Source organism: Mesorhizobium sp. M0243 (assembly GCF_040321775.1).
Classification (GTDB): Bacteria; Pseudomonadota; Alphaproteobacteria; order Rhizobiales; family Rhizobiaceae; genus Mesorhizobium.
The window spans coordinates 1-57,025 of sequence record NZ_JAMYSF010000035.1 but is presented as its reverse complement, the minus strand read 5'-3'; the positions used below and the strand labels follow the sequence as shown (position 1 = coordinate 57,025).

Annotated in this window: 46 protein-coding genes and 14 pseudogenes; 26 read left to right on the top strand and 34 right to left on the bottom strand. The window is 59.3% G+C overall.

Annotated features, from left to right (window positions below):
* Together NKJ11_RS30100 and NKJ11_RS30095 are read right to left on the bottom strand one after the other, a co-directional pair.
* The coding region (locus NKJ11_RS30100) for a recombinase family protein (protein ID WP_352794899.1) at positions 1-723 on the bottom strand (723 nt) is incomplete at its 3' end.
* Between the two features lie 54 nt (positions 724-777).
* Positions 778-1,221, bottom strand: coding sequence for a hypothetical protein (locus NKJ11_RS30095; protein WP_352794898.1), 444 nt, complete (start codon positions 1,219-1,221; stop codon positions 778-780).
* Here NKJ11_RS30095 and NKJ11_RS30090 point away from each other — a divergent pair.
* Positions 1,203-1,655, top strand: a pseudogene (locus tag NKJ11_RS30090) (ATP-binding protein); the annotation flags it as partial. The gene NKJ11_RS30095 and the pseudogene NKJ11_RS30090 overlap by 19 nt on opposite strands.
* A 129-nt stretch (positions 1,656-1,784) precedes the next feature.
* On the opposite strand, the pseudogene NKJ11_RS30085 reads toward NKJ11_RS30090, so the two are convergent.
* The 4 genes and pseudogenes from NKJ11_RS30085 to NKJ11_RS30070 form a co-directional block, all read right to left on the bottom strand.
* Positions 1,785-1,911 (bottom strand): annotated as a pseudogene (locus NKJ11_RS30085) (ATP-binding protein); the annotation flags it as partial.
* 13 nt (positions 1,912-1,924) lie between these two features.
* Positions 1,925-2,311, bottom strand: coding sequence for a hypothetical protein (locus NKJ11_RS30080; RefSeq protein WP_352794901.1), 387 nt, complete (start codon positions 2,309-2,311; stop codon positions 1,925-1,927).
* A 186-nt stretch (positions 2,312-2,497) separates the two neighbouring features.
* The gene (locus tag NKJ11_RS30075) at positions 2,498-2,764 is read right to left on the bottom strand and encodes a hypothetical protein (protein WP_352794896.1); all 267 of its coding nucleotides are present in this window, start codon (positions 2,762-2,764) and stop codon (positions 2,498-2,500) included.
* A gap of 63 nt (positions 2,765-2,827) precedes the next feature.
* Complete coding sequence (locus tag NKJ11_RS30070) at positions 2,828-2,974, bottom strand: hypothetical protein (RefSeq protein WP_352794895.1); 147 nt, start codon at positions 2,972-2,974, stop codon at positions 2,828-2,830.
* A 35-nt stretch (positions 2,975-3,009) separates the two neighbouring features.
* On the opposite strand from NKJ11_RS30070, the pseudogene NKJ11_RS30065 reads away from it, so the two are divergent.
* Both NKJ11_RS30065 and NKJ11_RS30060 read left to right on the top strand, forming a co-directional pair.
* A pseudogene (locus NKJ11_RS30065) lies at positions 3,010-3,432 on the top strand (transposase); the annotation flags it as partial.
* Between the two features lie 483 nt (positions 3,433-3,915).
* Positions 3,916-4,935 (top strand): D-alanine--D-alanine ligase family protein, encoded by a 1,020-nt coding sequence (locus NKJ11_RS30060; RefSeq protein ID WP_352794894.1) that lies wholly within the window; start codon positions 3,916-3,918, stop codon positions 4,933-4,935.
* Positions 4,936-4,974: 39 nt separating this feature from the next.
* On the opposite strand, the gene NKJ11_RS33915 is transcribed toward NKJ11_RS30060, so the two are convergent.
* Together NKJ11_RS33915 and NKJ11_RS33910 are read right to left on the bottom strand one after the other, a co-directional pair.
* Positions 4,975-5,082, bottom strand: a complete 108-nt coding sequence (locus NKJ11_RS33915; RefSeq protein ID WP_502905824.1) for a hypothetical protein — start codon at positions 5,080-5,082, stop codon at positions 4,975-4,977.
* Positions 5,083-5,117: 35 nt separating this feature from the next.
* Complete coding sequence (locus tag NKJ11_RS33910; protein WP_502905823.1) at positions 5,118-5,282, bottom strand: hypothetical protein; 165 nt, start codon at positions 5,280-5,282, stop codon at positions 5,118-5,120.
* A 51-nt stretch (positions 5,283-5,333) separates the two neighbouring features.
* Here NKJ11_RS33910 and NKJ11_RS30050 point away from each other — a divergent pair, with 51 nt between their 5' ends.
* Both NKJ11_RS30050 and NKJ11_RS33905 read left to right on the top strand, forming a co-directional pair.
* A complete protein-coding gene (locus tag NKJ11_RS30050; RefSeq protein WP_352794893.1) occupies positions 5,334-6,368 on the top strand; it encodes a C45 family autoproteolytic acyltransferase/hydrolase in 1,035 nt (344 codons plus the stop codon).
* A 488-nt stretch (positions 6,369-6,856) separates the two neighbouring features.
* Positions 6,857-8,021 (top strand): annotated as a pseudogene (locus NKJ11_RS33905) (IS110 family RNA-guided transposase).
* 1,053 nt (positions 8,022-9,074) lie between these two features.
* Here NKJ11_RS33905 and NKJ11_RS30030 read toward each other — a convergent pair.
* The 4 genes from NKJ11_RS30030 to NKJ11_RS30015 form a co-directional block, all read right to left on the bottom strand.
* Positions 9,075-9,533 carry a helix-turn-helix domain-containing protein gene (locus NKJ11_RS30030; RefSeq protein WP_352794891.1) on the bottom strand — a complete coding sequence of 153 codons (459 nt, stop codon included), beginning with the start codon at positions 9,531-9,533 and terminating at the stop codon, positions 9,075-9,077.
* Between the two features lie 233 nt (positions 9,534-9,766).
* On the bottom strand, positions 9,767-11,740 hold the full coding sequence (locus NKJ11_RS30025) for a hypothetical protein (RefSeq protein WP_352794890.1): 1,974 nt from the start codon (positions 11,738-11,740) through the stop codon (positions 9,767-9,769).
* Between the two features lie 30 nt (positions 11,741-11,770).
* Complete coding sequence (locus NKJ11_RS30020) at positions 11,771-12,019, bottom strand: hypothetical protein (RefSeq protein ID WP_352794889.1); 249 nt, start codon at positions 12,017-12,019, stop codon at positions 11,771-11,773.
* A gap of 46 nt (positions 12,020-12,065) precedes the next feature.
* The gene (locus NKJ11_RS30015; RefSeq protein WP_352794888.1) at positions 12,066-12,890 is read right to left on the bottom strand and encodes an NAD-dependent epimerase/dehydratase family protein; all 825 of its coding nucleotides are present in this window, start codon (positions 12,888-12,890) and stop codon (positions 12,066-12,068) included.
* Positions 12,891-13,558: 668 nt separating this feature from the next.
* Here NKJ11_RS30015 and NKJ11_RS30010 point away from each other — a divergent pair.
* The 5 genes from NKJ11_RS30010 to NKJ11_RS29990 are packed head-to-tail and all read left to right on the top strand — an operon-like array spanning position 13,559 to position 19,016.
* On the top strand, positions 13,559-15,130 hold the full coding sequence (locus NKJ11_RS30010) for an ABC transporter substrate-binding protein (RefSeq protein WP_352794887.1): 1,572 nt from the start codon (positions 13,559-13,561) through the stop codon (positions 15,128-15,130).
* 22 nt (positions 15,131-15,152) lie between these two features.
* The gene (locus NKJ11_RS30005; protein ID WP_352794886.1) at positions 15,153-16,091 is read left to right on the top strand and encodes an ABC transporter permease; all 939 of its coding nucleotides are present in this window, start codon (positions 15,153-15,155) and stop codon (positions 16,089-16,091) included.
* A gap of 2 nt (positions 16,092-16,093) precedes the next feature.
* Complete coding sequence (locus tag NKJ11_RS30000) at positions 16,094-16,984, top strand: ABC transporter permease (RefSeq protein ID WP_352794885.1); 891 nt, start codon at positions 16,094-16,096, stop codon at positions 16,982-16,984.
* Positions 16,981-17,997 carry an ABC transporter ATP-binding protein gene (locus NKJ11_RS29995; RefSeq protein ID WP_352794884.1) on the top strand — a complete coding sequence of 339 codons (1,017 nt, stop codon included), beginning with the start codon at positions 16,981-16,983 and terminating at the stop codon, positions 17,995-17,997. The genes NKJ11_RS30000 and NKJ11_RS29995 overlap by 4 nt, the downstream gene beginning before the upstream one ends.
* Positions 17,994-19,016, top strand: coding sequence for an ABC transporter ATP-binding protein (locus NKJ11_RS29990; RefSeq protein WP_352794883.1), 1,023 nt, complete (start codon positions 17,994-17,996; stop codon positions 19,014-19,016). The genes NKJ11_RS29995 and NKJ11_RS29990 overlap by 4 nt, the downstream gene beginning before the upstream one ends.
* A 12-nt stretch (positions 19,017-19,028) precedes the next feature.
* Here NKJ11_RS29990 and NKJ11_RS33900 read toward each other — a convergent pair.
* Positions 19,029-19,533, bottom strand: a pseudogene (locus NKJ11_RS33900) (M20/M25/M40 family metallo-hydrolase); the annotation flags it as partial.
* A gap of 395 nt (positions 19,534-19,928) precedes the next feature.
* Here NKJ11_RS33900 and NKJ11_RS29980 point away from each other — a divergent pair.
* Together NKJ11_RS29980 and NKJ11_RS29975 are read left to right on the top strand one after the other, a co-directional pair.
* Complete coding sequence (locus NKJ11_RS29980) at positions 19,929-20,810, top strand: tyrosine-type recombinase/integrase (protein ID WP_352794882.1); 882 nt, start codon at positions 19,929-19,931, stop codon at positions 20,808-20,810.
* Between the two features lie 10 nt (positions 20,811-20,820).
* A complete protein-coding gene (locus NKJ11_RS29975; protein WP_352794881.1) occupies positions 20,821-22,020 on the top strand; it encodes an IS91 family transposase in 1,200 nt (399 codons plus the stop codon).
* Positions 22,021-22,459: 439 nt separating this feature from the next.
* Here the strand turns inward: NKJ11_RS29975 and NKJ11_RS29970 are convergent, their stop codons facing one another.
* From NKJ11_RS29970 to NKJ11_RS29945, 6 genes are all read right to left on the bottom strand, one after another.
* A complete protein-coding gene (locus NKJ11_RS29970) occupies positions 22,460-23,473 on the bottom strand; it encodes a tyrosine-type recombinase/integrase (RefSeq protein ID WP_352794880.1) in 1,014 nt (337 codons plus the stop codon).
* A complete protein-coding gene (locus NKJ11_RS29965) occupies positions 23,470-24,384 on the bottom strand; it encodes a tyrosine-type recombinase/integrase (protein ID WP_352639863.1) in 915 nt (304 codons plus the stop codon). The genes NKJ11_RS29970 and NKJ11_RS29965 overlap by 4 nt, the downstream gene beginning before the upstream one ends.
* Positions 24,378-25,622, bottom strand: a complete 1,245-nt coding sequence (locus tag NKJ11_RS29960; protein ID WP_352794879.1) for a site-specific integrase — start codon at positions 25,620-25,622, stop codon at positions 24,378-24,380. Before NKJ11_RS29960 ends, NKJ11_RS29965 begins: the two co-directional genes overlap by 7 nt.
* Positions 25,623-25,829: 207 nt before the next feature.
* The gene (tnpA, locus tag NKJ11_RS29955; protein ID WP_352794878.1) at positions 25,830-26,261 is read right to left on the bottom strand and encodes an IS66-like element accessory protein TnpA; all 432 of its coding nucleotides are present in this window, start codon (positions 26,259-26,261) and stop codon (positions 25,830-25,832) included.
* Positions 26,262-26,391: 130 nt separating this feature from the next.
* Positions 26,392-26,754 (bottom strand): hypothetical protein, encoded by a 363-nt coding sequence (locus NKJ11_RS33895; protein ID WP_502905822.1) that lies wholly within the window; start codon positions 26,752-26,754, stop codon positions 26,392-26,394.
* Positions 26,755-26,795: 41 nt separating this feature from the next.
* Positions 26,796-27,848 (bottom strand): GlxA family transcriptional regulator, encoded by a 1,053-nt coding sequence (locus NKJ11_RS29945; protein WP_352794877.1) that lies wholly within the window; start codon positions 27,846-27,848, stop codon positions 26,796-26,798.
* A 150-nt stretch (positions 27,849-27,998) separates the two neighbouring features.
* Between NKJ11_RS29945 and NKJ11_RS29940 the strand changes: the two are divergent.
* Both NKJ11_RS29940 and NKJ11_RS29935 read left to right on the top strand, forming a co-directional pair.
* Positions 27,999-28,198: pseudogene (locus NKJ11_RS29940) on the top strand (ATP-binding protein); the annotation flags it as partial.
* A gap of 297 nt (positions 28,199-28,495) precedes the next feature.
* On the top strand, positions 28,496-28,795 hold the full coding sequence (locus NKJ11_RS29935; RefSeq protein ID WP_352794876.1) for a hypothetical protein: 300 nt from the start codon (positions 28,496-28,498) through the stop codon (positions 28,793-28,795).
* On the opposite strand, the gene NKJ11_RS29930 is transcribed toward NKJ11_RS29935, so the two are convergent.
* The 9 genes and pseudogenes from NKJ11_RS29930 to NKJ11_RS29890 all read right to left on the bottom strand — a co-directional run bounded on the left by NKJ11_RS29930 (position 28,776) and on the right by NKJ11_RS29890 (position 39,427).
* A complete protein-coding gene (locus NKJ11_RS29930; RefSeq protein WP_352794875.1) occupies positions 28,776-30,347 on the bottom strand; it encodes a class I adenylate-forming enzyme family protein in 1,572 nt (523 codons plus the stop codon). The genes NKJ11_RS29935 and NKJ11_RS29930 overlap by 20 nt on opposite strands.
* A gap of 16 nt (positions 30,348-30,363) precedes the next feature.
* On the bottom strand, positions 30,364-31,554 hold the full coding sequence (locus NKJ11_RS29925; protein WP_352794874.1) for an acyl-CoA dehydrogenase family protein: 1,191 nt from the start codon (positions 31,552-31,554) through the stop codon (positions 30,364-30,366).
* Between the two features lie 297 nt (positions 31,555-31,851).
* Positions 31,852-32,283 (bottom strand): annotated as a pseudogene (locus NKJ11_RS29920) (hypothetical protein); the annotation flags it as partial.
* 174 nt (positions 32,284-32,457) lie between these two features.
* Positions 32,458-34,287, bottom strand: a complete 1,830-nt coding sequence (locus NKJ11_RS29915; RefSeq protein WP_352794873.1) for a phosphoenolpyruvate hydrolase family protein — start codon at positions 34,285-34,287, stop codon at positions 32,458-32,460.
* A gap of 19 nt (positions 34,288-34,306) precedes the next feature.
* Positions 34,307-35,395 carry a Gfo/Idh/MocA family protein gene (locus NKJ11_RS29910; protein WP_352794872.1) on the bottom strand — a complete coding sequence of 363 codons (1,089 nt, stop codon included), beginning with the start codon at positions 35,393-35,395 and terminating at the stop codon, positions 34,307-34,309.
* 37 nt (positions 35,396-35,432) lie between these two features.
* Positions 35,433-35,894, bottom strand: coding sequence for a cupin domain-containing protein (locus NKJ11_RS29905; RefSeq protein WP_352794871.1), 462 nt, complete (start codon positions 35,892-35,894; stop codon positions 35,433-35,435).
* A gap of 189 nt (positions 35,895-36,083) precedes the next feature.
* Positions 36,084-36,941: a phosphoenolpyruvate hydrolase family protein gene (locus NKJ11_RS29900; protein ID WP_352794870.1), complete on the bottom strand. Its 858-nt coding sequence runs from the start codon at positions 36,939-36,941 to the stop codon at positions 36,084-36,086.
* Positions 36,931-38,139 carry a Tm-1-like ATP-binding domain-containing protein gene (locus tag NKJ11_RS29895; protein WP_352794869.1) on the bottom strand — a complete coding sequence of 403 codons (1,209 nt, stop codon included), beginning with the start codon at positions 38,137-38,139 and terminating at the stop codon, positions 36,931-36,933. The genes NKJ11_RS29900 and NKJ11_RS29895 overlap by 11 nt, the downstream gene beginning before the upstream one ends.
* An 850-nt stretch (positions 38,140-38,989) precedes the next feature.
* Positions 38,990-39,427 carry a VOC family protein gene (locus tag NKJ11_RS29890; RefSeq protein ID WP_352794868.1) on the bottom strand — a complete coding sequence of 146 codons (438 nt, stop codon included), beginning with the start codon at positions 39,425-39,427 and terminating at the stop codon, positions 38,990-38,992.
* A 693-nt stretch (positions 39,428-40,120) separates the two neighbouring features.
* Between NKJ11_RS29890 and NKJ11_RS29885 the strand changes: the two are divergent.
* A pseudogene (locus tag NKJ11_RS29885) lies at positions 40,121-40,980 on the top strand (site-specific integrase).
* Positions 40,981-40,990: 10 nt separating this feature from the next.
* Positions 40,991-41,185 (top strand): annotated as a pseudogene (locus NKJ11_RS29880) (transposase zinc-binding domain-containing protein); the annotation flags it as partial.
* A gap of 81 nt (positions 41,186-41,266) precedes the next feature.
* Here the strand turns inward: NKJ11_RS29880 and NKJ11_RS29875 are convergent.
* Genes NKJ11_RS29875 through NKJ11_RS29865 form a run of 3 tightly spaced genes read right to left on the bottom strand, consistent with a single transcriptional unit; the run spans position 41,267 to position 44,390 of the window.
* Positions 41,267-42,256 carry a tyrosine-type recombinase/integrase gene (locus tag NKJ11_RS29875; RefSeq protein ID WP_352794867.1) on the bottom strand — a complete coding sequence of 330 codons (990 nt, stop codon included), beginning with the start codon at positions 42,254-42,256 and terminating at the stop codon, positions 41,267-41,269.
* Positions 42,253-43,158, bottom strand: a complete 906-nt coding sequence (locus NKJ11_RS29870; RefSeq protein WP_352493042.1) for a tyrosine-type recombinase/integrase — start codon at positions 43,156-43,158, stop codon at positions 42,253-42,255. Before NKJ11_RS29870 ends, NKJ11_RS29875 begins: the two co-directional genes overlap by 4 nt.
* The gene (locus NKJ11_RS29865) at positions 43,158-44,390 is read right to left on the bottom strand and encodes a tyrosine-type recombinase/integrase (protein ID WP_352794866.1); all 1,233 of its coding nucleotides are present in this window, start codon (positions 44,388-44,390) and stop codon (positions 43,158-43,160) included. Before NKJ11_RS29865 ends, NKJ11_RS29870 begins: the two co-directional genes overlap by 1 nt.
* A gap of 168 nt (positions 44,391-44,558) precedes the next feature.
* On the opposite strand from NKJ11_RS29865, the pseudogene NKJ11_RS29860 reads away from it, so the two are divergent.
* The 4 genes and pseudogenes from NKJ11_RS29860 to NKJ11_RS29845 all read left to right on the top strand — a co-directional run.
* Positions 44,559-45,299, top strand: a pseudogene (locus tag NKJ11_RS29860) (IS91 family transposase); the annotation flags it as partial.
* 74 nt (positions 45,300-45,373) lie between these two features.
* Entirely contained in the window at positions 45,374-46,534 is a 1,161-nt protein-coding gene (locus tag NKJ11_RS29855; RefSeq protein WP_352794865.1) for an IS110 family RNA-guided transposase, read from the top strand.
* Between the two features lie 287 nt (positions 46,535-46,821).
* Positions 46,822-47,115, top strand: a pseudogene (locus NKJ11_RS33890) (transposase); the annotation flags it as partial.
* A gap of 394 nt (positions 47,116-47,509) precedes the next feature.
* Positions 47,510-48,775 (top strand): annotated as a pseudogene (locus NKJ11_RS29845) (IS5 family transposase); the annotation flags it as partial.
* 29 nt (positions 48,776-48,804) lie between these two features.
* On the opposite strand, the gene NKJ11_RS29840 reads toward NKJ11_RS29845, so the two are convergent.
* Entirely contained in the window at positions 48,805-49,872 is a 1,068-nt protein-coding gene (locus tag NKJ11_RS29840; RefSeq protein ID WP_352794864.1) for an NAD(P)-dependent oxidoreductase, read from the bottom strand.
* 189 nt (positions 49,873-50,061) lie between these two features.
* Between NKJ11_RS29840 and NKJ11_RS29835 the strand changes: the two genes are divergently transcribed.
* Complete coding sequence (locus NKJ11_RS29835; RefSeq protein WP_352794863.1) at positions 50,062-50,598, top strand: phosphoenolpyruvate hydrolase family protein; 537 nt, start codon at positions 50,062-50,064, stop codon at positions 50,596-50,598.
* Between the two features lie 177 nt (positions 50,599-50,775).
* Here the strand turns inward: NKJ11_RS29835 and NKJ11_RS29830 are convergent.
* Positions 50,776-51,168, bottom strand: a pseudogene (locus NKJ11_RS29830) (CopG family transcriptional regulator).
* Positions 51,169-51,436: 268 nt separating this feature from the next.
* Positions 51,437-51,735, bottom strand: a pseudogene (locus tag NKJ11_RS29825) (transposase); the annotation flags it as partial.
* Positions 51,736-52,037: 302 nt separating this feature from the next.
* On the opposite strand from NKJ11_RS29825, the gene NKJ11_RS29820 reads away from it, so the two are divergent.
* From NKJ11_RS29820 to NKJ11_RS29800, 5 genes are all read left to right on the top strand, one after another.
* Positions 52,038-53,519 (top strand): UbiA family prenyltransferase, encoded by a 1,482-nt coding sequence (locus NKJ11_RS29820; RefSeq protein ID WP_352794862.1) that lies wholly within the window; start codon positions 52,038-52,040, stop codon positions 53,517-53,519.
* Positions 53,520-53,537: 18 nt separating this feature from the next.
* Positions 53,538-54,608 (top strand): NAD-dependent epimerase/dehydratase family protein, encoded by a 1,071-nt coding sequence (locus NKJ11_RS29815; protein WP_352794861.1) that lies wholly within the window; start codon positions 53,538-53,540, stop codon positions 54,606-54,608.
* A 31-nt stretch (positions 54,609-54,639) separates the two neighbouring features.
* A complete protein-coding gene (locus NKJ11_RS29810; RefSeq protein WP_352794860.1) occupies positions 54,640-55,836 on the top strand; it encodes a hypothetical protein in 1,197 nt (398 codons plus the stop codon).
* Positions 55,802-56,617: a hypothetical protein gene (locus NKJ11_RS29805; protein WP_352794859.1), complete on the top strand. Its 816-nt coding sequence runs from the start codon at positions 55,802-55,804 to the stop codon at positions 56,615-56,617. Before NKJ11_RS29810 ends, NKJ11_RS29805 begins: the two co-directional genes overlap by 35 nt.
* A gap of 70 nt (positions 56,618-56,687) precedes the next feature.
* A complete protein-coding gene (locus NKJ11_RS29800; RefSeq protein WP_352794858.1) occupies positions 56,688-56,924 on the top strand; it encodes a hypothetical protein in 237 nt (78 codons plus the stop codon).
* Positions 56,925-57,025: the final 101 nt, after the last annotated feature.

The window sequence follows — 57,025 nt, the reverse complement described above, 5'->3', positions numbered from 1 at the left end:
GTGGTGCACCGTATTGTAGACGGGCAGCTTCCAGACGATCGCCCTGTCCGCCGCGCGCGTGTAATTTACGGCAGGGAGCATAATGCCCTCGCGGCGCAACCACAGATGCACCTGCCGGATGCTCTGCAGTTCGTCGAAACGCCGGAATACAAGATCGATCGCCTCGCGGATCCGCAGGTCCGGGTCTTTCTCGACCCGGTTCCGGCCCGACTTGACGTAACCGATCGCCACCGTCAGGAAAAGTTCGCCCCGTCGTGCCTTCTGCTTCAGGGCTTCGATCGAGCGGGCCCGCAGGATCGAAAGCTCCAGTTCGCTCATCGTGCCCTTCATGCCGAGCAGCAGCCTGTCGTTGGGATGACGCGGTTCGTAGATGCCGTCCTCATCGATGATGAGCGTTCCGACAAGGCCGCAAAACTCGATGAGCGTATGCCAGTCCCGGCCATTGCGGGCCAGCCGGGAGGCTTCAATGGCGAGGACCGCACCAACCCGACCTTCGCAGATCGCCGCCAGAAGCTTCTCAAGGCCCGGACGGCTGATGCCAGACCCTGAACGACCGAGATCTTCATCGATGACGATGGCGTCTTTCCAGCCAAGGGACCGCGCTCGCTCGGCAAGGCCATATTGGCGTCGCCGGCTCTCGGGATTGTTGACGAGTTGATCGGCCGTCGACTGCCGGACATAGACATAGGCACCGCGCGCGAGATGTTCAGCGGTGATCTTCATGATCTGCCTCCCGTCCCGTCTGGCTCACCACCGCTTCCCTCAGCAAGGTCTCGATCAGCGGGAGGGTGCGTTCCCGGACTTCGCCTGGAAGACTCGATGGCGAAGCCTTCTTGGAAAACAGGTCTGGCTGGTCGGTGGTCGGTTCGGCATTGCCTGCGCTGCATGGTCGTCTCCTGGCTGGCGTGAGTCGCTCTGCAGAAAACGTAGACATGCATCGACCTCGCGGCGCAGGTCGCGCAGGCATGAAAGGGGAAAACGGGGCGCCTCGCGAACCGCCATCGTCAGGGCGATCTCTTCCGTCATCCAGATCGGAATCAGCGCCAGGCTGCCATCCGGTTGTCGCCCGACATAGGCCGGCTCACCGCAATAACGCTGACGGCCTGTGACGAAAATCTCCCCGCCCGAACGTGGATGAAAGGCGTAACGGACAATCTTCTTTGCCTCGCCATCCTGACAACGGGCATTATGAGCCCAGTCCGACCGGAACTGGAAAATCATGGTTGGCCTGCGCCTTCGGACGGCAGGCGGCCCGGCTCGACCATTCCGTCCTCTATGTGCGCGTACCGCGCATGTTCGAGGATCTGGCGCTCGCCCGCCTCGACGGGCGCTTCCCCCGGCTCATCGAAAAACTTACCCGAGTGCATTTGCTCATCCTCGACGATTTTGGCTCCCACAGCCTCTCGGACCAGCAGCGCTTCCATCTCTTCGAAATCGTCGAGGAGAGATATCGCCGCCGCTCAACCATCATCGCCGCTCAGACCACCGTGGACAAATGGCATGACCTGATCAATGACCCCACCGTCGCCGATGCCATTCTCGACAGGATCGTTCACGATGCTCACCGCATTGCCCTGCAAGGCGACAGTCTGCGAAAGCAAAAAACGACGCCCCTCTTGACCGGCGCCGAAAACACCGAAATCAATCAACCCTGAACTCAACGAGGCTATCGACAACCAGCGAGCCCAGGCTGTCCCGACATTACCGGAATGCCTGTCCCGTATTTAGCGGATTCGCTGTCCTGAGTTGGCGGAATGCACAGGCTGGTCGACGCTTGCCTGGAGTCAGGCCTGGCCGGTTTGGTCAAGTGGTTTCGTGATTGCCCCGCGCCGCCGCAGGCTTTCACCTGAGAGGGTGAGGCGGTGGGCATTGTGGACGAGCCGATCGAGGATCGGCATCGGCGAGGGTCGGGTCAGCGAAGTTTTCATGATGCCTTGTTCCTTGATCGCCTGGTGCGAGCGGTCGGCGCCCGCAGCGTGTTGATCTGATCGTCTGAGAGTTCGATGTGCCACGGCTGCCCCTTCGTGAGCTGGCGTCCGTCGATCCAGCCGCGGGCGAGGTAGTCGAAGACGGTTTGGGGTGTGACGCCCAGGGCGGCGGCCGCCCCTTGAACAGAGTAGGTTCCATCTGGCCAGCGGTCGGGATTGGCGCTCGTCCCATTGATCTTGACCGTGGGGATGCCCCAACGTGTCCGCAGAAGCCAGACATTCTCACCTTTGAACGTGCGGCCGCGTGCTGCGACAAAGCCTTCCGCGTTCAAGGCCGCCGCGATCTCCTTGGCCATTTTGCCTGCGGCGTTGAGTTCGATCACTCGGCAGCGCAGACGCTCCAGATCGATGTAGTCGCCATAGGTGTGGACCCCCTCTTTGCAGGGAGCGCTCGCTTGTCGCTCCCGTCTGCCACAGGATCTTGAACCAAACCTGGCCCTGGAAGCGCTTTTGGTCGAGGACGACCTCGCAGATGATGAGGCGCAGAATGCCCTTGCACTCGGCCGCCGTTAAGGCGAGTGCCAGAGGCCGGGCAGATCTTCGCCCAGCTTTTGAAGCCCTTGGCGGTGGGACTCGCTCAAGACCAGGGGCTCGGCATGTCGCCAGCGTTCGTAATCCTGTTCGATCGCCTCGGCGGCGCGCAGCTTCTCTTCCCACACGCGCTCCAGCGAACGCGCCACCAGACGGTTCTCAGGCTTCACTGCATCATATTGGCGCCGTGCTCTTTCCGCCTCATAACGTGGCCCGCTCGAGCCGCAGCGCCCACTGCCGCTCAAGCTGACGCGTCTCCTCTTCGATCTGGCCCAGGGCGGCGATGGCGATCGCGATCCTGTCCGGCGTCAAGGCTCGAGCAGAATGCTTTCGACATGCGCATCGACGGGCAATGCCCCCACTTCCTGGTACAACGGCCCGCCCTCCTGGTCGCGGTCGGCGCGACACGTGTAGACGGGATAGTCGCCGGCGGGACCGCTATAGCGCAGGATCATCCGGCGACCGCACCGCCCACAAACGGCGATGCCCTATTCGTGGATTTCACGCCGGCAAGAAGGTCAAGGGCCGCAAGCGCCACATCGTCGTCGACACGATCGCCCTGATCGTCGGTCTGGTCGTTCATGCCGACATCCAGGATCGCGATGGCGCGCCGGCCGTCCTGAAATCCATCCTCAAACGCTGGCCCTGGCTGCGCCATGTCTTCGCCGATGGCGGCTGTGCCGGACCGAAGCTGGGGGCGCGCTGCAAAAGATCGGCAAGTTGGCCCTGGAGATCATGAAGCGAACGGACGACGCCAAGGCTTCGAGGTCCTGCCGCGCTCAAGCGCACCTTCGCATGGCTGGGGCGATGCCGAAGGTTGGCCAAGGACTGGGACAAATCCATCGCTTCCGCGGAAGCATGGATCTTCATTGCCCACATCCGACTCCTCACCCGAAAACTCGCAAGAGCTTAATATCGAGCATTCCTTTCGATTAAGAACGCTTAGTCATCGGCTAAGATGCCAGTGATGGAACCGGAGAAGAAGGACGAGCCATAAGAATAGCAATCCTGGGAGGCGACTATCGACATTCGACGTCCGCGTGGTCGTGTTCAGCCATCTATCTATGTCCGAAATCCGCCACATTGAGGCGCAAGTGCCGAAATCGCGGCGCGAAACATCTAGTTTTGACCCTCTTGTTCGCACATCTCTTCGTTGGCACATCGATTGCATGGGACACGGTGGAGAATCCGTTACGACCATCGCGGCCTCGAAGTCTCCGGCCCGAAGGGATTCACATGAAAAACTTGCTGGAACGAAAAGCTTCCGTCGCGAGAGCCCTACCCTTCGCCCAGCAGCGGCTTGGTTCCTTTCGGATCTGACGGGCGGCAGCGGGGTCAGCCAACTAAGTCCGAGCCAATGAACGTGAACAGCAGCCAACATTCAAGGAGTACCTCAATGCGGGTAGCCATCGTGTCGAACAGTGATTTTACAGGCGTGATCAACCGGTTCGGTCATTCTCCGCAGCCGCCGCAGCCTTGGCCGGAGTCATCCTACGAGACAGCCGAAAGAGTAATGGCGGCACTGCAAGAGAGCGGTCACGAGACGCTGCTGTGTGAAGGCGACAAAGGACTGCTCGCTACGCTCGAGCGGTTCATGCCACCCGATTCGCAAGCCCGCCCTTCCGGAATCGTCTTCAATTATGCCGAGGGAATTCAGGGCGAGTACCGTCTCAGCCACGTTCCGGCCATGCTTGAGATGGCCGGTGTTCCATACACTGGATGTGGCCCGCATGGGATTGGGCTGACGAACGATAAGGTCATCACCAAGAGGCTCATCCGGGATTGCGGTGTGCCGACGCCCAACTTTCGCGTGATGCGTCGCGGCGCCGAGAATACCGGCGACCTGCGATTCCCCGTGGTAGTGAAGCCGCGTCTCGAAGCCGCCAGCCTCGGATTGCAGCTCATACATGAACCTGCTCAGTTAAGCCATGCCGTGGAAGTGATCGTCACGCGGTATGCACAGGATGCGCTCGTGGAAGAATACATCGACGGGCGGGAAATCTCCGTCTCGTTGCTGGGCAACGGAGAGCCGGAGGTGTTTCCCCCGGTGGAGCACGACTTCGGCGAGCGCGAAACGCGCCTTATGACTTGGGAGGCGAAGTTCGTGGCGGCCGCGAGGCCGCGGAAGATTTGCCCGGCGCAAATCGGGAGCAGCCTTGCGACCGTGCTGCGGGACATTTCGGTTGCGACCTTCCGTGCCTGCCAGTGCCGGGACTTTGCCCGCGTCGACCTCAGGATCGACAGCTCCGGCCAGCCCTTTGTCCTGGAGATCAACTCCATCCCGGGGCTCGGAACGTCCTCCTCTTATCCCATGGCCGCGAGGACCGCTGGATATAGCTTCTCGAGCTTGGTCAATCGCATCCTCAATGTCGCCCACACGCGGTATTTCGGAATCGACATTCCACAGAGCGCGTAGAAAGTTCGAAAAAAGTCGCAAAGGCGTCGGCAAGGGCAGTCAGAAAGAGCCGCCGAAACAGGCGCGACAGCACGCGCACGGGCAGAAAGAAGCCCGGACGGCAAGCGACCCACTTGGACTGTCGGGCGAGAGACCGCCGCCGGGCACGACGCAATGGAAATGGGGATGGTGATGGCCTGGCCTCAGGTGTGAAGCACGGCGACGATGCCGATCTCAGCTCCCAGCCGCTTGGGATCGGCGGCAACGGTCTGCAGCGTCTGGGCTGCGATCTGCATCAGCAATGCACAGCCGACCGCCTTGTTGTGAAAGGCGATCTCGGCGATGCGGGGTGGTAGCGTGGAGACCACATGAGGTACGGGACCGGTAACAGATCGGGACGCGTGCAAAAGGAGTTCCATATGTCCGGAAATACGATCTGCCGCGTCCGCGCCAAGGGTGAAGCCTTCTCCATAGGCTACGCTATCGGGCGGGCCAGCGCCGCCTTTTTAGAGCGCGCTCTACGCGCGGAGCAATATTTGGCGCTGCGGGCACGGTGGTGCGGCTCAGATTATCTAAAGAATCTTGAATCAGCGGCTCGTTTCGCATATCCTCGCTATGTGCGCGAGATCGAGGGGATCGCCGCGGGCGCGGAGCAAGGTTTTGAACAAATCTTCCTTTGGAATTGCGGGGCCGACACGCGGTTTCCTCAGGATGTCCCTGCCGCCGGGACGGGCTGTACCTCGCTATTAGTTCCGGCACAAGGCGACGGCCCCGCGATCATTGCTCACAATGAGGATTGCCCGACGCACTACCGCGGCGCCTGCCTTTGGGTCGAATGCGAGCCAGACGAGGGCCTCGCCTGGAGCAGTTTCATACAACCCGGCGGGCTCCCGGGGGATTTCTTCCTGAACCAAGCCGGCCTCGTCCAGACTGCGGAAGCCATCACGCCCAACGATATTCGGCTTGGCGTGCCGCGGTCCATCATCGCGCGCGCGCTGATGGACGCAAAGGAGTTGGACGAAGCGATCGGAATCCTGAAACGCAAGGACCGTGCCAGCGGCTGCCATTACAATCTCGGTGAGGCGAAGACGCGTCGGCTCGTCTCTGTCGAGGCGCCGGCGTCAGGCTGCGTCGTTCAGGAGGCCGACTCGCCCCGAGCCCACACAAACCATCTGCTTTGCGCGGAATTCGATGGCCTAAAGCAGACGATCAAGCCCAATTCGCGCGACCGGCTGGCAGCGGCGGAACGAATGATTGGGGAAGGCGCACTCGCGCGCAGCCCGGAGGCGGTGCTGTTCGATGAGACGACTCCGATCTATAAGAACGGAGAAGACGATAGTGCCCAAACCCTCGCAACGGTCGTCTTCGAGCTTTTTCCTGACCGCGTCGGATGGCGCATACACACCGCGCCCGACAAGCGCGACGCGCTAAGCGGAACGATGCGCGTCATCTAGTGTTCCAATCGATAGATTCGGCTCATTCTGGTATCCTCTCCATAAGGGTGCTCCTTTCCTTAAGGTCGGTCGCCGAGCCGGACCTCATTGATTCGCCTAATTAGTTTAGGCGAGGGGTGCACCCCAACCCCCTTTTCCAGCCACTTCACTGACGGGGATGTTGCCCGCGTCTTTCTCATCTCGAAGCACTGCTCAGTCGGCCCCACGATTGCCCGCTAATACTACTGTGTCATAAACATATTGTGGCAGCATGGACATCGTGGCAGCCGGCGCGCCACGGCGCGAGCGAGTCTAATCCTGATGGTGGCGATTGAATTGCTGACGTGGCGTTCGGGACGAAGCGGCGACGCCGCGGGGGCGATAATCTTCGGGTAGCGCAGGTATCTTGAGGAGCGGCGCTGAGCGTGGGGCTGAGATGCTATGGGGCGAGCGGCGAGGGTGTGGCATTCTTCGGCGCTGTAAAAACCATCATCAGAAGGAGGCGTCCCATGTCGCATTTGTTTGACACGAGCCGGTGCCTTACCGCTCTCGAACAAGTTAACACGATTGTCGCCGTCATCGAGATGAGCCAGGCGAAATGGCTGATTGCAGCGCTTGTTCCGGGTCTCAAGCGTCAGCCCCTCAAGAAGCTCGATGCCGACGCGCCAGCACTCTTGAAGCTTTTGCAGCGCTGGCGCGACGAAGCCGGCCGGGCCGGCCACACGATCAAGCGGATCGTCGTCGCCTATGAGGCGGGCCGCGACGGCTTCTGGCTGGCGCGCTGGCTGCGGGCGCACGACACCGAGGTCTACGTCATCCATCCCTCGAGCGTTGCGGTGTCGCGCGAGCACCGCCGCGCCAAGACCGAAAGTCTCGACACGGAGTCGCTGATGCGTGCTTTTCTCGGCTGGCTGCGTGGCGAGAAGCGCCATTGCACCATGGCGCCGATCCCGACGCTCGAGGAGGAGGACGCGTGAGGCCGAACCGCGAGCGCGAGACCCTGATTGGCGAGCAGACGCGGCTCGTCAACCGCATCAAGGCGATCCTCACCCGCTTCAGCTTCACGCTTTCAAGCCGACCCTGCGCAAGGCCGCGGACAAGCTCGACAGTATCCGACGGCGGAGGGAACGCCGTTGCCGGACAACACCCGCGCCGAGCTCTACCGCTTCCTTGAGCGGCTCCGCCTCGTGCGCGAGCAGATCCGTGCGATCGAGCACGAACGCCTGCGCCGGCTCGCCGCGGCTCCGGCTGCGACGAGCGGCCCGCACGCGATGGTTCGCCTCATCGCACGGATCATCGGCATCGGCGTTGAGACCGCGGACATGCTGGTCAACGAGATCCTGTCACGCGGCTTGCGCGATCGCCGCGCCGTGGCGCGCTATGCCGGTCTCACGGGGTCGCCGGACGAGAGCGGATCGCGACGACGGGAGAAGGGGCTTGCCAAAAGCGGGCAATGCGCGGGTGCGCCGAGGCATGATCCAGCTTGCCTGGCGCTTTCTCCTCTTCCAAAAGGACAGTGCGCTGGCTCGATGGTTCCGGGCGCGCACGAGCGACGGCCGCAAGACCACGCGCAAGACGATGGTGGTGGCGCTCGCTCGCAAGCTGTTGATCGCCCTGTGGCGGCTTGTCACCGCGGGCGAGGTGCCGCAGGGCGTCGTCCTGCGTCCGGCATGATGCGCCTGTGGGTAAAACAGGAGAACAACGCATAACCAATTGGCGGGGCCCCGACGGGGCTCTGCCGATGATGATCCGAGGTGGCGGTAACCCGAAATCTCCCCTGGCTCCCCCAGCCGTTGCTGAGAATGGGCCCGCCGCCCGGAGCTTCGCCGCCGATGCGTATGACTGCATCATGGTTCCGATCATCACAGATCGGCCGAATATAAGGTTGTGACGCGATTTGCGTCCCTGATGGTGAGCTCGCCTCGGAATTGTCGTCGGCTTTTGGCCCTGCAGGAAAGTTCACCCCCGACCAGTCAGTCGGCCGCCGTGCTCGTGACCGTCAAGGACAAGTTGCTGCGCGATGGGGGGCCCCTGCGGCCCCCACCCTTGACCGTCACTGCGCGCGGCGCCGCCATCGCGAAGGAAGGTCGGGACGTGGAGATGGTCGCCAATCGGCCGAACAAGGAGATTGGAAATGAACTAAGATCAGGCTTGACAATCATCGCCCCATACAAGGGGGAATCAGACTCTGTTCGGAGATCAGGAATCCGTAAGCGGCGATCGCGAGCGTGGCGTGGTGATGGAGCCGCGCCAATCCGTTTCGCCCCCCCAGCCAACCGCATGCAGCCGAACCATCGCTGAAACCTCTTCCCCCGACCGCATCTCCTCAATTCGCACTGTTTTCGACAAAGCGAGCTTCGATGGAAATTCATCGTTCATCTACTGATCCTCTCAAAACCGAGGGGGGGTCAATTTCTCAGTTCGCCCGGCGCCTTCTCTTGGCTAACCCAAAAGGAGGAACATTTCACCAGCAGAGCACCCCGCCCATACACCTCTCCAAGCGGGAGGCATCATTTCGGAATCAGGGGGCGGTTAATTCTCGGAACGAGGGGGCGACATTCCTCGGAATTGCAGGCGGGCAGAATTGAAAGAAACTGCTTGCGTCCGAATGCGGCCACGTTCCTTCTGACCAGTGTTTTGCGGCTGAGCCGCTGTAACCAGACCCGAGTGTGGCGCGACAATTCTGATGAGACGGCTTCTGTCGCGCCGCAGGCATCCGTTGCCGCACTAACGACAGTCGGATGTTCGCCGTTCCTCGCCAGGGGTATGGCCGAAGGCCTTACCGTACGCGCTGCCAAGATGCGAGGCGGAGACGAAGCCGCAGTGTAGCGCGATCGAGGCAATGGACTCGGTGCTCTCCTTGAGCAGCCGTTGGGCCTCGTGCAGGCGCACGGCGAGGTAAAAGTGCTGCGGGGTCATGCTGAAGTGCTGGTGCCACAAACGCTCGAGCTGTCGCTGCGATAGGTTGCAACGCTGGGCGATATATTCAATGGGGACGAGATCTTCGAGGTTCTGCTCCATGCAAGCGATCGCCGCCGTGAGAAGACGAGCGTCGTTCACACCGTAGCGCCATTGGATGGCAATACGCTGATGCTCCTGCGGTCGACGGATGCGGGTGTGCAGGAACTGCTCAGCAATATCCGCAGCAAGCTGCCCAGTGTAATCACTGGATATCTGGTCAAGCATCAGGTCGATCGCGGCAGTGCCGCCAGCGCATGTCAACGGTTGCGATCACGCACGTAAAGCTCTCGGCAGACCTCAATTGACGGGAACTCCTCCGCGAACTGGCGCGACAACTCCCCAATGCAATGTGCACCGATAGCCAGATCCGCCGGAGTCGAAGGTTCCTTGCCATATGTCGGTAATCAAAAACTTGCAACACATCCCTCTTGTTCCGACCCCGGAATGCACCAGAGCCACTATCGATAGATGCGCCATTTGCCCTTTTTCTCGGAAACAAGCCGAAAAATTGAGTTTCCATCCAGTACCTTATTCCCCCATAAGCCGTCTCTCTTGGTAACAACGAGGGTCTTACAAAGGTATTCCTCCTTCATAATTTTGAGTCTTTCCTCAGTGAGGTTTCCTTCAAAGACGTCCTTGAAGAAGTTGAAAACATCTGACGCTCGCTCCGGCGTGAGTTGCGCTGCATAGGCACGCAACAGTTCTAGCTCGGTTGCGCAATTTCGTCGCCTGGACAGTACTGCCCACGAAATATTTCCCGGTATAAACGTCACACTTGCAAGATCAAGCGGATTATTGGCGACTGCCTCATTCGATGGTGTGACCCGACGAACAGCCTCCCACATTTCAGGGGATGCTCTGAACGCTTTGCCCTCCTCGGTTTCAGACGCTTGAGCGCGAAATTGGAGCGTATACGCGTATACAAGTTGAGCGCCAGCCAAAATCGAGGGAGCCACCAGTATGATCGCTGTTATTTTTGTCAGGCGGCCTATTAGCGCGGTTTTCCCAGCGTTTAAGGAGAGCAACGAAGCTGACGTGGCGGTCATGAGCATAACTGACGGAATAACCGCATGGTGCCCTAAATCATTATATACAAGCACGCTGTGAAGACTTTGAGCACATACCAAAGGAGGCAGAACTATTGCTACTGTCATTCCGTCAAGATAACCGGAGCTATCGGACTCTAAGTTAAATGTTTTGAAACACCAAATAAGAAATGATGCATACAAGACACTGAAGTCGAGAGATATTAGGAATACCCAGAAGCTGGGAATGTTAATAAACCAATCCATCCCGACAAATACCGGAAACACCCAAAAATCAACGGCATTTCTGGTTTGCAACAGAGAAGACTGTTCATAAACCATTACACCTGCGCAGAGAAAAGTCACTGCAACTGTGGCCGCCATCGCAATGGTAATTTCCAGGAGACGTTTCTTTCGTAGAACGCGCAAAATCGACAGCGCCCCCAAAACAGGTAGTATAAAAAGGAGCGAAAACCCACCCGCCCACACGGAGCTGCCGTAAGCAGAGGCCAACATAAAGCCCGTTAACATAGGAAAGGCAATAGTGGTCGCCGTATCACAATATATAGTTCGCACGAAAGCCAAGATGACAAGCAGGGTAACGGTTCCGGAAAATAAGTGCTGGGGCGCCCATGCGGCCTCAACAAACCACGTTCTCAGATGTTCCTGTGTCACCCAGTCATCGAGCCACTTTCCAGAGGCAAATTTCACGATCGGCCTAAGAGAACTAGCAAGCAAAAGCGGCAGTACCCACCAAGCGGCATGTGCATTTCTGCTTCGTGCCAGAGTTAGCCATGCTACAACGAACGTCGAGCACAAAGCCGTGACCCCGGTAAGAGCAATGTCGGCCTCCCAGCCGCTTGCGCCGGTAATTACTGATGTACTAGCGGCGATGAAGTGCCAGACGTAGTAGTAAATTAGTTTATTTTCACTTCCGGCTTCGGAATAGAATGGATTGTTGGGAGGCAAGCCGTTTTGAGCAATTTCATTTACAATAGCTATTTTGGCATGGTCCCAGATCGGGCTGCCGACACCAGCGCTTTCGCCATAATGCTGCGGAATGATCGCAAAAGCAGGCAAGAGGCAGACGAGAAATGCGACGGCTAGCCAGGAAAAGCCGGGACTGACCGATGAGCGGAACAGGGGGTCGACCGCGCCTCTGGATAGCCAGAGTGAGGCAGCGGAAAACGCAAAGAGGAGCAGAAGCAAATTGATGGTGGTCAAAGGCAATAGATGAAAAATGGAAGCGCCCGCGGCGCCGAATATACCGAGCCCGATGGTCGGTGCGACAAGCAAGCGCATCTGGATCTTGCTGTCAAAGTACTTCGAAACAGGGAAGCCTATAGCATATCCTATGCCGCTCGATATGATAGCGCTGGAGATGACGGACGACGTATTTACTAACAAGGTGATCTCCGAATTCTTGCGTGAATTGAATTAAATCTCCTGACCGTTCTTCAGCCACCAGTCGGCAGAGAGGCGCATGCCCTCGTGCAAGGCAATTGTAGGCGCGTAGCCGAGCAATTTTCTGGCCTTGGTGATGTCGCAGGAAATTGTCGTGTTCATTCCGGAGTGAATATGGATCTTCTGCTGGTAGATGCCGGCATACTCAAGAGTCGCATCAACCTTCGTGGCGATTTCGGCCACAATGCTCGGCAGACGGACCTTGTTGGGTTTGATCGCCATACCGAAATCTTCATGCAAGACCTTGCCGACGGTTTCAATGTTTCGTTCACGGTGTAAGATGTTTCGTCCGCAAGCCAGAAGATCTCACCGGCGGCATGTTTGTGGGTTGTGGCGAGAAAGATGCCTTGCGCGAGATTGACAGTATAGCCATCGAGCCGCGGTTCCGCCCAAGTCCAACGATGGAGAACTTGCCGTTCTTTACCATTTTGAAAAAGAACGTTTGCCTCGACGGTTGGTTGGGTCCGTAAAACCAGGGCGCGCGAACGAGAACAACTTCCATCGGGTTGCCAGCGGCAATTTCCGCTCGAACCGCCTTTTGCATCAGCATCTTTGAGCGACTATAGCCCATGTATCGGTTATAGGGGCTTTCCTCCGTGAATCGGTGATCCAGATGTGGGCTGCAGCCGATCGGCGAATTCGACGACATGACAATCGCGCGCCGCGCTGCGGTAAGCAGATTGATTGTGCCTTGCGTGTTGATCGCTTCAAACTGGGCAACCGTTTTGGGATGAACGACCCCCGCCATGTGGATTAATACGGCACCTTCAGCGCCGGCCACGAATGCGCGGACAGTTTCCATATCTCGAATATCACCGGTCACGATTTCCACGCCCTGCTGACGCAACTGGGAGACGTCGTCTCCCGCAAGAACGAGCGCCCTAACCCGGTAGCCTCCGATTGCCGAGCGCCGATACGCCCAACGGATGCCCAGTGGAGTGAATTGCAGTCGGAGAGCGCCCGAAGGCTTATCCGTACCGGCCTGAATCTCGGCCAGCAATGCGCAAGAGAGAAGCCCTCGACGTTCTTTGAGCACCTTGAGCCGGCTTTGGGCGATTTGCTGCGGGACGCTCGGCTTGAGCCTCGAGGACAACTGTCGATTACGCTTACACTGGCAACATGGGCAATTATAGTCCCGCCTTCACTCGATGCACGCCAACCGGCCGCGTCACGCCCGCGGCTAGAAGACGGCGTACGGCATCCTGTGTTTTTCGGGCTCAAGCGGGCAGATCCCGCCTTGGGGCGCTGCCGCACCAATCTCTTACGTCCTAGGTCGACACGGCGGGGGAACACATATACGCGACTGGTGAATCTCCTGGTCCGTCTCAACTCGGGCGATGTGAACTCACGCCGACCTGACATGTCGCGTTTTCCTTCATTTCATCGATCGCGAGATTGGCTCCCAACCTAGTCTAGTCTAGACATTGGTCAGACTCTCGCGGCGCATTGCAACAAGGAAGCATCAAAAGTCGTGCCAACTGTGCAGACGCAGGCCAGGCAGAGGTTTCTTGCAGATTGTTCAATGGGATGCATGAAATTAGGACAGAACTACTGCCCTGTGTCGCGCACTCGACGAAATCGACAGCAGGTCGGTCGGCGTTGTCACGTTGTTTGAAATGTGGCCGCGTGAGGCCGACACCGCGCTTTTCAGGCAGGTCGTGCTGGCTTCAACAAACCAGTTGACAATTAACGACAATATGTCGACAGTGGTTAGCGCCATCGAAGTGGTGCAGGTAATTAACTAGCGCATGGGAGGAAACTATGAAAAATAACATCCACCGCCGCGCCTTGCTAAAAGGCGGAGTCGCAATCGGAGGCGGCGTGATCGCCGGCATGCCGCTCTCGCAAGCAATTTGGGCCGCGGAAGGCAAAGTGCTGAAGGTCGCCCTTGAGTTTGATCTTGTCAGTTTGGATCCGGGCTTTACCACCTCAAGTTATGAAACCAATGTGACAAACTGCCTTTACTCGCCGCTCTCGCGATACAAGCCAGGCTCCGAATGGGGCTGGGACTTGGAGGCAGCCGAAAAACTTGAGCAGGTCGACCCTACCCATATCCGTTTCCGTTTGAAAAAAGGTATCAGTTTCACTGGTGGCTATGGCGAACTGACCGCCAAGGATGTCAAGTTTACATTTGAACGCATCATAAAGCACAAGTCAGGGTCTATGGACAATCTCGGTCCATTCGAACGCGTCGAGCTCGAAGACGACTATACAGGCGTCGTTGTGTTCAAGCAGCCGTATGTGCCGATCTGGAATATCGCCTTCCCTTATTCCTCTGGTTTAATTGTTTCAGAGGAGGCGGTGATGAAGGCGACCAAGGACGGCGGCAGTTTCGGCATGAACCCGCCGGCGTTCTCCGGGCCCTATGTGCTCGCGGACTGGAAGCAAAATCAACACACGCTATTGACCCGTAATCCCGAGTGGTCCGGACCAAAGCCCGGATTTGACGAAATCCGCATCGTACCGATCACTGATATTAAGGCGGCAGAACGCGCCTATCTGGCCGGCGATGTCGATTTCGCGACGATCAGTGCCGATTCAGTGCAGACGTTCAAAAGCAATCCGTCGCCCGATACAAAGATTGAGGAATATCCCTCGCTCGGTTACGTCTGGCTTGGCATGAATATGGACAACCCGAAGCTGAAGGACATCAGTGTCCGCAAAGCAATTCAGTGGGCGATCAATGTGCCGCAGATTCTGGACGCCGCCTATGCGGGGCAGGCCAACGTGGCAACCGGGATAATTCCGCCAGGTATGATCGGACATCGCGAAAAGGCGCTCATTCCACCGGAAGGCGACCTCGCCAAGGCCAAGGAGTTCCTGGAAAAAGCTGGTGTCAGCGACCTGCAGTTAACCATCGATTGCTACAACAGTGGCATTTCTTCGGTAATTGCCCAGACGATTCAGGCGCAGTTGGTGCAGATCGGGATTGCTGTCCAAGTCAATGCCCAAGACCCCGTTTCCTTCGGGACGATCGGTCAGGAATCAGAAGGCGATCGCTGGAAGGAAACGCAGCTCTTTATCAGAGACGACGCCGGTCTGCCTGATCCTTATTACTACACGGCCTGGTTCACGACAGCCCAAGTGGGCATTTGGAATTGGGGACGCTTCCGCAGTGACCGCTTTGACGAGCTCAACGCCAAGGCAAGAACGATTGAGGATCCAAACGAGCGCGCAAAGCTATATTACGAGATGCAGGATCTATTGGAGGAGTCGGGTGCCCACCGGTTCCTGACAAATGGTAATACTGCTGTCGTGCACCGCGCAACTAAGATACAAGCTGCGACTCGTCCGGACGGCGTCCCCCTATATCTCGACTTCAAGCCGGCTTAAGCGGCGACGGCGGGCTGAGGGGATGTTATTTTATCTCTGTCGACGGCTGGTCCTCGCGGTCACGATCATCGTGATCGCGGTGATACTTCTGTTCCTGATGATCCATGCCGTGCCGGGGGACCCCGCCGCAACTCTGCTTGGCCCCCGGGCGACGCCTGAGGCAAAGGCGCTGCTGCATCAGCAGATGGGGCTCGACAAGCCGTTTCTTGTGCAGATCGCCACCTTCGTCGGCGGACTGCTCCGCGGCGATCTCGGGTATGACGTGTTCAGCCAGAGACCTGTCGCCGACATCGTGTTTGCGCAATTGCCCTACACGATTGAACTGATCCTCGTCTCGATCTTTTGGGCCGTCGCTATCGCCGTGCCGCTAGGGTGCTACTCTGCCATGCGGCGCAATTCGTTGCTCGATCAAGCGGTTGGGGTAATCGCGGTGGCTACCATCGCCATTCCTTCCTTTGTCATGGCAGTCTACGCACTGCTGATCTTCGCCGTCGCCCTCCGCTGGCTGCCGGCGATCGGGCCCGGCGAGGGCTTAGTGGATGGGCTCGTCCACCTGGTCCTGCCTAGCTTTGCAATGGGAATCGGTTGGGTGGGCTACATCTCTCGACTGGTGCGCGCGTCCATGCTCGAAACCTTGGGGGAGAACCACATCCGTATGGCCCGCTCCTTCGGGATTTCGGAATGGCGCATTGTTTACCGCTACGCCCTACCGCTCGCGATCTTGCCAACGGTAACCATCTTGGGCGTAGGAATTGCATGGTTGCTCTCTGCGTCGGTGTTTGTCGAAGTCGTTTTCGCAAGGCCGGGGATCGGCGCGCTGATCGTGCAGGCGGTTAATACGCGCAATTATCCCATTGTTATGGGCGTTGTCGTGGTCACCACTTTCCTTATCGTCATCTCAACAACGGCCTCTGATCTGATCAATGCAAGCCTTGACCCGCGGGCCCGAGAGAAGCTCTGATCATGACGAGCATTGACATGATTGCTACAGCTACCGCGACGCACAATCCAGGTGCCCTCGAAGCTTTCATGCGGCAACTGCTTAAAAACCGTCTGGGCATGCTGGGTGCGGTGCTTGTGGTGCTCGTGGTGGCAAGTGCGATCTTTGGTCCGCTCATCATCACACATGACCCCATCCGCATTATGATCGGGCCTCGTTTGGCTGGACCTACAGCAGATTTTCTTCTTGGCACGGATCAACTCGGCCGCGACACCTTTTCGCGTACCATCATGGGCGGCCGCATCCCGCTTCTCGTTGCCTTTGCATCGCTCGGAAGTTCGCTTGTCGTTGGGCTCGTGCTTGGCCTGATAGCAGGGTTCGGGCCGCGCTGGCTCGACAATCTGCTGCTACTATTCTTCGACACAATCCGCTCCTTTCCCGGGATCATATTTGCGTTGGCCATCATCGCGCTTCTTGGCCCCAGCATGTCCAGCGTGGTCCTGGTCATCGCAATAACATCGATGCCGATCTATGCGCGTGTCGTCCGCACCCAAACGCAAGCCCTGCGCAACTCCGATTACATTGACGCGGAGCGCAGCATGGGCGCCAGCATGACGCGCATCCTCGTCGTTCACATGCTGCCAAACGTGATTGGTCCGCTTGTTATCCTTGTGAGCATGGATGTGCCTGCGGTCATCGCCGTGCAAGCGGGTCTCAGCTTTCTCGGCATGGGTGTGCAGCCACCCACGCCCGACTGGGGAGCTATCCTCAATGATGGCTATAGCTATATCAATCAGACCCCCTGGCTGGTTTTTGCCGGCGGCATTCCAATAGTGGTCGCTACGCTGGGCTTCACATTCCTTGGCGAGGCATTGCGTGACATATTCGATCCCAAGCTGCGGAAAGACCTATGAGACGTGAGGATCCGACACCGCCAATGTCCGCCCACCCGCTTCTCGAGGTTCGGAACCTGAACCTCGACTTCGGCTCGCCACGCGGACGTGTTCACGCACTGCGCAACGTTTCGCTGAACGTGCCGACCGGACAGATAGTCGGCATCGTCGGCGAGAGTGGATCCGGCAAATCCACGCTTGCCTATACTGTTATGGGTCTACTTCCAGAAAACGCTCAGGTTACTGCCGGCAGCATCATATTCGAAAGACGCGACCTGCTTACGCTGACTGCCCAGGCGCAACGCAGTCTGATGGGCGATCGCCTCTCCATGATCTTCCAGGATCCGATGACCGCGCTCAATCCGGTGCGGACGATCGAGAGCCAGATGATCGATATCCAACACCACGAACAACGAGGCCGTAGTGAAAAGCGCGCTCGTGCGATCGACATGCTCAAGCGCGTCGGAATTCCCGATCCGCAAAGCCGTATCGGGAATTATCCGCACCAGTTCTCTGGTGGCATGCGCCAGCGCATCTGCATTGCCATGGCACTTCTGGTGAGACCGGCGCTGCTCATCGCCGACGAGCCGACCACAGCGCTTGATGCAACGTTGGAAGTCCAGATCATCCATTTGCTCAAGGATCTGCAAAGGGAGATCGGTTGCTCCATCCTGTTTGTCTCCCATCATCTCGGAGTCGTCGCTGAATTGTGCGACCGAGTTGCCGTCATGTATGCGGGCGAGGTGGTGGAGCAGGGCGCCGTACGCGACATCTTCCATAATCCCGGCCATCCCTACACTCGGGCGCTGCTTGAGTGCGACCCTGGACGGATCAAACAGCGGACGCGCAATTTGCCGACCATTCCCGGAGACGTCCCCAGCCTGCTCGGAAGCAAAAAGGGATGTATCTTCCACCCCCGGTGTCCTCACGCGTTCGATCGCTGCGTGCATGAGACGCCTGGCGAATACCGTGTCGCTGCTGACCAGATCGCGCGATGCCATCTGCTCGATCGAGCTGGGATGGTTGCGGCATGAGTGCGCTGCTGAGTGTCCAGGACCTGCGCGTGCGCTTCCGAACAATGGGGTCACTGAAGGCGCTCACCACGGGCACGTCAGACCCTTTCATTGACGCTGTGTGCGGCGTCTCCTTTGAAATCCGCAAGGGCGAGACGCTTGCCCTCGTCGGCGAAAGCGGATCTGGCAAATCGACCATCGCGCGCACGATCATCGGCCTTCAGCCGGCTGTTAGCGGCAGCATTCGTTTCGACGGGCAGGAACTTATCGGCCTCAAAGCGGCCGAACGAAAGCCCCACCTGCGCCGCATGACGATGATGTTCCAGGATCCCGTGGGCTCGCTCTCGCCGCGGCTGACCGTGCAGTCGCTCCTCACCGAGCCATTCCGCATACACGGCGTGAGCAATCGCGATCCCGGTGCCGAAGCGGAGCGCCTGTTGCGCACGGTCGGCTTGCCGGCGGACTTTGGGCGCCGCTATCCCCACCAGCTCTCTGGGGGTCAGGCCCGGCGCGTCGGCGTCGCTCGTGCCCTTGCACTCAACCCAGACCTGATCATTGCAGACGAGCCCACAGCTGGGCTCGACGTGTCGGTCCAGGGCGAGGTGCTTAATCTGCTTGCTCGCCTCCAGGATGAACTCGGGATCGCCATCCTGATCATCACCCACAACCTCAACGTCGTCCGCCACATGGCCGACCGCATGGCCATCATGTATCTCGGGCGTGTTGTCGAGATTGGTTCAACCCAAGACATCTTCGATCATCCCCGCCATCCTTATACGCAGGCCTTGCTCTCGGCCAATCCGGTGCCCGATCCCGATGCCGTTCTCAACCGCATCGAAATCAAGGGCGAGGTGCCGAGCATGCTGAGACGGCCATCCGGCTGCGAGTTCCACACGCGGTGCCAGTACGCGCAAGAAATCTGCCGCCGAGTCTTCCCCGAGCCTTCCACAAGCCCCGCCGACGCATGGCACAGCTTCAGATGCCACTTCCCGCTGCAGCAAAAACCGCAGCAGGATTCAGCAACTGCTATCTCGCGTTAGCGTGTGTGGCATCACCAGCGAGGCGGCGGCGACCACGGGGTCGATGGCATGGCTGGGCCTCGCGCCATGGCCGGACCCCTGAGGAAGGCGAACTGGCCAGCCAGCACGCCTGGCCAATTGTGCAGGCCGAAGACCGCGTCGACCGAGAAGCGCTCGAACAGCCGGTCGGCGATCATCGCCTTGGCGCCGGCGCCGCCTTCCTCGGCGGGCTGGAGATCACGCGCAGCGTGCCCGAAAAATCGTAAGCGCCACGCCGCTCCCCTCGTGCGGCGCATGAGGTGAATGTGCGAAGAATCCCCCCGATCGCGAGAGACGGAGGGCCTACGTGGGAGCAGACGGCAAAATGGACGTCCATTTGGACGTCCCAACAGCAATCCGGCTCCAGGTAAATCTTGGCGGACGCTCGCTTATAACCGAGCGTGAAAAAATGCTCCGCGTAGCGATCCATCTCGCCGCCGAGCGCACCGCTACGCTGGCGCTTGAGTACCCCACGATACGAAAAATAGAAGTCGAGCATATTGCCCCTCCAGCATTGCGGCGCAGGGGGATCCCGCGTCCGTCAGAGAGGCATGAAATATTATGTGGCGAAGGATGCCAGATTTGGCAGACCCCGGCTGGCGCCGGGACGGCTCCGCCACAAAATCTCACCCGATGCATAAGAACGGATCGGCGCCCATCGTCTCGCGCACCAGCGCCGCCAATCCCTCCGCGCCCTTGCGGTTATGCGGAGCCCTGCATAACCGCAATTGGACTAACCCACTCCGCGAATGCGGAGCGGCAAGGAGGGTGAGTGCCGACAGCGTGATCTGATCGCGTCGTCTGTCGCGCTGGTCATGTGTCCACAACAAGCTCCGACTGCGTCAGCATGGAGTGGCTGCTTGCAGCCTATTCCATCGGACAAAGGAGCTTGTCATGACCCAACTTCGCCAGCGCATGAGCGAGGACATGGAGGTGCGCAACCTCGCGCTCAACACCCAACTCTCCTATCTTCAGCAGGTGTCGCTGTTTGCGCGTCACTTCGGCAAGTCGCCGGACTTGCTCGGGCGCGAGGATATTCGGACCTATCAGGTCTATCTGACCAACGAGAAGAAGCTGTCGCCCGGCTCAATCCACATCGCCATTGCGGCGCTGCGCTTTCTCTACAATGTGACGCTCGAGAGGGATTGGGCGCCTGAAGAGGTCCTGCCGCTTCCCAAGAAGCCGCAGAAGCTGCCGATCATCCTCAGTGCCGAGGAAGTTCAGCGGTTCCTCGGCTGCGTCCTCGACGTCAAACACCATGCCATCCTGACCACTTGCTATGCCGCCGGCTTGCGCATCTCGGAAGCGGTGCAGCTGAAGCCCACGGGCATCGACAGCCAGAGAATGGTCATCCGCGTGGAGCAGGGCAAAGGCCAGAAGGACCGCTACGTGATGCTGTCGCCCAAGCTCTTGGAGATCCTGCGCAGCTACTGGAAGGTGCGGCGGCCAAAGGAGTGGCTCTTCCCCGGCGATCGTGCCGGCCAGCCGATCACCAGGGATGCGGTGGGACACGCCTGCGCGAAAGCGCACGACCGCTCCGGATTGTCCAAGCCGGTCACGCCCCATTCGCTTCGCCACGCCTTCGCCGTCCATCTGCTGGAGGCCGGCGCCGATGTGCGCACCATTCAACTCTTGCTCGGTCACCGCAGCCTCGCGACCACCGCCCATTACCTGCGGATCGCCACCAACAAGGTCTGCGCCACGTCGAGCCCCTTCGAGCTCTTGCCGAGGCCGGCGCCCACCCCGCCGCCGCCCGCCAAGCCGCAGTACTTCTGAGCTCGCGCCGATGGCCCGCTCGGGGCCGGAAGTGGCGGACATCTTCCGCCGCTACGGAGACACTTATCGTGCACAGCATGATGCGTCGCTGTCGACCGCCCAGCGCCGCGTCATGACGGCGATCGAACTGTGCCGGACCGCCGCGCTCGGCGGGCATGTCGAGCAGTGCGATCAATGCGGCCACCGGCGCATCGCCTTCAACAGCTGCCGCGACAGGCATTGCCCCCGCTGCCAATCGCTGGCTCGCGCGCAATGGCTGGAGGATCGTCGCGCCGAGCTCCTCGACACGCAATACTTTCACGTCGTCTTCACGCTGCCGGAACCCATTGCCGCCATCGCCTATCAGAACAAGGCGCTCGTCTACGGCCTGCTCTTCCGCGCCACCGCCGAGACGTTGCGCACGATCGCCGCCGACCCCCGACATCTCGGCGCCGAGATCGGTTTCTTTGCCGTTCTGCACACCTGGGGCCAGAACCTGCTTCATCATCCGCATCTGCACTGCGTCGTCGCCGGCGGCGGCCTGTCTGCCGACGGTCGTCGGTGGATCGCCTGCAAGCCCGGCTTCTTCTTGCCGGTCCGGGTGCTCTCACGCCTGTTCCGACGATTGTTTCTGGAGCACCTGGAGAAAGCCTTCGACGCCGGCCAGTTGAAGTTCTTCTCTGGCCTGCAGCACCTGAGCGAGCGCGACGCCTTCCGGCGCTATTTGGCGCCGCTACGAAAGGCTGAGTGGGTCGTCTTTGCCAAACCGCCCTTCGCCGGACCTGCCCAGGTGCTCGACTATGTCGGCCGCTATACGCACCGCGTCGCCATCTCCAACAACCGCCTCATCGACATCGAGGACAACGCCGTTCGTTTCCGCTGGAAGGACTACCGGCACGGCAGTCGGCAGAAGGTCATGACCGTCGCGTCCGACGAGTTCATTCGCCGCTTCTTGTTGCACGTCCTGCCCGAGGGCTTCCATCGCATCCGCTACTACGGCTTTCTCGGCAATCGCTACCGCGCGCAAAAGCTCGCCCACTGCCGCGACCTGCTCGGCATGCCGGTTCCAGAGCCGTCGGATGGCTCATCCGAAAGGGATTACCGCGACTGCTATGAGGATCTCACCGGTCATTCCCTCAGGCAATGCCCCGCCTGTCGTCAAGGCCAGATGATCATCGTCGAAATCTTCGACGGCGCCACTGGACCCCCGCCATACTGGGATACGTCATGAAAGAACCGCTCCGCTTTCGCCGTCACCGCATCGCACGAGCCGTTCGGCCGGAAAACCGAGTCGGTCCTGCGAAGCTGCGCGCCGTCACCCCCGGCTGCCTTTGCCGGGCAAGGCGCGACGCCGGTCCTCACTTTGCCGAACCTATATCCGTGCCACTTTCGGCGCACGCGACCCCTGCAATCGCTGCGTCCACGACCGCATCCGCGCCCACGCCATGCCTGTTCATGGCCACGGCTGATTGAACGCCCATAGCGGCCACCCGTGCCGGCGGCTTAGTCCAACACGTTTTTAGCTCACCGTCGCGATCCACCTCAGCGCGCTCTCGCCACCCGCCTTTCTCCGCGACGCCAAGCTAAAAACGCTCTGCATTATGTGGAGCGCCGGATTATGCGGAGTCCGCAGCGGCAATTCCTTGCCGCCTGCGGTATTTGAGCAGCGATCACTCGACATAATCTGCCGATCGGCTGACGGACTTGAGCATGGCCAGCAGCTTATCGGGAGAGCGGAAGCGACCCGACTTGAGCGACGGCGGCGCCATCGCGGCGAGCGCCTCGAGCTTCTCGGTCGGATCGGCCCGCAGGTAGATTTCCGTACTTTGGAGGCTGGCATGACCGAGCCAGAGCGAGACTTTGCGGACATCCAGGGTCGCCTGCAGCGTGTGCATGGCACAGGTGTGGCGCAAGACGTGGGGAGTGACGCGCTTGTCGGCAATGGACGGTTGCTTCCGCGCCGCGGTGGCAACGTGCTTGGCCAGGATATATTCGAATCCGGACCGGGTCATCGCGCGTCCCGTCGCATTGAGAAAGAGCTCGGCGTCGCCACTCGCCGGGCGGACCGCCAGCCAAGCCTTCAATGCCGCTGCGGTCTCCTTCCACAGGGGCAGCACGCGCTCGCGGCGTCCTTTGCCCATGACGTGGATGCTGGCGACCGTCTGGCGGTCGATCTGGTCGATGCGGAGGCTGACGAGTTCGGACACGCGCAGCCCGGCAGCGAAGGCCAGATGCAGCATCGCCCGATCGCGGATGCCGGAGACCTGACGCGGGTCCGGCGCGTCGAGCAGAGCCTGCATCTCGTCGCGGCTGAGATGACTGACGAGGGCCTCGTCGACCTTCTTCATCGGGATCGCCCGGATCCGGCGTGCCTGATCCAGACAGGACGGGAGCCTATACTCGAGGAAGCGGAAGAAGGCTTTGATGGCGGCAAGACGGACGTTGCGGGTGCGCGCCGAGTTGCCGCGTCCTTCCTCCATGTGTTCCAGGAAGGAGAGAATGAGCGACGGATCGAGCTGCTCAATCTCGATGCCGGATGGGGTGGTCCGCAGTCGGGCAGCCGCGAAGCAGAGCAGCAACTGAAAGCTGTAGGCGTAGGCCGCGCAGGTGTGCGGGCTCGCTCGCCTCTCGTGCGGCAGATGCTCGCGCAGGAAGGCGGTGAGATGCGGAGCCAGCGCGGTCATGAGACGGCTCCTTGGTGCAAGGCCTCGCCGGCCGCCGCGATCTGCCTCATCAGGATCGGTGTTGCCTGCAGGTACCAATAGGTGTCGGTGACGTGGGCATGGCCGAGGTAGGTGCTGAGGGCAACGATATGACGGCCGACGGCATCGCGATCGTGCCGGCACTGCTCCAGTGAGCGTACGGCAAAGGTGTGCCGTAGATCATGAATACAGGGGCCCGGTTGGCCGGGGCCTCCTCGCAGGCCGATCGAGCGCGCGAGCTGGAGAAAGTTGGCGATCACGGTACTGTAGGCCGGCGATGCGCCCGCGGCGGAAACGAATAGCGCATTGTTCAAGGTACCGAGCCGGCGGCGTGCAACCAAATACCGGTCCAAAGCGTCGCATGTCGTGCCGTGGAGCGGCAGCAAGCGGCTCTTGTGGAACTTGGTCTGTCGGATGATCAGGCCATCGGCGGTCAGGTCATCGAGCTGAAGCGAGAGGGCTTCGGAAATGCGCATGCCGGTGGCGGCAATCAAGCCGAACAGGGTCTCGTACATTAACGGCCGGATCGAACCTGCCGGCTTCAGGCGGGCAGCCGCCTGCATCAGCGCGGCGATCTCGTCCGCGCTGTAGATATGCGGAATCCGTCGCTCCAACGGGCTGCGGCCCAGAGCGTCAGCGGGCGGGATCTCATGACGCCGATCCTCGGCCGACAGCGCCAGCGCAAAGCGGCGGACCGTCAGGAGTCGGTTGCGGCGCTGCTGTGGCGAAGACGCAAGCCTCGCCCATTCGAGCACGCGGGCAGCTTGGAGATGTCGGTCGTCGTGTCGCTCGGCGAAGGCAACAAAGCTCTTCAACAGCGTGTTCTGGACGCGGAACCTGAAGCCCAGCCTATGCTGCAGTTCCACATAGCGTGCGAGATCCTGGCTCAGCATGACGCACTCCCCGGCCAGGGCTGGGCAACCCGAAGCAACATGTCGACGTCAACCTTTGCGTAGTGGGCGGTGGTGTCGACCGACCGATGGCGCAGCACGGTTCCAATCAGGTCCAGCGTGGCGCCGGCCCGCAGCATGCTGGTTGCTGCCGAATGCCGCAGAAGATGGGCGCCTCGGGACGGAGCGTGGTCGATGCCGGCCCTCGCGAGCGCAAGGCTGACGATGCTCGAGACACTCGCGCTCACCAATGGCCGAAACGGTGCAACGGTCCGCAGGAAAATCTGCTCACAGGCGGCAGGCGGACGGGCGTCTCGCAGATAGTCGATAATCGCGTCGCCAGCGTCCTGGGGCAGCGGAAGCTGGACCTCGCGGCGTCCTTTGCCGCGGACACGCAAGGTTCCCTCGCGCCAGTCAATGTCGTCGAGGCGCATTCCCGAAATGTCGCCGGCGCGCAGGCCGAGACGTGCAAGTGGCAGAAGCACCGCGCGGTCGCGGATGCCCATTGGCGTCGTAACGTCGCACGACGCAATGACCCGCTCAACTTCCGCCGGGGAGATGTAGCGCGGCAAGGCCGACAACCGCCATTGCGGCACCGTCGGGATCGCATGATCAAGCCCCGGCCGGCATAGGCCTTGGGTTGCCAAATATCTGAGGTAGCCCCGCAGCGCCATCGTCATTGTCTTGAGGTAAGCTGGCGAAGTTCGCTTGCCTTCATCCAGGATCGCTTGCCGAATAAGACGGGCATCGTAGTGCCTTGGATCGGGACCCAAAGCCGGAAGCAGCCGCATGACCATTCGGCCATGGCGACCGATTGTGCGCTCAGAAATGCCCCGGTGCCGTCTCAGCCAAATCTGGAATGCAAGGACTTGGTCGTCGTGGGCACGCGGCTCATCCTGCGTCAATGGCGTAACGACCTCGCATTCCGCCAGAAAGCTCACGAACCGCCGCGTCCGGTTCACGTATTTGGCGGACAGGCGATCGGCTCGTCGAACGCCGGGACAGCGGCATCGATGTCGCGCAAAGCGGCGAACCGTATCCTCGTTGATCTCCGCGACAGCGATCTTGGCGCTTTGCAGCCAATGTCCGAAGTGACGAGCCGAGGCTTCGTAGCCTGACACCGTCAGGCGGGTGTGTCCCAGGCTCAACAATCGGCTCGTGAACGCTTCTACGAACGGTCGCAAGGCGCCCGGGTCCATCAATCGCGTGCATTCAAGCAGAACTTCCTTCGACTTTGACAATGTGGTCTCCTCTCGAGGTCAAATGACGTCGAGAGACGACAACAATTATGCCGAGCAAGAAAGCAGATAGAGCGCTCTAACACATTGGAATCAACGGACGAATTGGCCTTGGTTGCTGCGGACTCCGCATAATCCGGCGCTCCACATAATTGCGGAAGTCGACCGGCTTCGTCGCCACCATGACCTTGACCGCACCCGTCGGCCCGATCACGACGTCGCCTTCAGCGCGCGGATCACCGCCGCCACCGTCCTGGTATCGGCGCCACGGCCGACCCGCATGGCGATGCCGTCGATCTCAAGCTCGATCATGCCGGCATCTCGGGTGGCTTGCAGTTTCCGCTGCTTCGGTGGACGCCTGGCTACAGGTTCCGGCGCCACAACCGCCGGCACGAAGGCAGGAGAATCTTGCTGCACCGAAGCTGCCTGTTTGCGCGCTTCCCGGCGCCAGGCGAAGACCTGCTGCGGCCTGAGACCATAACGGCGGGCGACCTCGGAAATGATTGCATTCGGCTCCAGCGTCTCCGCGATGATCCGCGCTTTGTCATCCACAGACCAATGACGCCGGCCGCCAGCACCGTTGATCACCTCGAAACGCCGAAGCTGCCGCTCCGGGTCAAGCGTACGGTCAAGTCCAGACACAAGCCGATCTCCGATCCCAATACAGGATCGGCAACCTCACAGATCGCGACCACTCCCGAAAGGTGGCCCCACCACAGCGCTTACGAAAGAGTGGAAAATGCCTCCACGTGGAGTGGACCATGGCCAAGGCTCAGTTCGCCGTCATCTTCGACGAGCGCTTCATCCGAGCCATGGCGGCGTAATGTTCAACCGCCCGCCCGCACACGGAATTCCTGACAGTCCCGCCGATGCTCTTTTCGCCAAGTCTGTTGCGCAGTGTGCCGACCACGCCGGTGCCGCCGATATTCTCAGCGACCTCGTATCCCCAAGCTTGCAGGCGCGCGGCGACCAGCGCGCTGGTCTTCTTCTCCTTGTAGGCCAGTTCCGGCTCGCTCAGCGTTGAACGGGCCAGCCGGTCGGGCTTGGTGACGATCATCGTGTCGCCCTCGCGCACATAGTCCAACGCGGCGTCGAGCTTGGGTCCGCTTGGTGGCGACCGACGAAAAATCCTCATTTGGCAGTCATAGCGACGCGCTGGTGCGTCGGTTGTCGATCCTATTCTTTGGCAGCTCTTTTCGCGATTTGCGACGCGGCTTCATTCTCAACGGGTGTATGAACTGGGGGCGTCCGATCTTGTCTCCGCGATTCAGATGGCCTCTTTCCGAAGATCCGTTTGTACCATGTCGAAAAATGGGAAGCTGAATCGAAACCGCAAGATAGAGCTACGTTGATCACAGATAGGCTAGAGTAGATGAGAAGCTCGCGCCCACGCTCTACACGGAGTTGCATGTAGTACCGCTGAGGCGTTAGGCCAGCGTGCATTTTGAATCGGCGCTCTAGCTGACGCACAGAAAGCCCTACCCGTAGGGCAATGTGCGGAACTGGTATTGGCTCCTCAACATGACGCTGCATTAGATCGATCGCGCATCGCACTTTTTTTGGCAGATGCGCTAGATGTTCCAGGCGTCCACCGAACTGATCCTCGTTCTCATTTCGGATATGTTCATGGTGGAACTGATTGGCAACGCTCCGAGCACGATCTCTGCCGAACCGTAGCGAGATCAGATGCAACATCATATCCATCGCCGCAATCCCACCCGAACAGGTCAAGCGGTCGCGGTCGATTTCATAAATCCGGTTCGTGCAGTTAAGATCGGGGAACTCTTCTTGAAACGCAGAACGGCTCTCCCAGTGTATCGTGCAACGATACCCTGACAGCAGACCCGCCCGAGCCAGCAGCCGCGTGCCGGTTGAGAGCGATCCAATCGTGAGTCTACGACGCCCCGCCTCCCTAAGAATTTGGAGATAGCGCCTTTCATCGTTCAACTCAGTATGCACACCACCGCAGACGAAGAGGTAGTCTGCACCGCGGAGCGCCGCTTCATACTCCAGCGTCGGCAGCGGAAAACCCATAGAAGCCTCTATATCGACGCCAGCCGGACTTGCGAATCGCCACAGGAAAGCAGGCCGTTGTATCAATCGGTTGAGGCAACGCAGCGGCTCAATTGCCGAGGCCAAGCTCATTAGAGATAGACCGAGCACAAGAAGGAAGATAAAGACTTGGGGTCTCTCCTCCGCATCAAAGACGGTATCTTGGGCTATCGGCACATCTCCCTCCATGCGTCAGGCGAAGCGACGTAGCATTCGCACTCTAGCGACCTTGTGCCCACTAGGGGTGGCGTAATGTTGGGCGATCGTCTCGGCCTAACTGCTTGCTCGTAGGCATAAGTCAATGCGACTAGGCGATCGTCCGCCAGCTTTGAGGACTGGACATCGGTCCTGGGTTCCGAGCGGCTCACCGGTGAGCTACTCGACCGGCTGACCCATCACGTTCATATCCTGACCATGAATGGCGATCCGCCGGGCGGCGTCGGGCCGCCGCGGCGGTCGGGGCGGAGCAAAACCAGGCCAATACCAATATCGTCGACGCCGAGACTGGCGAGATCAACAAAGCCTGATCCTCGATACCGAACGGCCGCCGAAGCAGAGAAGGGCTCCGATCGGGCCCTTCTCTTCGGCGCACCCTCACGTAAGTGGCCTGCTTTTACTCCGCCGCGGTGGCCTGGAATTGCTCCGCCGTTGACACACCTCGTTGAACCCTCCCAGCGCGTTGATCGCACCGGCAATCGGCAGGGAATTGTCAGCCTTGATGAGCCAGCGTGGAATGTCCCAACGCTTTGCGAGAGCTTCGGCGGCAAGGAACGGGGATTCGACGACGCCGGACCGGCCGCGCGGACCGGGGAAGCATCCTGGAGATGGTAGCGACCGTCGCGCTGGCTCGCCGCTGCAACGCTTGTCATTCGCCGCTCAATAATCGTCGACAGAACTTCGATGCGCCGCAGCTCGCCTTCGCTCATCATAATCAGTCCCGCAATCCCCGCACTGTCGAAGGCGGGAAGATTGGCAAGGCGCAAGCAGGAGCGATATTCCTACTTCCTTTGCCAGACCCGGACATTTCAGCTTATCTCCTGCAATCTCAAGTAGTGTGCCATAATTTATGGAACTTAGTTAGTTTAAGCAGTTTGCGTGGTTCTTTTATGAATTCGATGTGCTGAGTTCCGCAGCATGAGCTTCTATCAATTCTCGCTTCAAAACTTTACCGCTGGGATTTGTGGCTAGCGTTTCGAGAAAAACGTAGCGCCGTGGACGCTTGTACGAGGCGAGAACGCCCCCTGTCTTGCAGAACGTGTCGAGGTGATCAGCAGTCAAACCCGGATCGGAGACGACGAAGGCCGTCACCGCGTTCTGCCACTTGGCATCCGGAAGTCCAACAACCGCGGCTTCCCGGACCCCTGGGCACCTATGAAGAACCTCTTCCACTTCGCGAGGATAGATGTTCTCGCCCCCTGAAACGATCATGTCGTCGGACCGGCCGTGGAAGAAGAAGAACCCGTCTGGGTCTACTGAAAAAAGATCTCCTGTATAAACCCAGCCATCCTTCAATTTCTTTCTCGTCTCGGCCGGTTTGTTCCAATAGCCTGTCATCGCTTGCGGGCCGCGAACGATGAGCTGGCCTATTTCCCCTTGCGGCACTGTTTCAGACGGAGGTACCTCGCGCGCCGGATCGTTCGTGATCACGCGACATTCTGAAATAAGCGTGGGCTTGCCGCACGACCCGAGCTTCTGCAAGGCGTGTTCTGGATGCAATAACAGGGTCAAAGACGCTTCCGTCATTCCGTAGCCGTTGAACACACGGGGACAGAACTCTTCGATGACTCGCTTCATCGTTGCGGACGCAATTGCCGCACCTCCAGTCGTCACAAGCCGCAAACTGGAGATGTCAAACTCGCTAACTCTCGGATGGAACAGCATTTCTTGGATCTGGGTCGGCACCGCAAACAGTGTGGTGATCTGCTCTGACTGGATGGTCTCCAAAGTCTTTTCAGCCTCAAAGCGGCCCAGAACGGCGTTCGTTGCCCCAACCATGAGATGGGGCATGAAGTAGGCTTGCATGCCTCCGACGTGATAAAGGGGCGCTATATGAAGCGCGGTGTCCCTGTGGGAAAGGCCGTACTCCATGACGCAGTTCATGGCGATCGCTACGTCATTGGCGTGGGTGTGGACTACCCCCTTCGGTCGCCCCGTGGTCCCAGACGTGTATACGAGCGCTGAAATATCGTCCGATTGAGGAGTTGGCAAAATTTCATTTCGATCAACCGTTTGCTCCGCAAGGGTTTCGAAATGGAAGTGGCCTGCCGGAATGTGATCCGGATCATAGGCACAACCTATGTACTCATGGAGAGACCGAACTTGTGCGGCTACCTTCAGGGCATTCTCAGTCAGATTTCGGCCATAGATCAAAACCCGGGCTCCCGAGTCCTGGAGGATCGAGATCGCCTCCCCCGCGCTCAAGCGAAAATTAAGCGGAACGGCCGCTGCACCCAAGAGCTGACAGGCAAAGTATGTGGTCACGGAATTCTCGGACGTGGAAACGTAAAAAGCGACACGATCTCCCGGGCGAACGCCCATGTCGGCAAGAGCCTGAGCGAAACGCCTAATCCGTCGAAACCAATCAATATAAGTCCATCTGCGATCCTCGTATATCAAGGCCGTGTGATGCATATGCCTTTCTACAGAGGCTTCCAGCAGGCGCGCTATGTTCACCACCAAGGTGTCCTTAGAACTAAAGATTCAGCTTTATGGTTGGCATCTCGCGAGACGAAATGAGGTATTTGTTCATCTCTGACGTTCCACCTACGATCGTGAGTGCGCGTGCATCTCGATATATCTGTTCTGTTCGGCCAAATTGTTGTGTCAGACCGTCGCCCCCGAGGATTTGGACCGCTCGATCGGCGCAGAAGATCGCCATTTCGGTGGATACAAGTTTCGCTTGGCTGGCTTCACCCATCAGGTTCACACCATCAACGCCCTGGTCGTACATTGTCGACGCGCGGTAGGTGAGGAGCTCCGCAGCGTTCAGCCGCCAACTCATTTCGGCTACCATGTCCCAGATGAGCTGCTTTTGTCCGAGCTTTTGGCCAAACACGCTCCTCTGCTGAGCGTGGGCCACAGCGACATCAAATGCAGACCGGGCAACGCCAAGCCCGGAGCCGCCCAGAAGGATGCGTTCGAAGTTGAAGGCAGCGAGCATGATGCCGAAGCCCTCATTTTCGCGGCCGAGCAGGTTGTCTTCAGGGACGCGCACCTCGTCAAAAGAAACTTCGCCAACGACGCAACCGCGACGTCCCATGAAGTCATAGTTTTGGGGGAATGACAGGCCCGGGGCGTCGCCGGGGACGACGATTGCCGTCATGCCTTTCCTTGGCGAGACGGTAGGGTCTGAAATTCCCCAGACCACGTAGACATCAGCCTTGGACGCGTTTGAAATGTAGCGCTTGAAGCCGTTTATGACCCATTCGCTTGTGCTGTGATCAAATCTGATGATTGTCTCCATCCCCGCGCTGTCGGATCCGACATTCCGCTCGGTCATGCAGATCGCGCCAACAGATTTGCCCTCGATAAGAGGACGCAAATGGCGATCTCGGATAGAGGCGCTTGCGAAGCGATACAGCGGAAAGGCGCAAGACAGCGTCGTTGCGACCGTCGATTCGAACCCATAGTTGTGATAGGCCGCCTCTTCGGATAGGATCGTAGCTGCAGTAAGGCCAGGTTCGGTGAGCGGACCGTCGTATAGATCTCGGAACAGCAATCGCAGGTAGCCACCGCGTCCGAGCGCCTGGACGACTTCCATAACGGCATTCCAGCCAGATCGCCGCTCTATATCGCTGCAACGTGGAACCAGCTCGCGCTGGAACAGCGCACGGATCTCACACCTGAACGCTCGCATTTCGTCATTGAGCAGGAAGTCACGCATGCGGGTCTCGACGTTGTAAGAATGCAGCCACAGGGCCCTTCCTGGTCTCGTTGCAGAGCCCAAAACAGGTTGCGGCCGAACTGTCGCTGCAGAGTCAGCGGTCGCCTGAAACTAACGGCCCGGCTATATGGGGGAAGGCGAAATGCGACACGGCAGGATACCGACCCGACATCGGCTCCTGCCCTGTCGTTAAAGCACTCCCGCGGGACGCCTCGCTCCACGCCTGAGAAAAGACGGTCTGGTCTCCGAAGGCTTCCAGGCTGGCTTCGAAATGAAAAAAGTGCGGCGCTGCAGTCATCACGACCTTTGTATCGACGTCGCTATCCAACTGGCCCGACTGAGACGCTTCTGCCAGGACGACTCCACCTGGACTGAGAGCGGGTCATCTGGCAGGATCCGGTGTGTCTCGGATCGACGCGTGCTCAGTGTAAGATCAATGTCACCTAACTGGTCAGCGCCGCCGTCCCCTTGCCGCGTCGTGATTGTCTCTCCAGTCGCCACGTCCCGCTTGACCGACCAATCAGATGTGGAAGGTGGGATGACTGTCACCGCCAGGGGCGGCCTCCGGGGGCCGAACTCTCTCAGCCGGCTATCCTCCGGTCGAACAGGACATATAGGAAGAAGAACCGCTGTGGAACCTGTGCGCACGAAAAGCGTGACCCGTTCCGGTGACAGCCATACCATGAGCCAATAACTGCTTGAAATGGCGAGCCGCAGCCTGCTTCCCTTCTCAAAGCGGTGCCAATTTCATTGAGTTGCACGCTGACGTCGTAGAACGTGCTAGGGACCAGCGCCTCAAGGAATTCACGGCTGTTGCGCTGGGTCAGATTCAAGGAAGAACGAAGAACGCAGAGTTTTCGCGACAAAAGAAAGTGTCCTTTACATCAGGCAGGGTTCCTTGGCCTACGCGTTTGTCCGTGGCTGCAAAGGCAGGCCGTAAGCACGCATCTTGTTGTAAAGAGTCTTTCGCGAAATCGCGAGATAGCGCGCTGTTTCTCCGCGGCGGAAACGATGACGCTGAAGTGCGTCAATTATCCATTCCCGTTCGTCTGCCGGATGCGGCTGCGGCGCGTCCGCATCGCTTAGGGGCGGCAGATGCTCGGCCTTGATCCAGTCGCCCTCGCAGCTAATGGCGGCAGTCTCGAGCACCGAACGCAATTCACGGATGTTGCCGGGCCACCTATACGTCATCAGGATGCGGTAGGCCGAATGGTCAACTTGCAGCTTTCGGCTGCGCCGATCCTTTCGGAGGGCTTGGAAGAAATGTTCTGCAAGAAGGGGAAGGTCTTCAAGGCGGTCACGCAAACTGGGAAGGAATACATGTCCCGGGGACAGACGCGACTCGAGCGCAGGCATCAACAGTCCGCTTGAGCCCAACTGAGAGAGCGGCCTCGTCGATGTCAGAATCAGGCGGCCTTCGAACCGCCCTTTCTCGTTGTCGCCCAGACGCCGGTAAACGCCTGTCTCGATGACTTCTATCAGCCGTTCCTGGGCATCCACGCACAGGCATTCGACGTTCTCAATCAGTATGGTTGCTTTGGGATGGTACTGAAGCAGGCCAAGCACCTTCCGTCCGCCCTCGCTTGGGGCGGAGCCAAAAAGCGAGTTTCCACCTGGGTCGGCGGCGCTTGCACTGATGAGCTTGCTCCCGGGACGTCTGGCGGCCTCGTGAATTCCGCGTGCCAGGAGCTTTTTTCCGGTTCCGGCTTCCCCGGTAATCAGAACCGGCAGTGGAGACGCCGCGAGCTTTTCGATCCGTTGCTTGATTTGCTGGATCGATGGCGAGCGGCCGACGATGGAGTATTCGCGCTGCACATGCTCGAGCTGGCGCTCCAGTTCATCAATTCGCTTTTGCAACGTGCCGACGGATTTGAAGGCCGATGTAACCTGCTCCATCGAGGCCTCGAGAGGCACCCGGTCGATGGTAGAGCCGCCGATGTATCCGTCCGCCTTTGAAGCTGCCGAAACCTCATACATTTGCTGGGGACTGACAATGGGGCCGCCCTCCAGGACACAGAGAGTATCCTCCGAAATGGCGCGTATATGACGGAAAACGATTTTCGCATACTCGGCCGCCTGCGTCAGGCTCAGCCCGGTGCGGCTTCCGACAGTTCCGCCGACGTTCCAGCCGAGATTAAGGTTGATGATGTCCACGCCGGCCTGAGCCGCCTGCTGCGCCTCGACCACTTTTCGAACGTAGGCGAGAGTTGCCATACCCTTCTTGCGAGCGACATGAAGCATTTCGAGCTCACGCTGGAAACCGACTCCTGCGCTCTCAATATCGGCCCGAAAACGTCCATCGAGGAAGATGGAGCTCGGGAAGTTTACGATCGCGCCGAAGCCCGCATCCGCGATTTTTTCCAGCTCAGCGTCCAGCGAACGCCGGGGATCGAAAGCACAGGCCCCGAAGAAGACCGGGACCTTTGCGAAAGGCAGGATCTCTGAGCGGGCGAAATCCATGACGAAGTCATTGCTCCGGCGCAAAGCAAGCAGGGAGAAGATGGAGGGCGCGCCCATGCTGCGCAGGCGCCCAGCATTCAGAGCGAGGATAAAGTCTGCGCCGCCGCGTGAGGCCGCCTGGGCGGCCATCCCTGTGCCGATCGCCGCGCCAACGAGAGTCGAATTGGGCTTGCCAAGCGTAGCCTTAAGGGCCGCAACGATATCCGCTCTCGCGTGCGCGAGAGCGGATAATGCAAGACGAGGATCCCCAGAATGAATGATCGGATCAGCCATTGTGGGGCCAGCCTACATCTTAGTGAGCGTCGATCGAAGCGCTCTTTCTAAAGGACTGGAGGAATTCCTGTACTTTCACGGGCTGGCCGAGACGCGCGCTTTCGATGGCTGAGAACACTAGCGCAACCGACTGGAGATTGTCCTCCACGTTGGTCGCCATTGGCGGGCCGCCGTCGAGCCAATGGCAGAACTGCTCGATCAAGAGTGTATTTTTCCACTTCTTCCCAGGAAGCAGAGACACCTGCTGCCCTCTCCCTTGCCGGTTCTTTTGATAGATCCGCTTCGGATCCCTGTGGAACACTTCGACCTCTCTATGATCGAGGATCGCCGTCCCGGATGCCGCTTCCACTCGGAAGTATTCAAAGCCCCAATCATTGAGCCCCGTGGATTGTGCTGACGACCCTTCATAAACGCCATGCGCACCGTTGGCGAAGTCCATCAGTACTATGACGTCCGTATCGTCCTTGTATTCCGCCCATTCGGGCTTCCAAGTGCGGGCATAAATTGACGTACAGGGCGCTTCCGCCAGATCGGCCATGATGTCGAGGTGATGTACGGCGCCCTCAATGAGCATTGGGTGGTTCATTTCGTGCCGAAAACGACTCCACGAATCGTAAGCGCGGAAATCCCCGGCGAACCGGCAGGACACCGTATTGACCCGGCCGAGGGCGTCCCCGCTTACGAGCGTCCTCAGCGTCGTTTTATCCTGGTCGAACCGGTGACTCATGGTGATTCCCATCTTGCGGCCCGCCGCTCTCACTTCGTCAGCGATGCGGACGGAAGCCTCCATGGTATCGGCGATCGGCTTCTCGGACAGAATATGCATGCCGCGTGCAAGGGCCAGGTCGACGATTCCCTCGTGTAAAGCGGGCGGAATGACGATGGTGCAGAAGTCGGCATCTACCGCCTGGAAGGCTTGTTCGGCCGAGGTGAAGCACTGTTCCGCCTTCAATCCGAGGTGCTTCCGGCCGATTTGGAGCGCTTTGGCATCGATATCCACCAAGCCGACCACCTCGATCGTCCCGTCTGAATGGTTTGACGGCAAAAATGTGTCGCACCAGCGCTCTCCGAAGCCGCCTGCCCCCACATGTAGGACCTTATACGTCATCGATTTTTCCTTCAGATGTGCAGAATTTAGGCGAGAATCACACCCGGTCGGGGCGAACATCGGCAGGGCCGTGTTTGTGCTCCCAAAGATGGCCAAAGCGCTTCTTACCTTCGAGAGTCGTCTCGAAATAGGCACCCTTCACGTTTGAGCGAACCTGCGGAAGATCATGGTGGTGTCCCATGCCGATGGCGACACAATCACCAACCTCAACTTCGAAACTGCGCGATCCGACAACGACCGTGCCTGATCCCTCGAAGATCACCCAGTATTCGTCGCAATCATGATAGTGAGAGTCAAAGTTGGTCGACTTAGGATAAGTGACGGGGTCACCCTTTGACCAACCCAAGGTGCTGGAAGTGAGTTCGAAGATGCCGCACCCACCCAGCTCGGTGCCCCACTTGCCGGAAAAAATGAGCACCTGCGCCGTGCGATCGCCGGCATCCGCTGTGAAGGGACCGTCGGCCTCATGCAAGTCCCAGAACTGGCCTTCACTGAGCACCTGCGCTCCGTTCCCACTCGTCAGGCGGCACGATCCACGTGTGACGAGTAGCCGCTGCCTATTGCCGGAGAGCGGAAGCGATAGGGGCTGGTCGGAAAGGTCCGCGAATTCAAACCCTCTGAGTTCGCACCAAGTGGGTGGCTGTTCTCCGCTTTTGAAAACGGACATCTTTTTCCTTCCCTTCTACTATCAGGCTGTCTTGCGGCGGATCGCCTTGAAGGCGAGTGTCTGGGACTTGATCGCCTCCTCCGCCGGCAACCGCTCCATGCTGCTTGCGCCGTAGAACCCGTGGCATCCCTGGCAGGAATCGAGAATGAAGCGGGCATCTTCCGGATTGGCGATCGGGCCGCCATGGCTCAGAATGATGATATCGTCGCGGATCGCTCGAGCGGCTTCAATGCACTCGTTGATCAACGAGACACAATCGTCCATCGACTTGCCCGAACGCGCACCAATCGCGCCACCCGTCGTCAGTCCCATGTGGCAGACGAGAATATCAGCTCCGGCTTTCGCCATCGCTACCGCATCTTCCGGGCTGAACACGTAGGGTGTGGTCAAGAGATCGAGCTTATGGGCCTCGGCAATCATCTCGACTTCCTGGGCATAGCTCATGCCCGTCTCTTCGAGATTCTGACGGAACAGCCCGTCGATCAGACCCACGGTCGGGAAATTCTGCACGCCGGCGAAGCCGATCTCCTTCAGTTCGCGCAGGAAGGTCGACATCACCACGAACGGATCCGTGCCGTTGACGCCGGCAAGCACTGGGGTACGCGTAACGACCGGCAGAACCTCGCGGGCCATGTCGACGACGATCTGATTGGCATTGCCATAGGCAAGAAGTCCGGCAAGGGACCCGCGGCCGGCCATGCGATAGCGGCCCGAATTGTAGATCACGATAAGGTCGATATTGCCGGCTTCCTCGCTCTTGGCGGAAAGGCCCATACCGGCACCACCACCGATGATCGGCTCACCGGCCTTGATCTTTTTCTGGAAACGCTCGATCAGCTCCGAACGGGTGGGACATTTGATGGCGGGATCAGTGCTCACGAAGGGCCTCTTTGAAATTGGTAACAAGGTGCTCCGCAAATTGCGGATCATTTATGTGAAGGGCGACGCGCGCCAGCTGTCGCTTGTCAGTGCAACGGAGCGTGCGTTCGAGCGCTGCGAATAGCGCAGCATTGGCTTCGGGATCGTGGAAGGGCTGACCCGGCGCGTCGATCGCCGACACCCCCAGCTCCGGAATCAGAAAGCGAACGGGCCCCTCACAAAGGTTCAACCGCTCTCCGATCCATTCACCGATCCTGATGCATTCGTCCGGCGTCGTTCGCATCAGCGTGACCTGCGGGTTATGGACGTACAGCCGGCGCGAGCGAAACTGATTCGGGACTGCGTCCATGGCCCCGAAGTTGACCATGTCGAGAGCGCCGCAGGAACCGACATAGGGCAGTCCCGTCCGAGCGAAGGCCCCGAAGCGATCGGGCGTGCAGGGGAAAACGCCGCCCAGCAGATAGTCGCAGACCTCGGTGGTAGATACATCGATCCCGCCGACCAGCAGACCGGAATCGGCGAGCTTCTCGAAGGATTGCCCGCCTGTTCCGGTGGCATGGAACACCAGGCAATCGAAATCTGTCCCCAGCGACCGGGCCACGGCCTGGACACATGGCGTCGTGACCCCAAACATCGTCAGGCCGATTGCGGGCCTTTCGTCGGCTGTGGCGCCAACCCTGTTGAGGACCATCCCGGCAATAGAATGGGCAGCATTGGCGAGGACCACCCGCGAGATGCGGTTCAGTCCGGAAACGTCCGTCACCGAATACATCATGCTGATGTCGGTCGGCCCGACATAAGGGGCAACATTCCCAGAGGCGACGGTCGAAACAAGGACCTTCGGAACGCCGATGGGGAGAGCGCGCATTGCTGGCGCGATCAAGGCAGTTCCTCCCGAGCCGCCCGCACCGATGATGCCGTCGACGTCCGGGCGTGATCGGATGTACTCCACCAAGGCCTGCGACATAGCGGCGACTGCCTTGCCACGGTCCTTGAGCTCCTCGGCCTTCGGCGGGTTCGGATGGAAGCGTGCCACCTCCGCCGGCTGGACGTCGACATCCGAAGCTTCGCTGTGAAACTCCGACACCGAAACGTCGACCAGGACGACGTTACAACCTGCATCCCGGATAAGGTCCCGGAGATAGCGCAGTTCGCTGTCCTTCGTATCGCAGGTGCCAACCACATAAACCGTTTTCATTGTTCTCCTCCCGGCCACTCCTCGTTAGCCGTCCTCACCTCACCAAAAACCTAAACGTCATGCCTGCAGCAAATCAATTGGCGCAGGTCTGTGCTTTGGGTAGAATTGGGTAAACAACTCGCAGCCACAAATGCACTCCGTTTCCACGCTTCAATCCTATCCAGATCACCCCCGACTCTGCCGCGCCCTCTGACGCACAGACTGAGCCGTCACCTCTTTTGCCCGTCTTGAACGGCCGTCTCCTGTCGGAAATCGGCAACCGAATATACCCGAGCCGGGTACTTGCAGGCGTGCTCGCCCTCGATCCATTCCGCCGCCACGTGGATATGAAGGCCCTTGAGACTGTCGGCTGCCCCGGCGTCGTCAACTTCCCGAGCGCAACCGCGATCGACGGTAAAATGCACGTCAGGTTCGGAGGACTTCGGCTACGGGGTGACGACCGAAATCAATCTGCTGCGTACGGCGGTCGCAAAGCGCTTCAATGCTCTCGCCGTGGTCGACAGCTTCGGAAAGGCTCAGGGAAGCCGTCGCCGCCGGGGTAAGCGGAGTAATAGCCAGACCGCCGTTACTGCGGCTTGGCGCGCCCCGATTCATCTACCCCCATGTACATGATCGCATCTATCCGCGCGGCCTCGAAGCGTCTCGGCTGTCCCTCGATCGCGGCAAGGCAGTCAACGCACGCATCATAGAAGCAACGCTCATGGCAGTAGAACGCGACTCCAGCAATATGCGGCGTTGTCAGTACGTTGGGATGGAAGCGCACCGGTTCGGTGCGGAAAACGTCGACTGCGGCCTTAAGTCCGCGACAGGGAGCCTATATCTTGCATTGTCGGGTGCACAAGTATGCGCCCTATTCCCGCCGCTCGAAGAACTCCAGCTTCTCCCCGTCTGGCCCGTTGACAAAGCTGCAGCGCATGCTGTCCCAGAGTTGCAGGTCTTCGGTGAATTCGGCCTCCGGCCAGAGTTCCTTTACCCGGACCTTGGCGGCGTCGAGGTCGCGGACGGTGAAGGCGTAGTGGTCGATGGGGCTGCGGCCGGGGAAATCATTGTTGTTGCCGCCGGCGATCAGCTCGATTTCCTGTCCGCCGAGTGTGAGGAAGATCAATTGCGCACCGCGGAAGAAGAGCTGGCGCTCCCGCACTTCCATGCCGATCACCTCGCTATAGAATTTTATCGAGCGCTCCGCGTCTTTGACCCGCAAACCAATATGTTCGAACTTATGCGGCTTCATCTTTGCCCTCGTAGTTTCATAACCTATTTGTGAGAACATCCCAAGTATGTGGTCCAAGCTGATGACCGGCTTTTGGTCGCAGATCAACCTCCGTCAACGTGTTCCACTCGAACAATTCAATCGTGGACCAATTCTGCTCGATCGGTGAAGTCGGCCGAAGTTTTTCTCCAACAGTCGCGGAGATAGCGCAGTTCGCTGCCTTTGGTATCGCAGGGTGCCCACCACGTAAGACTTTTGTCATCGTCCTCCTACCGGGTTCCGCTCACTCGATCGTCCTCACTTGAAAAGCCTAGATGTCACGCCTGCAGCAAATCAATTGGCGCAAACCGACGTTCTGGGTAAAATCGTGCAATCATCTCGCACGTACGATATTCTGAGAGCTCCTGAGACCGTGGCCGCCGCTGCGTCTCCAACTTCCCGAGCGTGACCGCGATCAACGGCGAAATGCACCCGCAAGGACTTCGGATACGGGGTGAAGACTGAATCGCGCCGGAGTTCAATAGTCGACCGTGAACTATCCGCAAGTCATTGATTGTGTTTGCTGATTGACGTGAATGCCGGCTTTGGAATTGCAGGATTTACGGTATTTGAGAGCTATTTCTTGCAATTCGGTTTTGCGATTCCCTTGCGCCGCCGAGCGTGATTGAACTAAACCGCTGCCGCGGTAGCTGATGCGCGGGTCTGGCCTGAGGAGGCCCCCGTCTGAGAAGATTTGGTGTCGAGCCAACCTTCCAGACAGGAGAACCCCAGATGGCCCAGATAAGCCCTCTGCGTCAGCGGATGATTGAAGATCTGACGATCCGCAATTTGTCACCGGAGACCCAGCGATCCTACGTGCATCACGTGGCGAAGTTCAGTCGATTTTTTGGACGATCACCCGATCAACTGGGATACGAAGAGGTGCGCGCCTATCAGGCCCACTTGGTGGGCCGAAGGGTCTCGTGGGGCGCGTTGAACCAGACCGTTTGCGCCTTGCGTTTCTTCTACGGCGTGACGCTGGGTCGATCTGATCTGCCTGAGCGGATCGCTTACGCTCGGACGCCGCGCAAGTTGCCGATCGTGCTGAGCGCCGATGAGGTGGTCGGCTTTCTGCAGGCCGTGAAGGGGACGAGGAACCGGGTCGCTCTGATGACCACCTATGCGGTGGGCTTGCGCGCCGCGGAGGCGGCGCGTCTGCAGGTGACGGACATCGATAGCAGCCGGATGATCATTCGCATCGAGCAGGGCAAGGGCGGCAAGGACCGCTATGTGATGCTGTCGCCGCAGCTGCTGGAGATTTGCGCGTCTATTGGCGGTTGACCAAGCCGGGGCGATGGCTATTTCCTCGGCGCGATGGCCGCGGCCCGATCCACCCACAGACCTTAGCGATCGCCTGTCGAGCAGCCTGCGAGTTCCTGGGCGTTGAGAAGCGGGTGACGGTGCACACCCTTCGCCACAGCTTCGCCACCCACCTTTTGGAAGCCGGCACGGATATAAGGATCATTCAGGTGCTGCTGGGCCATCGCAGCCTGGCGACGACGACACTATACGCCCAGGTCTCAACGGCTGTGATCGGCCGGACCGCCAGTCCTTTTGACCAACTCCGCATGGAGATCACGCCGCCCGGCTGAGCCGCGCGCCATGCGCCCGGATCTGGAAGTGGCGGATGTATTCCACCGTCACGGGGCTGATTATCGCCGCGACCATGCCGGCCATCTCGGGCGTGTCGAACGCCGGGTCATGGCCGCGGTGGAGGCGTGCCGGACCGCGGCCCTGGGCGGTCACGCTGAACACTGCGCCGACTGCGGTCTCATGCGGCAAGCCTATAACTCCTGCCTTATGGGCAGATCCAGTAATGGGGAGTTGGCGGCGACTTGATCGCGCTCTTGTGTCCGCCGTCGCCAACCCGGCTCACCATTACGAAGGGCGCTTAAGGAGCGCGATCAGCCTGTCGGACGGCTGGAACGCGCCGCGCCGCAGATGCGGTGGAACGATCGATTCCATGGCGTCGAGCTTCTCTGTCGGATCACCACGGGTGTAGATTTCAGTGGTCGTCAGAGTCGCGTGTCCCAACCAAAGCGACACCTTACGGATGTCCTGCGTTGCTTGCAGGATGATCATCGCGCATGTGTGCCTGAGCACGTGAGGCGAGATGCGTTTCTTGTTGAGGCCGGGATGCGCTCGAGCGGCAGTCGCTGCATGCTGTTTGAGCAGATAGGCGAAGCCCCATCGGCTCAGCGGCTCTCCCCGGGCATTGACGAACACCTCGGGTGCTGCAACCCGCCCGCGAACGGCGAGCCAGGCGCGCAGGGCTGCGGCCGTGGTCTTCCACAAGGGAAGCTTCCGTTCCCGCCGTCCCTTGCCCAGGACACGAATGCTCATCGACGACAGGTCGATGTCCTCGAGATTCAATCCCGTCAGCTCGGACACGCGCAGACCCGCACAAACCGCCAGATGCAGCATGGCCCGGTCGCGGATGCCATCGCGCGTGGCGGGATCCGGAGCGTCGAGCACCGCTTGCAGCTCCTCCCGCAGGAGATAGGGGACCAGACGCTGATCCGTCTTCTTGAATGGGATCGCCAGGACGCGGCGGACATGCTCCAGGGCTGCCGGCTGCCTGTATTCGAGGAAGCGGAAGAAGGACTTGATGGCCGCCAGCCGGACATTGCGCGTCACCGGCGCGTTTTTGCGCTTATCCTCGAGATACTCCAGGAAGTCGCTGATGAGACCGGCGTCGAGTTGCTCCAGCGCCAGCGCCGATGGCGAGACCTTCAGCCGCTTTGCAGCGAACATGAAGAGCAATTGGAAGCTCAGGGAATAGGAGTCGCGCGTATGCCGACTGACGTCCCGCTGGCGGGCGAGTGTCTCATCGAGGAACGATTCGATGAGGGGAGCAATCGGCGTCATGATTGCCTCCCTTCGGTAATGAACCCTTCACCGGCCGCGGCGACGTCGCGCATGAGGTCGGCGGTGGCCTCCAGGTACCAGTAGGTCGCATAGATGTTGACGTGACCCATGTAGGTCGCAAGCGCCGCCATATGCGCGCCGCTTCGGCTTCGATCCGTCGGACTGCCTTGTAGCGCGCGCACCGCAAACGTGTGCCGCAAATCGTGCAGACGCAGGCGGCGCTTCGCCGCCGGTACGATACCCGCCGTGCCGACCAGCCTGTCGAAGGTCTCTTTGACAGCAATGTAGCGCAGAGGCAGACCACGCGCGTCAACGAACACCGGATCAGTCTCGGAACAGGGCCGGCGATGCGCCAGATAGCCATTCAAGCCCGCTACTGCTGTGTCGTGCAGCGGCACCAGCCGGGTTTTCCGGAACTTGGTCTCGCGGATCAGCAGGCCGTCGCGCGTCACGTCGGCGACCGTCAACTTCAGCGCTTCGGAGATCCTCAATCCGGTGACTGAGAGCAGTGCGATCAATGTAGCATAGGTCCGTGAGCGCAAGCCGCCTTTGGGTCGAAGCCGAAGGGCGGCCTCGATGAGGCGATCGATCTCCGCTGCTGGGTAAATATGCGGCGAGCGCCGCGTCTTGCGGGCACCGAAGTGATTAGCCGGCGGCAGCTCATGCCGGGCGTCTTCAACCCGGACATGACGCACAAAGCGGCAGACGGCTTTCAGTCGAGCATCGCGTTGCGCGACAGACGGTCCCCGCGCCGCCCAATCGATTGCGGTTTGCGTGTGGACTTGCGTTTGCCCGCGCTCGGTCGCAAAGGCGGCAAAGCTCCTGAGCAAGTATTCCGCATTCAGCATTGCGAATCCAGTGGCACGGCGGAGCGCCAGATAAGTCTCGATGGCCTTCAACATCAGAGAACCTCCGGCCAGGGCTGCGCGATTTGCTTCAGGAGCGTGACATCGGCCTTGGCGTAACGGGCAGTCGTGTCGATGCCTCGGTGCCGCAGGACCAACCCGATCTTCTCAAGCGGAACGCCATGGCGCAGCATCTCGGTCGCCGCCGTGTGTCGCAGGACGTGCGCCCCTTTGACTGGCGCCACGATGCCGGCCCGCTGCATGAGGCGTTTCACCAGCGACGAGATGCCGTCACCGTTCCGGAACGGTCGAAACGGCGCGATATTGCGGAGGAACACGTGATCGCTCGGGCAGGTCGAAGGGCGACACGCGAGGTAGTCGGCGATCGCATCACCGACATCTTGCGGCAGCGGCAGACGCACCTCATAGCGCGACTTGCCCGAGACCCGCAGCGAGCCCGTCTCCCACTCGATATCGTCAAGGCGGAGTTGCGCCACGTCGCCGGCCCGCAGCCCGAGGCGCACCAAGAGCAGGACGATCGCGCGATCACGCCGGCGCGCAACGACTTCGCCATCGCATACCGCGATCAGCCGGTTCACCTGCTCCGCCGCTAGATATCGCGGCAGGTCGGCAAGCCGCCAACTGGCAAAGCCAGGAACGACATCGGCGAGACCTGCTCGGCAGCGGCCTGTGACGGCAAGATACCGCAAGAACGCGCGCAGGCTGGTCGTCAGCTTCTCCACGGTTCCATTGCCGCAATGGCTCGCGCGGTCCAGGAAAAAGCTGCGGATAGCGGCTGGTTCCCACCGCTCTGGATCGCACCCGAGTGCCGCTATCAAGTGGGCGGCGTCGCGGGCGTAGAGCTTGATGGTGGGATCGGACGCCCCGCGATGCTTGCGCAGCCACACTTTGAAGTGAGCCACCAGGCACGGCTCGGCACGCTGCAATGCGGCAGCGGCGGACTGGCAAACGCCAATTTCGACAAGGTGCTGGCGAAAGAGCCTGGCGCCAAAAATGGTGTGGTGGTTGCGACGCCCGCCCATGGCGCGCGGACATCGACAAGTGCACAAGTGCTCGCTGAACACCGCCAGATCAATGTCGCTGGGCATTGCCTCTTGCCGAGCCACGACATGGCCGAGGTGCGCTGCCGCCCGCAAATATCGCGCGGCCGTGCCGGCACTATAGCCCTGCCGCTCGAGCGCGGCTGCGAAACCGTCAAGGTATGGTCCGCTTGGCCCGCTCCGCAAATGCCTCGGCAGCTTCGATGCCGAGAAGTAAATCTCCAACATGTTCGTCTCCGTTTCTGACCGGCCATTGGTGGCCGAGCTGATGGAGGCGCAGGACCGCGCGGTTATGGAGACAAAAAGCGCAACAATTCACCGAAAAATGCCGTTGCCGGCACGCCAACTCCCCATTACTGGATCTGCCCATAAGGCAGGTAATGGGCGTCGCCCATTACCTGCCGCAACCGCCACTGCCCTAAGTGCCAGGGCCTAGCCCGCGCCCAGTGGCTGGCCGAGCGGCAGGCGGAGCTGCTGCCGGTCCCATACTTCCACGTGGTCTTCACCGTCCCGGCCCAGATCGCTGAGATCGCCTTCCAGAACAAGGCGGCGGTCTATGCGATCCTGTTCAAGGCCGCATCCGAAGCCTTGAGGGTGGCGGCGGCCGATCCCAGACATCTGGGCGCCGAGATCGGCATGGTCGCCGTGCTTCATACTTGGGGTCAAAATCTCCACCATCATCCGCATGTCCACTGCGTCGTGCCGGGCGGCGGCCTGTCGCTCGAGCCTGCCACGGCGAAGGCCGGGGACCAGCGATGGATCGCCTGCCGGCCGGGATTTTTCCTGCCCGTGCGGGTTCTGTCGCGCCTGTTCAGGCGGCTATTCCTGGAGCGCCTGCAGGACGCCTTCGACGCCGGCCAGCTTCGCTTCTTCAGCAATCTCGCCAGCCTGGCCGACCCTGCCACTTTCTGCGCCCAACTGGCTGGACTGAAGCGGATCGAATGGGTCGTCTACGCCAAGCCCCCGTTCGGCGGTCCCGAACAGGTCCTCGCCTATCTGGGCCGCTACACCCATCGCGTCGCCATCGCCAACAGCCGCCTCGTGAGCCTGGACCAGGGAAAGGTCAGCTTCCGCTGGAAGGACTATCGCCACCACGACAAGTCCAAGCACAAGCTCATGACCTTAAGCGCCGACGAGATCCCATGGGAGTGAATAGCGACCACCGCTTCGGCAGAGTGTGATGTCGCCCACCAACCCTCAGGAGGTCCGCAATGCCAGTTGCAGCCAGCCGTAAAGAAGCTCCAGCCGCTATTCGAGTCGATCTTGCCGCAATCTTCGTGTCGTTGGAACTCTCGAGATCGAAATGGCTAATCACGTCACTTTCGCCCGGGGCGGGCGAGAAGATGTCGAAGCATATCGTGGCGGGCAGCGATGTTCCGGCATTGTTGGCGCGTTTCGCTGAGCTGCAGCGCAAAGCCAAGGCGCGCACCGGTCGAAGCTTTCGGATGGTATCAGTTCAGGAGGCTGGTCTCGATGGGTTCTGGATTCACAGAATCCTCGAACGTGAAGGGGTCGAGAGTTATGTCGTCGATCCCGCGTCGATTGCTACGTCTCGCCGCCGCCGGCGGGCGAAGACTGACAAGATCGACGGTGAGGCCCTGGTCCGAGCACTGTTGGCTTACAAACGCGGCGAGCCGCGGGTTTGTGCAATGCTTCGGGTCCCAACCGCGGAAGAAGAAGACCGCCGCCGCTTGGTGCGTGAGCGTAAAGCGCTGACAAACGAGCGTATCCGCCACGTCAACAGGGTGAAGGGCCTGTTGTTCGGTCAAGGTATCTCGGGATACGAACCGTTGCGGCGCGACCGGCGGAAGCGCTTGGACGACCTTGCGACCGGGGATGGTCGACCGCTGCCAGCGGCGCTGAAAGCCCAAATCAGCCGTGAACTCGATCGCATCGAACTGCTGATTGAGCAAATCAAACAGGTCGAGGCTGAGCGCGACCTTATGCTTGCCGCCGCGTCGGCATCGTCACCTGCCCCAGCGTTGTTACTTAACCTCCGAGGTGTTGGCCCGGAGTTCGGCGCCATTTTATGGTCCGAAGGGCTATCACGACAGTTCGATAACCGACGGCAGGTGGCCGCGTATGCTGGTCTCGCACCGACGCCATGGCAGAGCGGTCAGGTTGATCGCGATCAAGGCGTATCCAAGGCGGGCAACCCTCGACTGCGAACGACGCTTGTCCAACTGGCGTGGCTTTGGGTGCGCCATCAGCCAGATTCAGAGCTTAGCCGCTGGTTCAAGGCGAGGGTAACGAAGAACGAAGGGCGCTACAAAAAATCGACGATTGTCGCTCTCGCCCGCAAGCTGTTTGTCGCCCTTTGGAAGTACATCAATGCCGGGGTTGTCATCGAAGGCGCAGTGATGTCGGCATGACCCAATTACATCACTGTAAATAATCTACCGAAGGACAAGTGTCCTGGTAGATCCGGGAGGCGAACCGAGGATGAATATGGCTCTCAAGCCGTCCGACGAGAATGGTGTCGCTGCCTTGAGCTCAAATCCGCCGCACGCGGGATGTTGGTCTAGCCGCTTCGGCCGCTAACCGTATATAAGTTGGATCGGGTTCGTTCGCGAACCGCGTCATGAAGCTGAGCTCATACCGGATCTGCAAAAATTGTATCAGGAGGTCGAAATGCAGCCATACTGACCGATCCCCTTGACTATCCCCATATAAGTTCATCCGGCGCTTCCTGCTGCACGCTCTTCCAGACGGATTCCATCGCATCCGCCATTACGGCCTCCTCGCCAACGGCCACCGCGTCGCCAAGCTCGCCCAGTGCCGTCTTCTTCTGGCGGCGCCCACGCCGCTGACGCCGGACCCGACCGCCGACTATCGCCCGCGTTACCGCTGTCTCACAGGGCGCTCCCTGGACATCTGTCCGGGCTGCGGCGGCGCCATGGCCTCGCTCGGCCCGATCCCGCGCAAGGCCCCGACCTGGCCAGACACCTCATGACACGCTGCGCACCGACACGCTCGCACCGTCCATCCCGGCGTCTGCTACAGTCGCCGAAGGGCCTTTGCGCGCCGCTAGTCAAAGTCGCAGCCTGGCTGTCGCCAGCAACGCTGCACCTCAGCGTCAACGACCCAATGGCGCCGTCTCTCGCGTCGCAGATGGTCCTGCATCGCGACGACGGGCGACCGCCAAGAGCGATCGACGAGCCCGCTCCGGCGCCTCGGACACACTGTCGAGCCCTAAATCCCCATAACTCCGCCCGCCATCCCGCGGCTCAGTTCAATCAGGCTTCAATGTAGTCGCGACCCGTGCGAGCCCGTACCATCGCGCCCGCGACCACACAGAACCCTCCAGATTCACTCGTTTTGGCGGGGCGAATCGAGAGGGGATGGCGGTGTCCAGGCCACGCGAGAAGCGCGAGACGGGAGAGCAGGACCTGTTCCGCTCCCGGCTCGATCAGATCATCAACATGAAGCACGAGCTGTTCGGCTGGCGCAGGCGATCGATTGGCCGGTGCTGGAGGAGCGTTTCGGCGCGGTCTATTCGGACGGCCCTGGCATACCCCCCTTGCCGACCCGGCTGATGGCGGGGCTGGCGATCCTGAAACACACTTTCAACCTGTCGGACGAGGTGCTGTGCGAGCGCTGGGTGGAGAACCCCTACTTCCAGTATCTTTGCGGCGAGGTGTTCTTCTGCCATGCGCTGCCGTTGCCATGCGCTGCCGTTCGACCGCTCGTCGATGACGCGCTGGCGCAGCCGCATGGGCGAGGAGCGGATCGTAGCGCTCTTGCAGGAAAGCCTCAGCATTGCGGTCAGGACCGGGGCGATGAAGCCGGCCGACACGCGCCAGGTGATCGTCGACACCACCGTGCAGCCGAAGAACGTCATGTTCCCGACCGACGCCAAGCTCATCCAGCGGGCACGCGAACGGCTGGTGCGGCTTGCCAGGAAAACGGGTCTTAATTTGCGCCAGACCTATGTGCGGGTCGGCAAGCTGGCGCTGATCAAGCACCAGCGCTACGCCCACGCCAAGCAGTTCAAGCGGGCCAACAAGGCGCTGCGCAGGCTCAAGACCTATCTCGGCCGGACCGTTCGCGACATCTCCCGCCAGATCGCCGGCGATGCGGAACTGGACGCGCTCTTCAAATGGCCGCTCTACCAGGCCTCCACCCTTATCGAGTATCGTCAGCGCCAGCGCGGCCGCAAGATCTGGAGCCTGCATGCGCCAGAGGTAGAATGCATCGGCAAGGGCAAGGCCCATGCCCCTTACGAGTTCGGGGTGAAGGTGTCGGTGGCCACTACGCTGAAGCGCTCGAAGGGTGGCCAGTTCGCCCTGCATGCAAAAGCGCTGCCCGGCAATCCCTATGACGGCCACACACTCACAAGCGTCATCCCCGCCATGGAAAAGACCATCGGCAACGAGATCGGCCGCATCCTTGCCGATGCCGGTTATCGCGGCCACAACGCACCGGAAAGCCACAAGTTCAGGGTCTTCACCGCCGGCCAGAAACGCCGCGTCACCCCGGCCATCAAGCGCCAGATGCGCCGCCGCTCCGCCATCGAGCCCGTGATCGGCCACATCAAGGCCGAGCACCGGATGGGCCGCAACTACCTCGCCGGCCAGCAGGGCGACGCCGTCAACGCCATCCTGGCCGCCGCCGTCGGGGCGAACTAATAGCCAGACCGCGGTCACAGTGGCTTGGTACGCCCCAAGCCGTCCACCCCCATATACATGGTCGCATCGATTCGCGCGGCTTCGAAGCGTCGCGGCTGTCCCTCGATCGCGGCAAGGCTGTCAATGCATGCATCGTAGAAGCAGCGCTCGTGGCAGTAGAACGCCTCTCCAGCGATATGTGGCGTTGTCAGCACGTTGGGATGGAAGCGAAATGGTGCGTCCGGGGGCACCGGTTCGGTGCTGAAGACATCGATCGCGGCCTTAAGGCGGCGGGTGTCAACCGCCTCCCACAGCGCCGGCTCGTCAACCACGGCCATGCGGCTCACCAGAATGAAGAGGCCACCGATGGGCAGGGCGTCAAAGACTTTCTTGCCGATCGCATGTAGCGACGACTTGAGGGGTGGAATGCCTACGACCAAGATCTCCGAGGCGGCTGCGAGATCCTCAAGCGAATCCGTATTTGTCAATCCCAGCCGTTCCCCGTTGGACTTGTCGAGCATTGGATCGTAGACAGCCGTCGGGCAGCCGAAACCGCTAATTAGGTGGTGATAGTGCCTGTTAATGCTGCCGTAGCCAGCGAGCCCGATCCTTTTGCCAGCGAGATCGCCATAGACGTACCCAAACGAGTCCCATGAAGATCCCTTCCAGCCACCCGCTCGCATGAGTGCAATCGCCGTCGGAACGTCGCGCAATAGGTTGAGAGTTTGAGTCAGTGCAAATTCCGCGACGCTGGGCGTTATCGAGCGCGAGGTGTCGATCAAGATGATCCCGCGTTCGGTGAGAGCGTCGATCGAAACGAAACTGGTAAAGCGGTTGTCGAAGGTTCCCGCGATTGCCTTTAAGCGAGGCGCGCTGTCCAGCAACGCGTCATCCATGAAGATGTCCGGCATGGTCCAGGGAGCTACCAGAAGTAGATCGGCACTAGGTAGGGCCGAACGCAGTTCGTCTCGCCATGATGGACTGCTTAGCACTATCGCGGTTATGATCCCTTTGGTCTCCAACAGCGCGGCGCCTCGTTTGATCCACTCCGATCTGGGCGGGTGATCGGCAAGAATGATAATGTTCAAATTGCCCGCGGCCATTCGGTATATTCCTCCTAGGCGTTGCCTCACCGGCCGTCCCTCACCGAAGAAGAACTTAGTCGTCGGGCTTGCAGGAAATCAATTGGCGCAGCGATGTTTTGGGTAGAATTTGGCAAATCTTTCCACGGGTGAAAAATGCACTCTCCTTCCACTTTTCCACCAATGCGGATCGTGACGGACTTGACAGCTATGTCCGACGAGCAGCCTCAGTCCGTCACGCTCTATTGCCCTTCCTGCGAAGGACTGCGGGGCAGCGCCTATGACAGCCTCGTGCTCCTTCCGATTCACGACACAAACGGGCGTCTTCTGGCGGAGCTCCGGAACGGAATTCCACACCGGAGCCGGATGTTCGCGGGCGTGCTTGCTCTCGATCCATTCCGCCGCCATGTGGACATTCTGAAGGCTCTTGGGACGGCCAGATGCCCCGGCGTCGTCAACTTCCCGAGCGTGACCGCAATCGACGGCGAAATGCGCGTCAGCCTCGAGGACTTCGGATACGGGGTGACGACCGAAATCAATCTACTGCGTACGGCGGTCGCAAAGGGGTTCGGTGCGCTCGCTGTGGTCGACAGTTGTGGGATGGCGCAAGAAGCCGTCACCATCGGCGTGAGCGGACTGATCGCGGTACGGCATACGAGCGACGCCATGCTTGCCGAGCTCTCCGAGCTTGCTCATGAGACGACACTGGGGCTGTTTCGACTTCCTGACGCCGTTGGCGGGCCTTGAACAGGTGTTCATCCTGGTGGTCGGCATGACCCATTGGACAAGTCCGAACGAATTCCGCATCATGTGAAGAAACTCTACGATATATGAAGAAGCTCTACGATCAAACGAAGAGCCTCTTGCCAACATCTCGATTGAACGGCGGATGGAGAAATCGCCACTTCATTCCCCAGCATTTGCTTACTTCTCAGCAAGCTCTTCAGATACCTCGTGCTGAAGCTTCGGCCCTTGGGACAGGCGGCGGCCGAGAGCCTCAATAAACTGGTTATAGCGCTCTCCGCCCTTAACTCGAGCGGCCGCCTGCGCTGTCTCTGTTAATGGAACTGTCGAATTCGACCAGAACCGAATGAACAACGCGCGAGTTTCGCTCGTGATTTCCAGATCTCGCTCCGGCCGCTGAAGGCAACGGTCGATCCGATCCAGGCGTTTGACGATGGCCCGCCTCTTTTTCATCCGTGTCAGGGGAGAGGAAAGATGCAATGGCGGCCTCTGCGATGAGCGAAGCTGATTGCTCTCACCAATCTGCAAAGTCCAAAAGCCGCCACTTCAGGTCCGGCTTGAGATACCCGACAGTCGTTGTTTCTTGTCCGACCGTACCGACTGGTCTCACAGTTCCATCCCGTCGTCTGGGTCCATGGATATCTGCCGCGCGACCTGATGCATGTGGCGCGCAAGCGTGCGAGTAGCAGCCGCATCGTCATTCTCGTTGGCGTCTTCTGCCTGGGTGTTTCCACACTTTCGATGCCGTCGTCGGTTGGTGTCGATTTGTCCTCTGCCGACACGGCCTTTATCAACCAAAGACAGCTACAGCTGACTTGATGGTGATGCCGCCATCGGGGCTTTAGCGAAGCTGACGTCCCGTGGCAGCGCGAAGGACAGTCGGCAGTTGCAGCGCTGGCGGCACCAGAGAGTTTGCACGATTTCCCTGCCGTGCCGAGTTTTGCGAACGGCGCTTCCAGACGCGACGCGCTGAGACCAGCGGAAGCCGATTTCATGGAAATACAGGTCGGCGTGTTGCGGGCTGATATGGTGAAAGAAGCCGGCCATCGTGCGCCGGACGCGGGAATTGAAACCCTTCACCGAATTGACGTGGATCGTGTCGCGAACATATTCGTGGCTGGAATGCTTCACGGTGTAATGGGAAGGCCAACTAACGACACCTTTGTCGATTTTGCCCAGTCCGCGACACAGTCCAATTGGGCAGAATTTCTGTCCCAATCTCATGCATGTCATTGAACAGCACGCAGAAAATCTCTTCTGGAGCTCTTTGTGCACAGTTGGCACGACTTTTGATGCTCCTTTTTCGCGACGCCGCTGGAGCTGCCGACCTATTGGCATGCGTGGCTGACGGCCCAGCACATCAAACGCGGTAGTGATCTGGACTTTGCCCGTATCGGACCTTCGGCGCGGATAATGTTTTCGTCTTTGATGAAGGCGCAGCGATGAAGCTGAACGAACCTGATTTGGGGAATGAGATGATGATGCTTGATCTGGACGGCTTTGACCGTCAGTTGCCCCTGGTTTGTGACTTGGATGGCACTCTGATAAGATCAGATACTTTCCACGAGAGCTTCTTTGAAGCCTTCTTTCATTCGCCACAGCACTTGCTTCGCACCTTTCCAAGTTGGTTCAAGGGCCGCGCGGCGTTGAAGGAAACGCTGGCAAACGTTTGTTCGATTGAGCCGCGGGCGCTTCCCTATCGTGCAGAGATGTTGGAATTGATGCGTGGCGCGAAAGCTGACGGGCGTGAAATTTATCTCGTTACGGCAGCGGATCAGAGCATAGCGGATAGTATCATTTGTCACCTTGGCGGCTTCGCCGGCGCGAAGGGAAGTGATGGGTCATTGAACCTGAAGAGCCGCAACAAGTTGAAATGGCTTCAGGATAGCTTCCCGGAGGGATTTATCTATGCGGGCGACAGTGCCGCCGACCTGCCGATCTGGGAGGCGGCTTCCGGAGCGGTTCTGGTTGGCAACGGAGTGAAATACGCAAGCCAGCTCCGTGAAGCTGGCGTTGAGGTCAGGACCATCAGTCCTGAAAAAACTAATCCGGTGAAGGACTGGCTGTTTGAACTCCGGGTACACCAGTGGTCAAAAAATGTACTGATTTTCGTTCCCCTGTTTCTCGGCCATATTGCGGGCGATTTGCATGCAGTGCTGAGGACAATGGTCGCCTTTGTTGCTTTCGGCCTGATTGCCTCGGCAACCTATATCATCAACGATCTGGCTGATGTGGAGGCGGACAGGGCGCATGCGACCAAGCGCTTCCGGGCGATTGCTGCAGGTAGAATAAGCGTTATAAATGGCTTTCTGGCGAGCATCTTTATGCTGGGTGCGGGCATTGGGGTGGCCCTACTTTTGCACCCTCAATTCGCACTGGCTGTCACAGTCTATCTGGTGCTGACGCTGGCCTATTCATTCCGCTTGAAGCGTTACGCGTTACTCGATGTGACGGTCATCGGAGCGTTGTTCACACTGAGGATTGTCATGGGTCAGGTGCTGAATGATCTGGCATTTTCGCCTTGGCTTTTGTCCTTTTCAGCCATGTTCTTCTTCTCGCTGTCTCTGGCAAAGCGTCATGTGGAAGCAATGCGCGCGTGCTCAAAGGGGAAGGGCGCCATCCAAGGTCGCGGATACTTGCCTGACGATTGGCCGCTCACCTTGGGCTATGGCCTTGCTTCCGCCTCGGCTTCGATCGTCATCATGCTGCTTTTCATCGCGCTCGAAGCCAGAGCCACGCAAGAATATCACAATCCAGCATGGCTCTATGTTGCACCGGCGGGCGTGTTCATGTGGCTACAAAGGATATGGCTCCTGAGTCATCGCATGGATTTGCACGACGATCCTATTGTCTTTGCGCTTAAGGACAAGACCAGCTTGTTGATTGGCGCCATCATCTCATTGGCGTTTGCGCTGGCTGTGTAAAACAAAGCGGTTGCCAATATGCAAGAGACGAACCTAGTAACCCTGAATGCGCCCCTTGTACTCCTGACTGGAGCTGCCGGCTGGTTGGGCGGGCGCGTAGCGGCGGCACTGACGACGGGTTTGCCGGAAGCAGGACTTCTCGCACGCGGCGTCTTCCGGGTAAGGGCGTTCGTTCCTGCGGGAGAAGAGGTATCGCAGCTGCGCGACCAGGGCCTGGAAATCGTGACAGGCGATATCCGGAACATGGAATCTGTCCGCGCATTTGTGGCTGGTGCCGAGGGCGCCGTATTGATCCACATGGCCGGCATCATTCATCCCAAAACGGTTGCCCAATTTGAAGCGGTCAACACACAGGGCACGATCAATCTGGTTACGGCAGCGCAAAAGGCAGGTGTGAGGCGCGCGGTCGTCATGTCATCGAATTCGCCGATCGGCTGCAATCCGCACCCGGACCACAGATTCACGGAGGAAAGCCCCTATAATCCCTATGTGGGATACGGCCGCTCCAAGATGCTGATGGAAAAGGCACTGCGTGCGGAAATTGCTGCTGGCAGCCCGATGGAAGTCGTGATCGTTCGCGCGCCCTGGTTTTACGGTCCCAACCAGCCGCCACGGCAAACGCTCTTTTTTAAGACGGTCAAGGACGGCAAGTTTCCAATCGTTGGATCGGGGCGGAATCGCCGCTCGATGGGCTACACTGACAACCTGGCGCAAGGCATCCTTCTTGCCGCAGTTCACGAGCGGGCGGGAGGAGAGATATTCTGGCTTGCAGACGAGACGCCATACACCATGAAAGAAATTGTCGAGGTCGCCGGCATGGTCCTGCACGAAGATTTCGGCATGACGGTCAAGCCCAACAAGTTCCATCTTCCGGACATCGTCGGCGACGTCGCAACGATAGTTGATGCGACTCTCCAGTACGCCGGCATCTATCACCAGAAAATCCATGTGCTGTCCGAAATGAACAAGACAATTGCCTGCGACATCACCAAAGCCAGAAAAGTACTCGGTTACGCGCCCAAAATCGCCTTGCGCGACGGCATGCGACTTTCCGTCGACTGGTGCCTGAAGAACGGTCAGGCCTTTTAACTGAGGCGTGCCGAAGAATTCGGAGTCGTAAATGTTAGTACAACCTTCTTCCGTTATTTCCAGCGGTGTCGTTTCAAGTGCCATAGGATATGCCATCGGGTTGCCCGTTTCGAAGTTTTTTGACAGCAATCTCCGGATGCGATTACTTATATCTCCGGCAATTGGACTTGGAATATTCGGCGCTGCAGGTGTTTCCATTTTTCATCTGTTATCTTTAACCGCGATCAATCTTATTCTGACCGTCCTTGCGTTGTTCGCTGTCACGCTCTGGCTATCGAAAGGCTCCGTCGACCCGCTCTTGCGCTCGCCGACCAATCCTGGCTTTTCCTGGTTAGCTGTTGCATTTCTCCTCTGCCTTTTGCCAACCTTCGCGATCATTCCGCAGCATTATGCGGAAAGCGCCGGCGTCGGTGACCCGATCTGGGACCATGCAAAAATAGCTATCATAAATGAAATAGCTCAAAATGGGTTGCCTCCCGGCAATCCATACTATTCCCAAGTAGGTACTCCCAGCAGACTTATTTACTACTACGTCTGGCACTTCATCGCCGCGTGTTCATCCGTCATCACAGGCGCAAGCGGCTGGGAGGCCGACATTGCTCTTACCGGCTTGACGGCGTTGTTCTCGACGTTTGTCGTAACGTGGCTGGCAGTGGCACGAAGCAGAAGCTCAAATGCCGCTTGGTGGGTACTCCCCCTCTTGCTTGCCAGTTCCCTTAAGCCAATCGTGCGATTCGTCTCCGGAAAGTGGCTCGACACTTGGATGGTACAGGAATACGGCCTCGAGACATGGATTGTTCAGGTCGCATGGGCACCCCACCACGTATTTTCCGGAACGCTGGCCTTGATTGTCATCATGACATACATACGAATTCTGCATTGCAACGCCAACCGCGATCTCAGCTTGGCAGTATTTACGGGGGCGATGCTGGCTTCTGCTTATGGCAGCTCCATGTGGGCAGGCGGCTTCTCACTGCTTTTGATATTACCCATGGTGGGGGTGCTGTCGCTTTCGGATGTTGTAAGGGCCAAACGGCTGCTGCAAGTTCTCATATTAGTTTTAGTCACTGTTGCCATAGCCGTACTCTGTGCCGGAGTGTTGGTCTACGAGCAGGTAGCCATATTATATGCCAGAAAAGCCGCGGAATTTTGGATATTTTCCCATATTTGTCGAAATGGAGTGGTTTTTCGACGTGCATGGTGTCTGGTTTGTCTTGCTTATACTTGACTTCAGCATTATGTATGCGTCTTTTATTATTTGGACCTTATCGACGCCAATCGACGAGGTAGCTCCCTACCGCCAGATCGATCGGGCGATACTTGTTACTGCTCTAGCGCCACTATTTTGCGCGCAGTTTATGCATAGCGTAATTTTATATAATGATTTGGGATGGCGTATAATAATTCCATCATTGCTAGCTATGATGGCCGTTACAGCCACCGTGTTCTCTTCGCAAATTGGCAAAAGCACATTAACCGGGTGTCTAACGACTATAGCCGCAATCGTATTACTGGCGCCCTCAATTTTGGCTGGTGCTCGATTTGTATACCTGTCCGACTTCCAATTTCGAGTTCAAGGACCTGAAACATTAGAGGGCACAGCTTTCAGCGCATCTCCTGAAATGTGGAAAGCTGTTCGACAAGTAACGCCATCGAATGAAGCGGTCGCCAACAATCCGCTCGATCTTGCAAACGTGACGTATCGACCAGGGAATATTTCCTGGGCAACATTGTCGCAAAGGCGAAATTGCGCAACGACGCTCGGGTTGTTGCGCTCCTATGCAGCTCAACTTACGCCAAATCAAGCATCAGAAGTCTACAATCTCTTCGTCGATGCGTTCAGAGGTGAGGCTTCCGAAGGTCATCTTAGAGTTATGAAAGAAAGGTATCTTTGTAAGACTCTTGTGGTTACGGTGAGAGATGGCTTATGGGATAAACCGGCGCTGAACAACAGTTCAGTATACAAGCTCGTGTCCGAGAAAAAAGGCAAGTGGCGGATTTATCGATAATACGCCTTCAAAGATAAGCGATGCGCCCAGGCACCTTGCAATAGGCCGATGAACATGGAGTTTTCGAGCGATGACATTGGAACATGCAAGGAGCGATCTGGTCGCCGAGTTAAGCGGCGCCGCGGCGGCCGAAGATCTTGCAACGGTGTGCGGGCGGCGCGTGCGGCAACGAAGGCTGTGGAGTTACACCGAGAAGCGCGCGTTGGTCGACCTGGCGAGCGCGGCGGGGTCGTCGGTGATGGAGGTCCCGGAAGCATTCAGCGTAGCTCCGCGAACCACCTCGCAGCCGGCAACCAGAAAGACATAAGGTCTTATACCAAGACTCATGGGGTTTGACCGACATGGGCCCATTGGCGCATCCCGATTGATGTGATGGTCTCGGAAGCTGCGAGGAGTTTCTGCCAGGCG

Excerpts from the sequence above, each read along its gene's own strand:
- NKJ11_RS30060 (WP_352794894.1), top strand. The coding sequence starts at position 3,916 with ATGCGGGTAGCCATCGTGTCGAACAGTGATTTTACAGGCGTGATCAAC.
- NKJ11_RS29855 (WP_352794865.1), top strand. The coding sequence starts at position 45,374 with ATGCCAGTTGCAGCCAGCCGTAAAGAAGCTCCAGCCGCTATTCGAGTC.
- NKJ11_RS29800 (WP_352794858.1), top strand. The coding sequence starts at position 56,688 with ATGACATTGGAACATGCAAGGAGCGATCTGGTCGCCGAGTTAAGCGGC.
- NKJ11_RS29865 (WP_352794866.1), bottom strand. The coding sequence starts at position 44,390 with ATGTTGGAGATTTACTTCTCGGCATCGAAGCTGCCGAGGCATTTGCGG.
- NKJ11_RS29910 (WP_352794872.1), bottom strand. The coding sequence starts at position 35,395 with ATGACGTATAAGGTCCTACATGTGGGGGCAGGCGGCTTCGGAGAGCGC.
- NKJ11_RS30050 (WP_352794893.1), top strand. The coding sequence starts at position 5,334 with ATGTCCGGAAATACGATCTGCCGCGTCCGCGCCAAGGGTGAAGCCTTC.
- NKJ11_RS30020 (WP_352794889.1), bottom strand. The coding sequence starts at position 12,019 with ATGGCGATCAAACCCAACAAGGTCCGTCTGCCGAGCATTGTGGCCGAA.
- NKJ11_RS29875 (WP_352794867.1), bottom strand. The coding sequence starts at position 42,256 with ATGACGCCGATTGCTCCCCTCATCGAATCGTTCCTCGATGAGACACTC.
- NKJ11_RS29895 (WP_352794869.1), bottom strand. The coding sequence starts at position 38,139 with ATGAAAACGGTTTATGTGGTTGGCACCTGCGATACGAAGGACAGCGAA.
- NKJ11_RS30010 (WP_352794887.1), top strand. The coding sequence starts at position 13,559 with ATGAAAAATAACATCCACCGCCGCGCCTTGCTAAAAGGCGGAGTCGCA.
- NKJ11_RS30070 (WP_352794895.1), bottom strand. The coding sequence starts at position 2,974 with ATGATCCTGCGCTATAGCGGTCCCGCCGGCGACTATCCCGTCTACACG.
- NKJ11_RS29815 (WP_352794861.1), top strand. The coding sequence starts at position 53,538 with ATGCAAGAGACGAACCTAGTAACCCTGAATGCGCCCCTTGTACTCCTG.
- NKJ11_RS29975 (WP_352794881.1), top strand. The coding sequence starts at position 20,821 with ATGGCCCGCTCGGGGCCGGAAGTGGCGGACATCTTCCGCCGCTACGGA.
- NKJ11_RS30000 (WP_352794885.1), top strand. The coding sequence starts at position 16,094 with ATGACGAGCATTGACATGATTGCTACAGCTACCGCGACGCACAATCCA.
- NKJ11_RS29915 (WP_352794873.1), bottom strand. The coding sequence starts at position 34,287 with ATGGCTGATCCGATCATTCATTCTGGGGATCCTCGTCTTGCATTATCC.
- NKJ11_RS29935 (WP_352794876.1), top strand. The coding sequence starts at position 28,496 with ATGGTAGCGACCGTCGCGCTGGCTCGCCGCTGCAACGCTTGTCATTCG.
- NKJ11_RS29980 (WP_352794882.1), top strand. The coding sequence starts at position 19,929 with ATGACCCAACTTCGCCAGCGCATGAGCGAGGACATGGAGGTGCGCAAC.
- NKJ11_RS29810 (WP_352794860.1), top strand. The coding sequence starts at position 54,640 with ATGTTAGTACAACCTTCTTCCGTTATTTCCAGCGGTGTCGTTTCAAGT.
- NKJ11_RS33895 (WP_502905822.1), bottom strand. The coding sequence starts at position 26,754 with ATGAGGATTTTTCGTCGGTCGCCACCAAGCGGACCCAAGCTCGACGCC.
- NKJ11_RS29970 (WP_352794880.1), bottom strand. The coding sequence starts at position 23,473 with ATGACCGCGCTGGCTCCGCATCTCACCGCCTTCCTGCGCGAGCATCTG.
- NKJ11_RS29965 (WP_352639863.1), bottom strand. The coding sequence starts at position 24,384 with ATGCTGAGCCAGGATCTCGCACGCTATGTGGAACTGCAGCATAGGCTG.
- NKJ11_RS29925 (WP_352794874.1), bottom strand. The coding sequence starts at position 31,554 with ATGCGTGACTTCCTGCTCAATGACGAAATGCGAGCGTTCAGGTGTGAG.
- NKJ11_RS30095 (WP_352794898.1), bottom strand. The coding sequence starts at position 1,221 with ATGATTTTCCAGTTCCGGTCGGACTGGGCTCATAATGCCCGTTGTCAG.
- NKJ11_RS29820 (WP_352794862.1), top strand. The coding sequence starts at position 52,038 with ATGAAGCTGAACGAACCTGATTTGGGGAATGAGATGATGATGCTTGAT.
- NKJ11_RS29995 (WP_352794884.1), top strand. The coding sequence starts at position 16,981 with ATGAGACGTGAGGATCCGACACCGCCAATGTCCGCCCACCCGCTTCTC.
- NKJ11_RS29990 (WP_352794883.1), top strand. The coding sequence starts at position 17,994 with ATGAGTGCGCTGCTGAGTGTCCAGGACCTGCGCGTGCGCTTCCGAACA.
- NKJ11_RS30005 (WP_352794886.1), top strand. The coding sequence starts at position 15,153 with ATGTTATTTTATCTCTGTCGACGGCTGGTCCTCGCGGTCACGATCATC.
- NKJ11_RS29870 (WP_352493042.1), bottom strand. The coding sequence starts at position 43,158 with ATGTTGAAGGCCATCGAGACTTATCTGGCGCTCCGCCGTGCCACTGGA.
- NKJ11_RS30030 (WP_352794891.1), bottom strand. The coding sequence starts at position 9,533 with ATGCTTGACCAGATATCCAGTGATTACACTGGGCAGCTTGCTGCGGAT.
- NKJ11_RS29840 (WP_352794864.1), bottom strand. The coding sequence starts at position 49,872 with ATGGCCGCGGGCAATTTGAACATTATCATTCTTGCCGATCACCCGCCC.
- NKJ11_RS29835 (WP_352794863.1), top strand. The coding sequence starts at position 50,062 with ATGTCCGACGAGCAGCCTCAGTCCGTCACGCTCTATTGCCCTTCCTGC.